The 56,954-nt window shown below is 74.1% G+C and carries 50 protein-coding genes and 1 pseudogene (2 of these 51 cut by a window edge); 23 read left to right on the plus strand and 28 right to left on the minus strand.

All coding sequences use genetic code 11. The annotated features are described in order from the left end of the window. The 5 genes from LDL48_RS04085 to LDL48_RS04105 form a co-directional block, all read right to left on the minus strand. On the minus strand, positions 1–6 hold the 5' end (the start) of the coding sequence (locus LDL48_RS04085) for an ABC transporter ATP-binding protein (RefSeq protein ID WP_225253617.1). It extends 765 nt beyond the left edge of the window; the window shows 6 of its 771 coding nt (coding positions 1–6); the start codon lies at positions 4–6; the stop codon falls past the left edge of the window. A 55-nt stretch (positions 7–61) separates the two neighbouring features. Continuing rightward, a complete protein-coding gene (locus LDL48_RS04090) occupies positions 62–727 on the minus strand; it encodes an HAD family hydrolase (RefSeq protein ID WP_225253618.1) in 666 nt (221 codons plus the stop codon). A 71-nt stretch (positions 728–798) separates the two neighbouring features. Continuing rightward, the gene (locus LDL48_RS04095) at positions 799–951 is read right to left on the minus strand and encodes a hypothetical protein (protein WP_225253619.1); all 153 of its coding nucleotides are present in this window, start codon (positions 949–951) and stop codon (positions 799–801) included. 362 nt (positions 952–1,313) lie between these two features. Continuing rightward, positions 1,314–4,052: an ATP-binding protein gene (locus tag LDL48_RS04100; RefSeq protein WP_225253620.1), complete on the minus strand. Its 2,739-nt coding sequence runs from the start codon at positions 4,050–4,052 to the stop codon at positions 1,314–1,316. Next, positions 4,019–4,213 carry a hypothetical protein gene (locus tag LDL48_RS04105; protein WP_225253621.1) on the minus strand — a complete coding sequence of 65 codons (195 nt, stop codon included), beginning with the start codon at positions 4,211–4,213 and terminating at the stop codon, positions 4,019–4,021. The genes LDL48_RS04100 and LDL48_RS04105 overlap by 34 nt, the downstream gene beginning before the upstream one ends. A gap of 221 nt (positions 4,214–4,434) precedes the next feature. Between LDL48_RS04105 and LDL48_RS04110 the strand changes: the two genes are divergently transcribed. Beyond that, positions 4,435–5,526: a M15 family metallopeptidase gene (locus tag LDL48_RS04110; protein ID WP_225253622.1), complete on the plus strand. Its 1,092-nt coding sequence runs from the start codon at positions 4,435–4,437 to the stop codon at positions 5,524–5,526. Between the two features lie 27 nt (positions 5,527–5,553). On the opposite strand, the gene LDL48_RS04115 is transcribed toward LDL48_RS04110, so the two are convergent. The 3 genes from LDL48_RS04115 to LDL48_RS04125 are packed head-to-tail and all read right to left on the minus strand — an operon-like array spanning position 5,554 to position 7,796. Next, positions 5,554–5,976, minus strand: a complete 423-nt coding sequence (locus LDL48_RS04115) for a hypothetical protein (RefSeq protein ID WP_225253623.1) — start codon at positions 5,974–5,976, stop codon at positions 5,554–5,556. Positions 5,977–5,983: 7 nt separating this feature from the next. Beyond that, positions 5,984–6,847, minus strand: coding sequence for a peptidylprolyl isomerase (locus tag LDL48_RS04120; RefSeq protein WP_225253624.1), 864 nt, complete (start codon positions 6,845–6,847; stop codon positions 5,984–5,986). Between the two features lie 13 nt (positions 6,848–6,860). Further along, positions 6,861–7,796: a hypothetical protein gene (locus LDL48_RS04125; protein WP_225253625.1), complete on the minus strand. Its 936-nt coding sequence runs from the start codon at positions 7,794–7,796 to the stop codon at positions 6,861–6,863. Between the two features lie 342 nt (positions 7,797–8,138). Here LDL48_RS04125 and LDL48_RS04130 point away from each other — a divergent pair, with 342 nt between their 5' ends. Continuing rightward, positions 8,139–9,230, plus strand: a complete 1,092-nt coding sequence (locus tag LDL48_RS04130) for a GDSL-type esterase/lipase family protein (RefSeq protein ID WP_255627377.1) — start codon at positions 8,139–8,141, stop codon at positions 9,228–9,230. A gap of 9 nt (positions 9,231–9,239) precedes the next feature. On the opposite strand, the gene LDL48_RS04135 is transcribed toward LDL48_RS04130, so the two are convergent. Then, positions 9,240–10,133 (minus strand): alpha/beta hydrolase family protein, encoded by an 894-nt coding sequence (locus LDL48_RS04135; RefSeq protein WP_225253627.1) that lies wholly within the window; start codon positions 10,131–10,133, stop codon positions 9,240–9,242. Between the two features lie 185 nt (positions 10,134–10,318). Between LDL48_RS04135 and LDL48_RS04140 the strand changes: the two genes are divergently transcribed. From LDL48_RS04140 to LDL48_RS04150, 3 genes are all read left to right on the plus strand, one after another. Beyond that, a complete protein-coding gene (locus tag LDL48_RS04140; protein WP_225253628.1) occupies positions 10,319–11,920 on the plus strand; it encodes a serine/threonine-protein kinase in 1,602 nt (533 codons plus the stop codon). A gap of 202 nt (positions 11,921–12,122) precedes the next feature. After that, a complete protein-coding gene (locus tag LDL48_RS04145) occupies positions 12,123–13,838 on the plus strand; it encodes a serine/threonine-protein kinase (RefSeq protein ID WP_225253629.1) in 1,716 nt (571 codons plus the stop codon). A gap of 89 nt (positions 13,839–13,927) precedes the next feature. Continuing rightward, entirely contained in the window at positions 13,928–14,869 is a 942-nt protein-coding gene (locus LDL48_RS04150; RefSeq protein ID WP_225253630.1) for a GlxA family transcriptional regulator, read from the plus strand. 70 nt (positions 14,870–14,939) lie between these two features. Here the strand turns inward: LDL48_RS04150 and LDL48_RS04155 are convergent, their stop codons facing one another. Both LDL48_RS04155 and LDL48_RS04160 read right to left on the minus strand, forming a co-directional pair. Continuing rightward, entirely contained in the window at positions 14,940–16,418 is a 1,479-nt protein-coding gene (locus tag LDL48_RS04155; protein ID WP_225253631.1) for a mannitol dehydrogenase family protein, read from the minus strand. Between the two features lie 96 nt (positions 16,419–16,514). After that, on the minus strand, positions 16,515–18,008 hold the full coding sequence (locus LDL48_RS04160; protein ID WP_225253632.1) for a glycoside hydrolase family 43 protein: 1,494 nt from the start codon (positions 18,006–18,008) through the stop codon (positions 16,515–16,517). A gap of 190 nt (positions 18,009–18,198) precedes the next feature. Between LDL48_RS04160 and LDL48_RS04165 the strand changes: the two are divergent. After that, positions 18,199–18,660 (plus strand): annotated as a pseudogene (locus tag LDL48_RS04165) (aquaporin); the annotation flags it as partial. A gap of 278 nt (positions 18,661–18,938) precedes the next feature. On the opposite strand, the gene aceB reads toward LDL48_RS04165, so the two are convergent. Continuing rightward, a complete protein-coding gene (aceB, locus tag LDL48_RS04170; RefSeq protein ID WP_225253633.1) occupies positions 18,939–20,543 on the minus strand; it encodes a malate synthase A in 1,605 nt (534 codons plus the stop codon). Next, positions 20,543–21,808 (minus strand): isocitrate lyase, encoded by a 1,266-nt coding sequence (aceA, locus tag LDL48_RS04175; RefSeq protein ID WP_225253634.1) that lies wholly within the window; start codon positions 21,806–21,808, stop codon positions 20,543–20,545. The genes aceB and aceA overlap by 1 nt, the downstream gene beginning before the upstream one ends. A 116-nt stretch (positions 21,809–21,924) precedes the next feature. On the opposite strand from aceA, the gene LDL48_RS04180 reads away from it, so the two are divergent. The 3 genes from LDL48_RS04180 to LDL48_RS04190 all read left to right on the plus strand — a co-directional run bounded on the left by LDL48_RS04180 (position 21,925) and on the right by LDL48_RS04190 (position 25,858). Continuing rightward, positions 21,925–23,376 carry a helix-turn-helix domain-containing protein gene (locus LDL48_RS04180; protein WP_225253635.1) on the plus strand — a complete coding sequence of 484 codons (1,452 nt, stop codon included), beginning with the start codon at positions 21,925–21,927 and terminating at the stop codon, positions 23,374–23,376. A 101-nt stretch (positions 23,377–23,477) separates the two neighbouring features. Further along, entirely contained in the window at positions 23,478–23,882 is a 405-nt protein-coding gene (locus tag LDL48_RS04185) for an effector-associated constant component EACC1 (RefSeq protein ID WP_225253636.1), read from the plus strand. Between the two features lie 2 nt (positions 23,883–23,884). Next, a complete protein-coding gene (locus tag LDL48_RS04190; protein ID WP_225253637.1) occupies positions 23,885–25,858 on the plus strand; it encodes a caspase, EACC1-associated type in 1,974 nt (657 codons plus the stop codon). Between the two features lie 101 nt (positions 25,859–25,959). Here LDL48_RS04190 and LDL48_RS04195 read toward each other — a convergent pair whose 3' ends face one another. The 3 genes from LDL48_RS04195 to LDL48_RS04205 are packed head-to-tail and all read right to left on the minus strand — an operon-like array spanning position 25,960 to position 29,148. Next, the gene (locus LDL48_RS04195) at positions 25,960–26,640 is read right to left on the minus strand and encodes a response regulator (RefSeq protein ID WP_225253638.1); all 681 of its coding nucleotides are present in this window, start codon (positions 26,638–26,640) and stop codon (positions 25,960–25,962) included. Then, positions 26,640–27,830, minus strand: coding sequence for a sensor histidine kinase (locus LDL48_RS04200; protein ID WP_225253639.1), 1,191 nt, complete (start codon positions 27,828–27,830; stop codon positions 26,640–26,642). The genes LDL48_RS04195 and LDL48_RS04200 overlap by 1 nt, the downstream gene beginning before the upstream one ends. A 55-nt stretch (positions 27,831–27,885) precedes the next feature. Beyond that, a complete protein-coding gene (locus tag LDL48_RS04205; protein ID WP_225253640.1) occupies positions 27,886–29,148 on the minus strand; it encodes a sensor domain-containing phosphodiesterase in 1,263 nt (420 codons plus the stop codon). A 160-nt stretch (positions 29,149–29,308) separates the two neighbouring features. On the opposite strand from LDL48_RS04205, the gene LDL48_RS04210 reads away from it, so the two are divergent. From LDL48_RS04210 to LDL48_RS04225, 4 genes are all read left to right on the plus strand, one after another. Further along, the gene (locus LDL48_RS04210; RefSeq protein WP_225253641.1) at positions 29,309–30,046 is read left to right on the plus strand and encodes a lytic polysaccharide monooxygenase; all 738 of its coding nucleotides are present in this window, start codon (positions 29,309–29,311) and stop codon (positions 30,044–30,046) included. Positions 30,047–30,112: 66 nt separating this feature from the next. Next, positions 30,113–30,649 (plus strand): DUF305 domain-containing protein, encoded by a 537-nt coding sequence (locus tag LDL48_RS04215; protein WP_225253642.1) that lies wholly within the window; start codon positions 30,113–30,115, stop codon positions 30,647–30,649. Between the two features lie 79 nt (positions 30,650–30,728). Continuing rightward, positions 30,729–32,351, plus strand: coding sequence for a GGDEF domain-containing protein (locus tag LDL48_RS04220; protein WP_225253643.1), 1,623 nt, complete (start codon positions 30,729–30,731; stop codon positions 32,349–32,351). Between the two features lie 72 nt (positions 32,352–32,423). Further along, positions 32,424–32,954 carry a GNAT family N-acetyltransferase gene (locus LDL48_RS04225; RefSeq protein WP_225253644.1) on the plus strand — a complete coding sequence of 177 codons (531 nt, stop codon included), beginning with the start codon at positions 32,424–32,426 and terminating at the stop codon, positions 32,952–32,954. A 3-nt stretch (positions 32,955–32,957) separates the two neighbouring features. Here LDL48_RS04225 and LDL48_RS04230 read toward each other — a convergent pair whose 3' ends face one another. Both LDL48_RS04230 and LDL48_RS04235 read right to left on the minus strand, forming a co-directional pair. After that, entirely contained in the window at positions 32,958–33,599 is a 642-nt protein-coding gene (locus LDL48_RS04230) for a response regulator (protein ID WP_225253645.1), read from the minus strand. Positions 33,600–33,631: 32 nt separating this feature from the next. Further along, positions 33,632–34,792 carry a sensor histidine kinase gene (locus LDL48_RS04235; protein ID WP_225253646.1) on the minus strand — a complete coding sequence of 387 codons (1,161 nt, stop codon included), beginning with the start codon at positions 34,790–34,792 and terminating at the stop codon, positions 33,632–33,634. Between the two features lie 147 nt (positions 34,793–34,939). On the opposite strand from LDL48_RS04235, the gene LDL48_RS04240 reads away from it, so the two are divergent. The 3 genes from LDL48_RS04240 to LDL48_RS04250 are packed head-to-tail and all read left to right on the plus strand — an operon-like array spanning position 34,940 to position 38,956. Next, positions 34,940–35,713 carry an ABC transporter ATP-binding protein gene (locus tag LDL48_RS04240; RefSeq protein ID WP_225253647.1) on the plus strand — a complete coding sequence of 258 codons (774 nt, stop codon included), beginning with the start codon at positions 34,940–34,942 and terminating at the stop codon, positions 35,711–35,713. Next, a complete protein-coding gene (locus LDL48_RS04245) occupies positions 35,710–38,256 on the plus strand; it encodes an ABC transporter permease (protein ID WP_225253648.1) in 2,547 nt (848 codons plus the stop codon). Before LDL48_RS04240 ends, LDL48_RS04245 begins: the two co-directional genes overlap by 4 nt. 58 nt (positions 38,257–38,314) lie before the next feature. Further along, complete coding sequence (locus tag LDL48_RS04250) at positions 38,315–38,956, plus strand: GNAT family N-acetyltransferase (protein WP_225253649.1); 642 nt, start codon at positions 38,315–38,317, stop codon at positions 38,954–38,956. Positions 38,957–38,959: 3 nt separating this feature from the next. Here the strand turns inward: LDL48_RS04250 and LDL48_RS04255 are convergent, their stop codons facing one another. From LDL48_RS04255 to LDL48_RS04290, 8 genes are all read right to left on the minus strand, one after another. Beyond that, entirely contained in the window at positions 38,960–40,918 is a 1,959-nt protein-coding gene (locus LDL48_RS04255) for a response regulator (RefSeq protein ID WP_225253650.1), read from the minus strand. Further along, entirely contained in the window at positions 40,915–41,994 is a 1,080-nt protein-coding gene (gene cheB / locus LDL48_RS04260) for a chemotaxis-specific protein-glutamate methyltransferase CheB (protein WP_225253651.1), read from the minus strand. Before cheB ends, LDL48_RS04255 begins: the two co-directional genes overlap by 4 nt. Then, a complete protein-coding gene (locus tag LDL48_RS04265; RefSeq protein ID WP_225253652.1) occupies positions 41,991–44,081 on the minus strand; it encodes a hybrid sensor histidine kinase/response regulator in 2,091 nt (696 codons plus the stop codon). Before LDL48_RS04265 ends, cheB begins: the two co-directional genes overlap by 4 nt. Further along, complete coding sequence (locus LDL48_RS04270) at positions 44,078–45,550, minus strand: HAMP domain-containing methyl-accepting chemotaxis protein (RefSeq protein WP_225253653.1); 1,473 nt, start codon at positions 45,548–45,550, stop codon at positions 44,078–44,080. Before LDL48_RS04270 ends, LDL48_RS04265 begins: the two co-directional genes overlap by 4 nt. Positions 45,551–45,553: 3 nt before the next feature. Continuing rightward, a complete protein-coding gene (locus LDL48_RS04275; protein ID WP_225253654.1) occupies positions 45,554–46,084 on the minus strand; it encodes a chemotaxis protein CheW in 531 nt (176 codons plus the stop codon). Further along, positions 46,081–47,472: a CheR family methyltransferase gene (locus LDL48_RS04280; RefSeq protein WP_225253655.1), complete on the minus strand. Its 1,392-nt coding sequence runs from the start codon at positions 47,470–47,472 to the stop codon at positions 46,081–46,083. Before LDL48_RS04280 ends, LDL48_RS04275 begins: the two co-directional genes overlap by 4 nt. After that, complete coding sequence (locus LDL48_RS04285) at positions 47,469–47,966, minus strand: chemotaxis protein CheW (protein WP_225253656.1); 498 nt, start codon at positions 47,964–47,966, stop codon at positions 47,469–47,471. The genes LDL48_RS04280 and LDL48_RS04285 overlap by 4 nt, the downstream gene beginning before the upstream one ends. 80 nt (positions 47,967–48,046) lie before the next feature. Beyond that, entirely contained in the window at positions 48,047–49,174 is a 1,128-nt protein-coding gene (locus LDL48_RS04290; RefSeq protein ID WP_225253657.1) for an acyltransferase family protein, read from the minus strand. A gap of 580 nt (positions 49,175–49,754) precedes the next feature. On the opposite strand from LDL48_RS04290, the gene LDL48_RS04295 reads away from it, so the two are divergent. Then, positions 49,755–50,285 carry a CAP domain-containing protein gene (locus tag LDL48_RS04295; RefSeq protein WP_225253658.1) on the plus strand — a complete coding sequence of 177 codons (531 nt, stop codon included), beginning with the start codon at positions 49,755–49,757 and terminating at the stop codon, positions 50,283–50,285. Positions 50,286–50,448: 163 nt separating this feature from the next. Beyond that, on the plus strand, positions 50,449–51,189 hold the full coding sequence (locus LDL48_RS04300; RefSeq protein WP_225253659.1) for a L,D-transpeptidase family protein: 741 nt from the start codon (positions 50,449–50,451) through the stop codon (positions 51,187–51,189). Positions 51,190–51,196: 7 nt separating this feature from the next. Here the strand turns inward: LDL48_RS04300 and LDL48_RS04305 are convergent, their stop codons facing one another. Continuing rightward, positions 51,197–51,409 (minus strand): hypothetical protein, encoded by a 213-nt coding sequence (locus tag LDL48_RS04305; RefSeq protein WP_225253660.1) that lies wholly within the window; start codon positions 51,407–51,409, stop codon positions 51,197–51,199. Positions 51,410–51,635: 226 nt separating this feature from the next. On the opposite strand from LDL48_RS04305, the gene LDL48_RS04310 reads away from it, so the two are divergent. From LDL48_RS04310 to LDL48_RS04330, 5 genes are read left to right on the plus strand one after another with little or no spacing between them, the layout of a single operon-like run. Continuing rightward, positions 51,636–52,973: an efflux RND transporter periplasmic adaptor subunit gene (locus tag LDL48_RS04310; RefSeq protein ID WP_225253661.1), complete on the plus strand. Its 1,338-nt coding sequence runs from the start codon at positions 51,636–51,638 to the stop codon at positions 52,971–52,973. Next, positions 52,970–53,683 (plus strand): ABC transporter ATP-binding protein, encoded by a 714-nt coding sequence (locus LDL48_RS04315; RefSeq protein WP_225253662.1) that lies wholly within the window; start codon positions 52,970–52,972, stop codon positions 53,681–53,683. Before LDL48_RS04310 ends, LDL48_RS04315 begins: the two co-directional genes overlap by 4 nt. Continuing rightward, complete coding sequence (locus LDL48_RS04320) at positions 53,680–54,864, plus strand: ABC transporter permease (RefSeq protein WP_225253663.1); 1,185 nt, start codon at positions 53,680–53,682, stop codon at positions 54,862–54,864. Before LDL48_RS04315 ends, LDL48_RS04320 begins: the two co-directional genes overlap by 4 nt. Continuing rightward, entirely contained in the window at positions 54,861–55,754 is an 894-nt protein-coding gene (locus LDL48_RS04325; RefSeq protein ID WP_225253664.1) for an EamA family transporter, read from the plus strand. The genes LDL48_RS04320 and LDL48_RS04325 overlap by 4 nt, the downstream gene beginning before the upstream one ends. Next, positions 55,751–56,845: a GGDEF domain-containing protein gene (locus LDL48_RS04330; protein WP_225253665.1), complete on the plus strand. Its 1,095-nt coding sequence runs from the start codon at positions 55,751–55,753 to the stop codon at positions 56,843–56,845. Before LDL48_RS04325 ends, LDL48_RS04330 begins: the two co-directional genes overlap by 4 nt. Here LDL48_RS04330 and LDL48_RS44185 read toward each other — a convergent pair. Beyond that, positions 56,799–56,954: the 3' portion of a hypothetical protein gene (locus LDL48_RS44185; RefSeq protein WP_272492995.1), read on the minus strand. 4,836 nt of this gene lie beyond the right edge of the window; only the last 156 of its 4,992 coding nucleotides appear in the window; its start codon lies off the right edge, out of view; its stop codon occupies positions 56,799–56,801. The two genes, LDL48_RS04330 and LDL48_RS44185, sit on opposite strands and share 47 nt — an antisense overlap.

Genomic DNA, 56,954 nt, shown 5'->3' on the forward strand with positions numbered 1-56,954 from the left:
CAGCACGGCGACATGATAACCATTTTCATCTTGGTGCTCGCAAGGGGCGTCCCGGGGGCGGTCACCGGACGCCGAGCAGCCGCGCCACCAGGTCGAGTCGCCGGGTACGGATGTCGGTGAGGGGCGGCAGGAGCAGCGTCGGCAGTCCGATCTCGACGGCACCGCCGTCCGGCCGCTGCCGGTCGCCGACCATGAGCGTCTGCTCCGGCGCGGTGCCGAGCCCGGCGAGGGCGGCCCGGAAGAGCGCCGGATCGGGTTTCTGCACGCCCTGTTCGAACGACAACGCGAACACGTCGACCACCCCGGCCATCCCGGCGGCGGCGAAGGCCGGCCGCACGTCGAAGTGGATGTCGCTGACCACCGCGATCCGTACCCCGTGTGCCGCGATCGCGGTCAGCACGGGCGCCGCGTCGACCGCGAAGGGATTGTGGGCCGGGTCGGACTCCACCGCGTACAGCGCGGCGGCCAGCTCGTCGTCGAGCCCGGCGTCGGCGAAGACGGTGAGATAGGTGTCCCGGTGGACGGCCGCGTCGCAGTCCACGCCGGGTGCGTCGAGACGGTCCGGGTCGCCCGCGGCCCGCTCGATCGCCGCCCACACCCGGGCCACCGCGGCCGGGTGATCGTCCCGGCCGGCCCGGCGCAGCGCGGCGCCGACCCAGGCGGCCGGCGACGGGCACACGACCAGCGTTCCCCGCCAGTCGAACAGCACGGCGCGCAGCTCGGTCATGCGCGGACCGCCCGCGGCGGCAGGCCCACCGCGGGCCGGTCTCCGGAATCCCGGCGGCCCACGACTGATTCTCAGCCGAACGTCCGGTACTCCGCCACCCGGGGTGTGCCGTTCGCGCTCAGGACGACGAAGGTGATCTTCCGCAGTGCGACCGGCCGGAAGGTGATCTCCCCGGCGCCGGTGCCGGAGGCCAGGATCGCGTCGTCGTCATCGTGGTTGCGCACCTGCCAGGCGCGGATCCGGCCGCCCCCGGGCGCCTCCCGGATCTCGATCCGGGACAGCCTGACCGGTGCCGGCCACTTGACCGAGATTTCGCCGGTCGTGCCGGTCGGGGACCAGAACGAGGTGAGGTCGCCGTCGCGTACGTCGTTGAAGCGGGTGCCCTGCGCCTTGGTCGACCCGTCCCCGTCCGCGCGCAGGCTCAGCCGGCCGGGACGACACGGAGGACGTCACCGGAACCGGTACGGCCGGCGCCGAGGAGAAGACCGGCAGGGTGACCGGGCACCCGCAGAAGCGTCGCCGAGCATCACGGGGAGTCAGCGTATCGGCGTCGATCATCGTTTGACAGGGGTTCCTCCGAAGGGGGTCAGCGCCGCCCGACCAGGTCACCCACCTCGGTCCGGGACGAGACGCCCAGCTTCCGCAGGATGTTCGAGACGTGCACGGCGGCGGTCTTCGGGGAGATGTACAGGCGCCGGGCCAGCTCGGCGTTGGTCAGCCCGTCGCGGATCAGCACGGCCACCTCCCGCTCCCGGGGGGTCAGCGCGGCCGGGCCGGTGACCGCCGGCGGCGCGTCGGCCGGCGCCATGCCCAGTCGGGTACGGACCCCGGCGAGCTGGTCCACCCGCCAGCCGCGCCACCCGGCCAGCAGCGGTGCGGCCGCCTCCGCCTCGGCGGTGGCCTCCTCGCGCCGGTCGGCGGCGAGCAGGCAGCGGGCGGCGCCCACGTGGACCGTGCCGCGCGTCGCCGGGTCCAGGATGTGGGCGTCGGCGACGGACCGGTAGCCGTGCAGCGCCTCGGCGTGCCGGCCCTGGGCCTCGGCGAGCTGGGCGTCGACGAGCGTGCGGTAGGCGTCCCACACCTCCGCGTCGAGCAGCGCCTCGGCCATCTGGCCGAGCCGGTGCGCCGGCAGGCCGATCTCCAGCGCGGCGGAGATCAGATCGTGCGCCTGTTCCCCGCTGCGCCACGTCTCCCGGGCCATCGCCGCGAGCAGTTCGTCGAGGGCCGCCTCGGCGCGCGGCAGGTCGCCGCGGCGGCAGGCCAGGTGGAACGCCAGCCCGGGAATCGTGGTCGGCGGGTTGTTCCGCAACGCCGCCAGGTCCGCGATGAGCTGCTCGACCCGGTCCAGTTCGCCGGCCTCCAGGTGGAGCCCGGCGAGGAACACCGCGTGATAGTCGGCCCACCGGCCCCGGCGCCGGTAGGTGCGGTCCTGCTCCCGGCCCTCCTCCAGTGCGGCGAGCGCGGCGTCCAGATCGCCGGCCCGCAGCGCGAGCCGGGCCCGCCCCTGGAAGTACGTGGCCACCGCCAGCGACTCGAAGCCGGCCCGTTCGGCGTCGACCCGCATCCGTTCCAGCGTGGCGGCGTGCTCGGCGGGGGACGAGGGCGGCTCGCCCTGCACCAGGTTGTGCAGGGCGCGGGCGGCCAGCACCCATTCGCCGGCGTTCTCGGCCTCGTCCACCAGCGCGGCCAGGATCTCCCGGCCCTGGTCCGCGGTCTGCGGGCGGTCGGCGAGCGTCGAACCCTTCTCCACCAGCGCGGCCAGGCGGACGGCGGGCAGCGCGAACTGGTCCGCCAGCGCCAGCGCGCGCTCGGACCAGAGCAGCGCGGCATCGGCGTCGTCGCGCAGGTACGCCGACTGCGCGATGGCGGTCATCGCCCGGGCCTGGTCGGCGCCCGGCGGCAGCTGCGCGATCAGCGCCTCCATGTCCTGCGTGAGCGAGCGCATCTCGTCGGTCTCGCGGGACTCCCAGGCGATCCGGACCAGCAGGTACAGCGACTCGGCCCGGTCGGTCGAGGTGCCGGCCAGGTCCCGCCAGCGCCGGCCGTACCGCAGGGCGTCGTCCAGCAGGCCGGCCAGCCACGCGGCCCGGGCGGCCGCGGCGAGCAGGGCGGTGTCGTCGGGGACCTCGTCGAGGCCCATCTCGGCCAGCTGCAGGGCCTGGTAGGCCGAGCCGATGGAGAGGTAGAGCGCGGTACCGCGGCGGGCCGCGGCGATCAGGTCGTCGTACCGGCCGGCCCCGCGGGCGTGGTGCGCCACCATGGCCGGGTCCGCCGCGCCGCCGCTGAGCAGCACGTCCAGCGCCGCCTCGTGCAGCCGGCGGCGCTGCCGGCCGAGCATCTGCCCGGCGATCGTCTCCCGCACCAGCGCGTGCCGGAACGCGAACTCGTCCTCGCCCGACTCGACCAGCACGCCGCGGGTGACCAGGTGGCGCAGCACCGCGATGAGGTCCTCCTCGTCCGTGCCGGTCACGTCGGCGAGCAGGTCGAACGGGATCCGGTGGCCGAGCACCGAGGCCGCCTCGACGATGCGGTGGCTGACCGGGTCCAGATCGTCGACCTGGCGGCGCAGCACGTCCGCGAGACTCCACGGCAGCGGCTGCTCGACCAGCGCCTCCACGTCGTACCCGGGCAGTGCGCGCAGCAGCTCCTCCAGGAAGAACGGGTTACCGCCGGTGCGGTGGTGCAGCGCGGTCGCGGCGCGCAGCGGCGCCGGAGCGCCGGTGGCCGCGGCCAGCAGCGCCGCGGTCTGCGCGGGGGTGAGACGATCCAGGCGTACGTGCGTGACGGCGTGCCGGCGTTCCATCCGGGCCAGCAGGCCGGCCACCGGCTGGCGGCGGGTCACCTCGTCCGGCCGGTACGTCCCGATCAGCAGCCGCGGCCCGCGCTGGTCGGCGATCCGCTCGAACAGCGCCGCGCTCTCCGAGTCGGCCCAGTGCAGGTCCTCGAAGACGATGACCGCCGGGGAGTCGCCGATCAGGTCGGCGAGCAGCGCGAGACCGGTGTGCAGGCGCTCGACCGGGCTGCGCCCCGGATCGGCGAGCGCCGCCAGCTGCTCCTCGTCCGCCTCCGGGCGGCCGTCGATGGCGTCCAGGAGCACCTCGTACGGCCGGGACAGCGAGCCCGGTTCCGCCTGGCCGACCAGCACCACGGTCTCCGCCGGCACGGTCGCCAGCAGCTCGTGCACCAGCCGGGTCTTGCCGATCCCCGGCTCGCCCGCGATCAGGGCGACCGCCGGCTCACGCGCCGCGGCGAGCTGCGCCAACCGGCCCAGCTCGCCGTCCCGCCCGACCATCACCGGGCTGGCACCGCCGCGGACCGTTCGCACGGGGCCAGGGTACCGGCGGCCCGGCTCCGGGCGGCCCGGGCTCGGCCGGCCCGGCGGGTGGCGCGGGCGATGGTGAGCACGCTCCGCCGGTCGGACTCGGCGACCAACTCACGGTGCCGGTCGTTGACGAGATTCAGCATCAGGTCCGGGTGCATCAACATGGCTTGTCTCCTTGTCCGCCGCTGATGGACCAATCCTCGGCCGGCGAGGGTGCCGCCACATCGGAAGGCCCTACCTAGATTCGCTGGTCAGCGGCGGTGCCGGGGCTCCTAGGCATACCTAGGGCCGGACGGCAACCGGTCCGCACCGGCACGGGGCCGGGGCTGCACCCGCCGCTCACGAGACTCGTCGAGACGATCGAGGCCGAGGGGGAGCAAGCCGGATGACGACACGACGGGAACCGCGACACCAGCAGCCGAAGCGTGCCCGGGTCCGGTGGACGGTCGCCGTGCCGATCGTGGCGCTGCTGGCCGGCGTGCTGACGGTCGCGAGCCCGCCGGGTACGGCCTCGGCCGCGGTGCCGCGCGTCGCCCAGACGTGGTCCTCGCTGATGTACCACAGCCTCACGCCCAGCCCGGAGTACGTCCAGCTGCGCAAGACCCTCGCCGCGCAACGGTCCAGCCTCACGGCCCGCATCGCCCAGGTGACCCAGGGCCGGGCCACGCAGGCCGCCGCGCAGATCGGGCTGGCGCCGGCCGTCACGGCCGACGCCGCCGCCCGTACCCGGTATGCCGGGGCCCGGGAGGCCCTGGGCACCGCGACCAACACGCTGACCGTGGTGTCGCTGCAGCGGCCGCACAACGCCGCCGCGGTGGCCGCGGCGAAGCAGGCCGTCGCGGCCGCGTCGGCGACCGCCGGCACCTACCGCGCGCAGGCCGGCCAGACCGGCACGGCGTTGAAGTCGGTGCTCACCACGGCCCGGACCGCCACCACGAACCTGGACAACGCGATCGTCGCCTGGCAGACCGCCCACGCCAGGGTGGTGGCCAGCCACCAGAAGCTCGTCGAACTCGACAAGAAGATGGCCGGGTACGCCGGCCAGGCGGCCGCCATCAGCCGCACCGTGGTGACCGAGATCCGCCCCCGGTTCGTCTACGCGGACTCCACCACCGTGTACGGCGTCCGGGTGCACAAGAACGTCGCCTACGCGTTCCGGCGGATGCTCGACGACGCCAAGGCCAGCGGCATCGTGCTCTCCGGTGGCGGGTTCCGTACCAAGCAACGGCAGATCGAGCTGCGCAAGATCAACGGCTGCCCGGACATCTGGACCGCGCCGGCCTCGTCGTGCCGCGTCCCGACGGCGATCCCCGGCCGGTCGCTGCACGAGATCGGCCTCGCCGTCGACATCACCTCAGGCGGGCGGTCGCTCACCGCGAACAGCCCGGCGTTCAAGTGGATGGCCGCGTACGCCCGCCGGTACGGCTTCGTGAACCTGCCGTCCGAACCGTGGCACTGGTCGATCACCGGCGGCTGAGGCGATCCGGGTGCGGGAGGCGCGCGGCTACGCCTTCCGGCCGCTCGGCACCGCCGGGTCGCGTGACGACAGCGTGGCGATCGCCGCGCATCCCAGGATCACGGCCGGGATGGCGAACCACATGCCGATGCCGAGGCCGAGCAGCAGCCCCCACGCCAGCGTGACCAGCGCCGCGATCGTGGTGGTCAGGCCCACCGCGTGACCGGTCAGGTCCGCGGCGAGGGCGGCGGTCGCCGCGACCAGCGGCACACCGAGCAGGTAGATCGCCGCGGCGCCGCTGTCCTCGACCGTGAACGGCAGCAGCGCGACGACGATCCCCACGGCGGCCGCGAACGCCAGCATTCTCAGTGCCCGGCCGACGATGCCGGGTGTGCCGCCGCGGCCGCGCAGGTACACCACGGTCGCGGCGGCCAGGAAAACGGCGAGTGCTCCGCCGACCAGCGCAGCCATCAGGGGTTCATCTCAACTCTTCCGTCGTGATGACGCCGGCGAGCCGGTCCTCGTACACCTGGACCGGCCACTTCTTCCGCAACGAGTCGGCGAGCCGGCGCAGGTGTTCGTCCTGACGATACGCCGCCAGTGCCGACTTCACCCGGTAGGCCAGCGCCTCGTCCCAGGTCACCTGCTGGAACGCGATGCGCTCGACGCGGACCACCCACCACCGTCCGTTCTGCGGGTCGGCGGACAGGCCCACGCCACCCACCTCGCCGATCGCGTAGGTCGCGCGTGCGATCATCGGGTCGGCGCCCTTGCCGTGATCGTCGACAGTGGCGGTGCCGCTCTTCGGCGCGCCGCCGGCACGCAGCAGTCGCTGGAACGTCGGCTGATCGGTGCCGGCGGCCTGGTCCATGACCTTCCGGGCGTGGGCGCCGTCGGTGAACTCCGCCCACGCCACGTCGGCCTTCTCCACGTTCCCGAAGAGCCCGCGGCGTTCCGCATACCAGGCCCGCGCCTCGCCCTCGGTGATGCCGTCGACGGTGAGGCCCGTCGTCTCGCGCTGCTCCCGGGTGATGAGCGTGGCGATCTGCTGGGCCCGGGTCGTGGCGCCGATGCCGCGGCGGGCGGCCTCGTGTGCCAGCAGCTCGTCGCGGATCGCCAGGTCGAGCGCCTCCCGCCACGGACCGGAATAGCCGCCCGCGACCATGACCGGAGGCAGCGGATCGTCGGGGATCAGCGCGCGCACCTGGTCCACGGTGATCGGCGTGTCCGCCACCGTGGCCAGGGCGTTCGGCGGTGGGTCCACCGACGTGCCGGTGGACCCGCAACCGGAGGCCGGCAACGCCAGCCCGACGAGCGACGCGGCGATGAGGAACGGCCGCATGGTGGACCGGTGTCTAGTCACACTGGTTGGTCGACCACAAGAAGTCGTCATCAGCTTCCCAGTACTCGTCGCCGCACTCGCTGTCCCACGGGTTCGTCGATCCACCGTGCTCGCGACCGCAGCGGTCGTGGTCGGCGCAGTCGTAGGTGTAGCCGGTGATGATGAAGCAGCCGCCACCGCACTTGCCCATGCAGTCGGAGGACGCCGGGCCGACATAGATGGTCTCGCCGAGGAAGCAGTGGCTGTCCGCGTCGTGTACCACCCACGCGTTCACATTGCAGCCGGTGTACAGGATTCCGTCCTCGTTGCTTTCCTGGCACGCGGCGATCATCGCGCTTCGTTCCGGACTGTTCGGAACGGTGGCGAAGGCGCCTTCTTTCAGGCAGGATTCCACCGCGATGGAACTGTCCGGGCGTTTCTGCTTACCGTATTGTTCCACCGGGCGAGGCACGTTCTGAGTGCCGATCTTCGTGCCGACCGGCGCCTCGGCGAGCAGCATGGCGAGCCGGGCGGTCAGGTCCCGGTGCAACGGGATCGGCGTCTTCGCGGCGTTGGCCGCCTTGATCCACTTTGACTCGAGGGCGCTCGTGAACGCGGTGAGCGCCAGCCGGTCGTCCGGCTGCAGCGAGGCATTCCCGCCGGACCAGCGCGCGTCGCCGGTCGCGATGTTCTTGCTGGCCGTGAACGTCTTGCCGCCGACCGAGAGGGTGACCTGGGCGGAGACCGCGCCCTTGGTCACCGCGGAGAACTCGATGACCGTGGCCGAGCGGGCGAACGTGCCGATGTCGTGGCCGGCCGACGTGGCGGTGACGCGGAAGTCGTCGTGGGCCGTCGGCTGCAGCGGCGCGGCCAGGGAGGCCGGCGCCGGCGCCGGGGTGGCCAGGGCGAGCGCGAAACCCACCGCCAGAACCTTGGTGAAAAGCAGTGCGGCAGAGCGTTTACGTTTCATGCGATTCCCCCGGAACGTCCGTGGGGTGCATCAAGAAAGATCACTCTTCCGGTTGCCGGAGCGTGCTGCCGCCAACCATGATGACGCCCCCGTCAATTTCGTCGGCCTCCAGCATCGACGATGAATTTGACGCCTGTCAATGATTGCCGGGCCGCTCCCGACAGTGATGTTGCGGGATTCCGCACGGGCATTCCCGGCGGTGGCGACGCCGGTCCGGCCGGGCTCGCCCGGTCCCGCCGGGCCGGCGGCCGTACCCAGAGGCGGGACGGTGTTATATATTCATCCATATCGATGAAGTCCGCGCCGGCCCCGGGAGGATCCGTGGACACCACCAGAGGCGACATGCCGACGCCCCGGACACTGCGGCGGGTGCTCGCCGCCGTGGTCTGCGCCCTCGTCGTGCTGCTGGCCGGCGCGACCGCGCTCAGCACCCCGGCCCGGGCCGAGTCCAACGGCGGCGTCCGGGTGATGCCGCTGGGTGACTCGATCACCGACGGCTTCAACGTGCCCGGCGGCTACCGGATCGAGCTGTGGCGCCAGTTCGTGGCCGGGCGATACCTGATCGACTTCGTCGGTTCCCAGTTCAACGGGCCGGCCAGCCTCGGCGACCACGACCACCAGGGTCACTCCGGCTGGCGGATCGACCAGATCGACGCCAACGTGGTGGCCTGGCTGCGCGCCACCACCCCGCGGACCGTGCTGCTGCACATCGGCACCAACGACATCGCCCAGAACCGCGACCTGCCCAACGCCCCCAACCGGCTGTCCGCCCTGGTCGACAAGATCACCAGCACCGCGCCGGACGCCGAGGTGTTCGTCGCCACGCTGGTGCCGTTCTCCGGTCAGGACGCGCGGGTCCGGGCGTTCAACGCCGCCATCCCCGGCATGGTGCAGAGCAAGGTGGCCGCCGGGCGCCGGGTCCACCTGGTCGACATGTACCGCGCTCTGACCACCGCCGACCTGGCCGACGGCGTCCACCCGAACGCCGGCGGCTACAACAAGATGGCGGCCGAATGGTTCCGGGCGCTGCAGGCGGTGCCGCGCAGCATCACCGGCGACACGCCGGGCAGCCCGTCACCCAGCAACCCGTCGCCGCCCAGCAACCCGTCACCCGATCCCTCCACGCCCCCGCCGGGCGGGACCGCCGGCTGCGCCGCCGCGGTCTCGCTCAACCAGTGGACCGGCGGTTTCGTCGCCACCGTCCGGGTCACCGCGGGCACCGCCGCGATCGGCTCCTGGACCGTCGGCGCACCGCTGCCGTCCGGTGCCGCGGTCACCAACGTGTGGAACGCCACCCGCAGCGGCACCGGCAGCGCGGTCCAGTTCGGCAACGCCACCCACAACGGCCGGCTCGCCGCCGGTCAGACCACCGAGTTCGGCTTCCAGGGCACCGGAACCGCCACCGGCATGGCGGTCACCTGCACGGCCGGGTGACCGCGGCGGTCAGCACCGGTCCCGGAGGAAGGCGTAGGCGCGGGCCCGCATCTTTGCGGTGAACACGTGGCCGGCGTCGTACCGCGCCAGCTCGGCACGGTCACCGAGCGACTGCCGGGCGGCGGCGAACAGCCGCTCGGCACCGCGACTCCACCGGTCGGCCGTACCCGCGGAGATCAGCAACGAGGTCCGGCCGAAGCCGGCGACGACGTCCTCCAGGTCGTGCGCCGCGGCGAAACCGGGCACCACGAACTCGGCCTGCAGGCCGGTGTCCCGGGTGTACGAGTCCCGGAACGGAATGCATCCGCAGTGCGAGACCGACGCGGTGATCCGATGGTCGAACGCGGGTGCCCACAGCGCCATTCGGCCGCCGTACGAGTGACCGAGGAACCCGATCCGCTGCGGGTCCACCTCGTCCCGCGTGGCCAGGTAGTCCAGCGCCACCGAGACCTCGTGCAGGCACGTCGCCAGCAGCGTGCGGCCCTGCACCAGGCGGGTGGACAGTTCGAACCAGGTCACGTTCGACGCGCCGTCCGGGCTCCAGTTCCGCTCCTCGAACCCGACGGCGTCCGGTGCGATCGTGACGAAACCGCGCTCCGCCAGCTCGTGCGCGTACGCCTGGTCGGGGTCACCGCCCAGCCCCACCACCTCGCTCTTGCCCAGGTCGAACCGGCCGGCGTGCTGGTGGTGACAGAACACCGCGGGCAGTGGCCGGTCGGCCGCCTTGGGCAGGCAGACGTACGCGGTCACCCGTTCCCCGGGCGCGGTCGAGTACCGGACCTTCTCCCGCACGTACCGGCCGCAGTCCACCCGTTCCAGCAGCTCCGCGTCGAGCTCCACCCGGGCCGGTGCGGGGCCCAGGAACGTGGCCGCCGAGCCGCCGAACGCTGTCTCGTGTGCCATGGCTCCCGATGCTGCCACGGGGCGGTCGGGCACCACTGCCGGTATGGCAGGGCAGGGCGATGTGGACGGTACGACCGGACCGTTTCCTTGAGGGCGTCCTTCGATGAGACGGAGTACTGTGCTCCCCGGCGTGCTGTCTACATAGGGAGAATGGCCCGTGGCGCTCCCGTGGCCCCGGATCTGACATGGACCTCCACCTCGACCGCGACGACACCGCGCGCGTCGGCCCGTACCACCTGCTCGGCGTCCTGGGGCAGGGCGGCATGGGCACCGTCTACCTGGCCCGTGACGCCGCCGGCCGCCAGGTCGCCGTCAAGGTCGTCCGCGCCGAGCTGGCGCACGACCAGGGGTTCCGCCGCCGGTTCCGCAGCGAGGTCAACCGGGCCCGGCAGGTGCCGCCGTTCTGCACCGCCGAGGTGCTGGACGCCGACCCCGACCACGACCCGCCGTACCTGGTGGTGGAGTACGTCGACGGGCCCAGCCTGTACGCGGTGGTGCAACGGCAGGGCCCGCTGACCGGCACCGCGCTGCACAGCCTGGCCGTCGGCGTGGCGACCGCGCTGACCGCGATCCACGGCTCCGGGGTCATCCACCGCGACCTCAAGCCGGGCAACGTGCTGCTGACCCTCGGCGGCATCAAGGTGATCGACTTCGGCCTGGCCCGGGCGCTGGAGGCGACCAGCCCGCACACCGTGACCGGGCACATGGTCGGCACGATCTCGTACATGGCGCCGGAGCGGTTCGAGGCCGAGGCGCGGTCCCGGGTCAGCCCGGCCGCGGACATCTTCTCCTGGGGCGCCGTGGTGGCCTTCGCGGCCACCGGACGCACCCCGTTCGGCGCCGACTCGGTCCCGGGCACCGCGGTCCGCATCATGACCCAGCCGCCGGACCTGACCGGCGTGCCGATGTCGCTGCGGGAGCCGGTGGCACGGGCGCTGGCCAAGCAGCCGCACGACCGCCCGACCGCCCGCGAGCTGTTGGACCTGCTGCTGGCCGGCGCACCGTCCGGGGCCACGGCCCGGGTGTCGCACGAGACGCCGTTCCTGCGCGAGATCGTGCAGCCGGCGGACCGGAGCACCGCGGACGTGCCGGTGCGGCGGCCGGTCCCGGCGCCGCGGCGGGTGCCGGGCCGGTCCCGGAACCGCCGGCCGGATCTGCGGCACTGGCCGGCCCGGCTGGGCCTGGCCGCGCTGCTGGCCGCGATGCTGGCCGGCGGTCTGGCGGGTCGCGCGCTGCTCACCCACCGGGAGGCCGGGGCGGACCGGGCCCCGGCTGCCACCGGCGTGCTCACCGGCCCGTCGCCGCAGCCGGTGAACGCGTCCGTCCCGGCGCAGAACCCGGACGCCGTGCTGGCCGGGCAGCAGCGCACCCTGCTGCATCTGGCGGACACCGGCAAGAACCTCGCGGTACGGGCCGACGGCAAGGTCGCGGTCTCGCCGGCCGACGCCGCCGACGCCCAGTTCGTGCTCGTCCCGCGGGACGGCGCGTACCTGATCCGGTCGCTGCGCGACGGCCTGCCGGCGGAGCGGTCCTGCCTGGGCGTGCGCACCCCGCGCAACGGGCTGCCGTCGCTGGCGGCCGGTGCCTGCGCCGACGGCGTGGCGACGCTGTTCGAGGTCGCTCCCACGGCCGGGCGGGACAAGGAGAACCGGCCGACGTACCGGGTGCGCAACCGGGTCCACGGCGTCGTCCGGTGGAGCGACGACCGGTTCGAGGCGCTCGTCGAGCAGCCCGCCGACGAGTCCGCCGGCACCGCGTTCAGCCTGGTCGACCGCGGGCCCGCGTAGCCGTCGCCCGTCCGGGTGAACCGGCGGCGGCCTCGGCCAGGGTCAACGAACCCCGGCGCCGGCGGTGACGGCCGGCGCTCCGGGTTTCGGTGTTCTGCCAGATCGGATGCATCTCCGTTGCCGATCGGCGGCACCGCCACGACGATCGTCGTCGCTCCGCAGAACCCCGGCCATCCCGGTCCAGGAAGGACACGACGAACACGTGCAGCCGTCCCTCTCCCTGAACGGCGCAGGCTCCGACGAGCCCGCCACGGTCGATCTCAGCGGCCGCTGTGTCGGCACCTCGTACGTCCTGATCTGCCCGGTCGGGCAGGGCGCCACCGGCACGGTGTGGCGTGGCATCGACCGCACCTCCGGCGAACAGGTCGCGGTGAAGCTGCTGCACGAGGGACTGCTGCGGCAGCCGAAGCTGGTCACCCGCTTCGTGCAGGAGCGCACCATCCTGATGATGGTGCGCCACGAGAACATCGTCGGCGTCCGCGACCTGTTCAGCGCCGGCGAATCCCTGGGCCTGGTGATGGACTTCGTGGCGGGCGGCAGCCTGCGCGACCGGCTCCGGGCCGCCGGCACGCTGCCGCCGGCCGAGGCGGCGCGGCTGCTCGGGCAGGTCGCCGCCGGGCTGGCCGAGGCGCACGCGCTCGGCGTGGTGCACCGGGACGTCAAACCCGACAACATCCTGCTGCACGGCACCACCCGGCCGGACGTGCGGCTCACCGACTTCGGGATCGCCCGGGTGCTCGACACCGCCGGGCTGACCACGCCGCACGCGATCATCGGGACCCCGCACTACATGGCCCCGGAGACGATCGGCGGCGGCGACGCGTCACCCGCGGCGGACGTGTACGCGCTCGGCGTCGTGTTCTACGAACTCCTCACCGGCCGGGCCCCGTACGCCGGGGAACCGATCGCCGTGCTGCGTGGCCACCTCGACGGCACGCTGGTGCGCCCGGAGGGCCTGGCCGACGAGGTGTGGGCGGTCGTCGAGTCGTGCGTGGACCCGGACCCGGCCCGCCGGCCCCCGTCGGCGGAGTTGCGGGACGTCCTGCGGGACCTGTCCCGGCGGACCGCCGGCCTGCCCGCCCTGCCCGCGCCCGACCCGGACGCCGAACCGGTCGGGGCGGTGCCACGGGCGGTGCCGCACCCCTCGATCGCCCGGCCTCTCCGGCGCCGGCCGCACAACGGCCCGCGCAGCTGGGTGTGGGCCCGCCGGGGTCTGCTGGCGGTGCTGGTCACCGGCACGCTGACCGCCACCGGCCTGGGCGGCTACCAGGCCTGGCAGGGGCGGCAGGCGGGTTCGCCGTCGGCCACCGCGGCCACCCCTCCGGTCCGCGGCGGCGGTGCGGCCGGTGCCGCGACCTCGCGCACCGCGGCCTCCGGTACGGGCGCGGCTCCGGCGCCGGACGCACCGTCGCCCGGCCGTCCGGGTACGCCGGCGACGACCGCGCGCACCGGCCGGGACACCGAGGGGACGCCGTCCGCCGCCGCCACGGTCCCGGCACCGGCCGGACCGGGCCGGGTGGACGTCTCCGTCGGTCCCGGCGAGGCCCGCGGCTCGGTCTCGTTCGGGCCGTGGCGGTGCGGCGAGAAGTACTCGTGGGACGTGGGACATCCGGTGCTGGCCCAGCCGTGTCACGCGGTCGGCGCCGCGATCCGGGTGTCGGGCGAGGTGGAGGCCACCCCCGGCGTGCAGGCCGACGTGTCGCTGACGGTCCGCGACGCCGGCTCCGACGAGGTGGTCGCCGGGCCGCACACCTGCGAGGGCCTGATGTTCACCGACTTCGCGCTCAAGCACCGGTGCGGACCGGCCGACCTGCAGGCCCCCCGTGGTGGCCGTTACGTGGTCGTGCTGACCTGGCAGTACAGCGGGCGTTCGCTGCTGCCCGGCGGTACGGCGCGCGGCCGGGAGTTCACCTGGTGACGCCGTGGCCCCGATCGCCCGGAGGCCGGGGGGCCGCCGCGGCTGGCCGGAATGACGATGGCCAACGGGTTCTCGCCTAAGGTGCTGGCATGCACACCGTGGCCGTTCTCGCGCTCGACCGGGTCGTCCCGTTCGACCTGTCCACGCCGCTCGAGGTGTTCGCCCGGACCCGGCTGCCGGACGGCGGTGCCGCCTACCGGGTCAAGGTGTGCGGCGCCGGGGCGAGCGTCGACGCCGGCATGTTCACGCTGCGGCCGCCGTGGGGACTGGCGGCGCTGGCCGAGGCGGACACCATCGTGCTGCCCGGCCGGAGCGAGACGCTGCCCGTACCCGACGAGGTGCTGGACGCGCTGCGGCGGGCCGCGGCGCGCGGCACCCGGATCGCCTCGATCTGTTCCGGCGCCTTCATCCTGGCGGCCACCGGCCTGCTGGCCGGCCGGCGGGCCACCACCCACTGGGCCTGCGCCGCGGAGCTGGCCGACCGCTACCCGGACATCGACGTGGACCCGGACGTGCTGTACGTGGACAACGGCCAGTTCCTCACCTCGGCCGGTGCGGCGGCGGGCCTGGACCTGTGCCTGCACCTGATCCGGCGGGACCACGGGTCCGTGGTGGCCGCCGACGCCGCCCGGCTGTCCGTCATGCCGTTGGAGCGGGAGGGCGGCCAGGCGCAGTTCATCGTGCACGACCCGCCGCCGATTCCGCGCGGCTCGGCGATGGAGAAGGTGCTGCGGTGGGTGGAGGAGAACTGCGCGCGGGACCTGGGCCTGGCGGAGATCGCCGGGCACGCGGGCATGAGCGTGCGGACGCTGAACCGGCGGTTCCGCGAACAGACCGGGACCACGCCGCTGCAGTGGCTGCTGCGGGCCCGTGTCCGGCAGGCGCAGCACCTGCTGGAGGGCACCGACCAGCCGGTGGACCGGATCGCCGGCCGGGTGGGGTTCGGCTCGCCGACCGCGTTCCGGGAACGGTTCAAGCGGGTGGTGGGCACCAGCCCGCACGCGTACCGGGCTTCGTTCCGCAGAAGCTAGGCGGGGCGCGAAGCCGATCCGCGTGCAGAGGCGGCGCGCCTGCGGGTTGTCGGTGCTGAGGACGAACCGCCTAACCGGCGGCGGCCAGGTCCTCCAGCGTGACGCGGGCGCCCTTGGCGTGCAGCGAGGACAACACCGACCGGTACGTCGACGCGAACCGCTCGTCGCCGGCCAGGTCGCCGAACACGTCGGAGTTGCGGATGAACGCCAGCGGATCCTCGTGCTGGCGCACCGCCGCCGCGGTCAGCACGCCGGCCAGGCGGTCCACCACCTCGATCGGCCGGCCCTGCTCGTCGGTGCCCTCGGCGTACCGGGCCCAGCTCGCCACCACCGCGGTGGCCCGCAGGATCTCGCCGCCGGTACGCAGGTTGTGCCGGATCACCGGCAGCAGCCACTTGGGGATGCGGTCCGAACTCTCCGCGCACAGCCGGGCCACGGTGTCGCGCACCTGGGCGTTGGAGAACCGGTCGATCAGCTGGTGCTTGTACTCGTCCAGGTCGATGCCGGGCACCGGTTCCAGCGTCGGGGTGGCCTCGCGGTCCATGTACGCCAGCAGGAACCGGGCGAACAGCGGGTCCTGTGCGACGTCGTGTACCAGGCGGTACCCGGCCAGATAGCCGAAGTAGCACAGCGCCTGGTGGCTGGCGTTGAGCAGCCGCAGCTTCATCAGCTCGTACGGCTCGACGTCCGGCACCACCTGCACGCCGGCGTCCTCGAAGGCGGGCCGTCCGGCGCCGAAGCTGTCCTCCAGCGCCCACTGGGTGAACGGCTCGCACACCACCGGCCAGGCGTCGTCGACGCCGAACCGGCGGCGCACCTCCGCGCGGTCGTCGTCCGTGGTCACCGGCGTGATCCGGTCGACCATGCTGTTCGGGAAGCGCACCGACGTCTCGATGTGGTCGGCCAGCTCCGCGTCGCGCAGCCGGGCGAACGCCACGAAGCTGCGCCGGGCGGCGTCCCCGTTGCCCTGGATGTTGTCGCAGCTCATGATCGTGAACGGCGGCAGCCCGCGGTCGCGCCGCCGGGCCAGCGCCTCGGTGATCAGCCCGAACGTGGTCCGCGGGGAGGCGCCCGGGCGCAGGTCGTGCTGGACGTCCGGGTGGTCCTCGACGAACGCGCCGGTGACCGCGTTGATGTTGTAGCCGCCCTCGGTGACGGTCAGCGAGACGATCCGGACCTCGGGGGAGGCCATCTTCTCGATGACCGCCTCGGGGTCGTCCGGCGCGAACAGGTACTCCCGGATCGAGCCGACGACCCGCGCCTCGAGCGTGCCGTCCGGCGCCTTCACGACCAGGGTGTACAGCCCGTCCTGGGCATCCATGACCGCCTGCATGCGGCGGTCCGCGGGCATCACCCCGACGCCGCACACCGCCCAGTCCAGGGCCTTGCCGTCGTTCATCAGACGGTCCAGGTACATGGCTTCGTGGGCGCGGTGGAAGCCGCCGACGCCGAAGTGCACGATGCCGGTGCGCAGCCGGGCGCGATCGTAGCGCGGAACCGGCAGATCCTCGGGGAGCGACGACAGGTTCTGATCGTTGAGCGGCAGCATCGACGTGTCCTCCCGGCACTGGGGGCTGACGGGCGTGACCCTCAGCATCCCATCCCCACCAGTGACCGGGTGGAAACGCTCCGCACTGTTTCCGGGTCAGCGGCGGGCGACCGCCACGTCGTCGAACGTCGCCGCGCTGTCGTACACCCGCACGCCGTTGGCGCCGGTCGGATAGGTCGGGTCGGTCACGCTGATCTTCGGGGTGGACATGTCGCCGACGTAGACCTTGATCGATGGTCCGGCCGCCTCGACGCGCAGGTGGTAGCGCGTGCCGGGGGTCACCGTCATCGGCACCGACGCGAGCGGGGTCCAGGAGTTGGCCGCCCGGCCCAGCAGGACCCGGCCGGACGCGTGCACCCCGGCGTAGTAGCCGCGGTAGCTGTCCGCGCCCACCGCGGGCTGGCTCACCCGGAACGTGACGCCGGCGTCGCCGCGGCCCGAGCTGATCGAGACGGTGGTGTCCTGGACGAAGTCGGTGAAGTTCGTGTCGAGCAGCGCCTTGCCGCCGTACGAGGAGGTGGTCTGGTACCGGCCGCCGGTGACCGACCAGGAGCCGCCGTACGTCTTCCAGCCGAGCGCGTTGCCGTCCGCGAAGTCGTCCTGCACGCGCATGGTGACGCGGGGGATGGTGCCGTCCGGGCTGAAGTACATGCGGTCGTAGGCGAGCTGGCGGTGGTTGCCGTCGGTCTCGGCGAGCGGGCGACGGTGGTAGACGATGTACCAGATGTCGGTGCCGGGCACGTTGATGACCGCGTTGTGGCCGGAGCCCTTGGCCACCGCGGGATCCTGCGCCAGCACCTTGTCCAGCTTGGGGAACGGCCCGGTGGGGGAGTCGGCGACCGCGTACGAGACGGAGTAGTCCGGTCCGGTCCAGCCGCCCTCCGACCACATCAGGTAGTACCGGCCGTGACGTTTGAACATCTGCGCGCCCTCGACGTACCCGGACGGGGTGATCTCGCGGTAGGTGCTGCCGTCGTCGAAGCGGCCGAGGCTGACCATGTCGTTGTTCAGCTTCACCACGTTGGCGTGCCCCCGGCCGCCGTAGTACATGTACGCCTGGCCGTCGTCGTCGATGAACACGTCCTGGTCGATGGGCTGGGCGCCGTTGACGAACTGGCTGATCAGCGGCCGGCCGAGGGCGTCGATGTAGGGGCCCTGCGGCCGGTCGGCGACGGCGACCCCGATGCCGCCGAGTTCGCTGTTGTCGTTGATGTCGTTGGCCGCGAAGTACAGGTAGTACTTCCCGTTGCGCTGCACCGGGGCGGGCGCCCACACCGCGCGCCGGGCCCAGGAGACGTTGGCGGTGGTGAGCACGTTGGGGTGCTTGGTCCAGGTCACCAGGTCGGTGGAGGAGAAGGCGTCCAGGTAGGTCTGCTGGTCGTAGGGGCGCGAGGAGGTCGGGAACACCCAGTAGGCGTTGTCGTAGATCGCGACGTCCGGGTCGGCGTACCAGCCGTCGACGAACGGGTTGCCGGCCACCGCGGTCGGGTGGTCCGGTGCGGCGTACGCGGCCGGCGCCAGGGTCGGCAGTCCGCTCACCGTCAGCGCCACGGTCAGCGCGGCCATGGTCCGGCCCGGTCGATTCCGCATCCGGATCCCTCGCTCCCGCGACACATTCACACATTTAAGTGTGGCGATTGAACATTTTCCATAGATTGCACGCAGAGCGTGGGCGCTGTCAAGGTCGCGTCGACGGGTCCATCGGCCCTGCCGGGTGGGCCGGTCGGCTGCCTATGATCTTGGGCGACCGGCTCGTCCGAACCCGCCACCGGAGCTCGACATGGACCCTCGACCATTGAGCCGCCAGCTCCTCGGTGAGTTCCTCGGGACGCTGCTGCTGCTCGTCGCCGTGGTCGGGGCGAGCGCGATGTCGGCCGGCCTCTCGCCCGGCGACGCGGGGCTGCGGCTGCTGGAGTGCTCGATCACGGTCGGGCTCGCGCTGACCGCGATCATCTACACGTTCGGGCCGGCGTCGCGGGCCCATTTCAACCCGGTCGTGTCCGTGGCCGACTGGTTCCTCGGCCGCCGGACCGGCGCCGGCCTCACCGTGACCGGTCTCGCCGGCTACGTCGCGGTCCAGATCGCCGGCGCGCTGGCCGGTGCGGTGCTGGGCAACCTGATGTTCGGCGACCCCGCGGTGACCGTGGCGCGGACCGCGCGCACCGGCGCCGGCCTGCTGCTCAGCGAGGTGGTCGCCACCGCCGGCCTGCTGCTGCTGATCGCCGCGCTGGTCCGGACCGGCCGGGGCGCCGCCGGTCCCGGTGCGCTCGGCGCCTACGTCGGCGCGGCCTGCTGGTTCAGCTCCTCGACCGGGTTCGCCAACCCGGCCGTCACGCTGGGCCGGGTGTTCACCGGCACGCCGGCCGGCATCGACCCCGGCTCGGTCCCGGCCTTCGTGCTCGCCCAGGTGGCCGGGCTGGCGGTGGCCTGTGCGCTGGTGCCGGCGCTGTATCCGGACGACGTGCGGGCCGTGCCGTTCCCCGCGGCGGGGGACGGCACGGCCCCGGGCCGGCGGCCGGTTCAGGCGGCGACCGGCGCCTCCCTCGCGGCGGCCGGTGCGGCCGACAGGTGGCGCAGGTACGCCGGCAACGTCAGGAACTCGGGGCAGGTCCGTTCCGTGAGCAGCACGGTGAGCAGGGTCCGGGCCCGGCCGAAGCGCCGCGCCGCGTCCTCGTCCAGCGCACCGGTCGCACTCAGCACGTCCACCTCCTCGCGCAGCATCCGGGAGACCAGCCCGGCGGTCACCGGCACGCCGTAGTCGGTCGGGGTGCCCTGCGAGATCCACTGCCACAGCTGGGTACGGCAGATCTCCGCGGTCGCCGCGTCCTCCATCAGCCCGCCCAGCGCCACCGCGCCCTGTCCGCCCAGCCACGCGGCGACGTACCGCAGGGCGACGCTGACCGCGCTCCGCAGCGCCGCCTCGGTGACCGCCACCGCCGGCGCCCGCACGTCGAGCAGGTCCTGGGCGGTGACCCGGACGTCGTCGCGGCGGCGCACGATCTGGTGTGGTTCGAAGCCCAGCCACTGGTCGAAGACCTCGCGGCAGGTCGGCACCAGGCCGGGGTGGGCCACCCAGGACCCGTCGAAGCCGTCGCCGACCTCGCGCCGCTTGTCCTGGCGGACCTGGTTCAGCGCCCGCTTCCCGGCGACCGGGTCGCGGCTGGGGATGACCGCCGCCATGCCGCCGATGGCGTGCGCGCCGCGGCGGTGGCAGGTCTGCACGAGCAGTTCGGTGTACGCCCGCATGAACGGCGCGGTCATGGTCAGTTGCGCGCGCTCCGGCAGCACCACGTCCGGCCGGTTCTTGATCATGCTGAACAGGTAGTCCCACCGGCCGGCGTTCAGGCCCGCGGAGTGTTCCCGCAGCTCGTACAGGATCTCGTCCATCTCGAACGCGGCGGTGATGGTCTCGATCAGCACGGTGGCCCGGATCGTGCCGCGCGGGATGCCCAGCCGCTGCTGGGCGAACACGAACACGTCGTTCCACAGCCGGGCCTCCAGGTGGCTCTCCAGCTTCGGCAGGTAGAAGTACGGTCCGCTGCCGCGCTCGATCTGCCGCCGTCCGCAGTGGAAGAGGTACATGCCGAAGTCGAACAGCGACGCCGACACGGCCCGGCCGCCGATCCGGACGTGGCACTCCGGCAGGTGCCAGCCGCGCGGGCGCACCATGATCGTGGGCAGCTCCGGACCCGGTTCGTAGCGGCGGCCCTCGGCGCTGGTGAAGCCGATCGTGCCGTCCAGCGCGGCGCGCAGGTTGTGCTGGCCGGCCACGACGTTGTCCCAGGTGGGCGACGTGGCGTCCTCGAAGTCGGCCATCCACACCTTGGCGCCGGAATTGAGCGCGTTGACGGTCATCTTGCGCTCCGGCGGGCCGGTGATCTCCACCCGGCGGTCCATCAGGTCCTCGGCCGGCGGCGCCACGGTCCACGAGGTGTCCGCGCGGACGGCCGCGGTCGACGGCAGGAAGTCCAGCTCGGTGGTCCGGGTGGCCCGCCGGCGCCGGCGCCGGTCCAGCAGCTGGACCCGGCGCGCGCCGAACTCGCGGTCCAGCGCCACCACGAACGCGATCGCATCCTCGCTGAGGATGTCCGGGTATGCCGACGGGGTAATCGTGACGGTTTCCATCAGAACTGCTCCGCTTCGGTCGAGCCGGACAGCGCCGTGGTGGAGCTGTCCGGGTTCAGGGCGGTGGACACGGCGTCGAAGTAGCCGGTACCGACCTCGGCCTGGTGCCGGGTCGCGGTGTAGCCGTCCGCCTCGGCCGCGAACTCGGCCTCCTGCAACGTCACGTACGCGCTCATGCCGTCGCTGGCGTAGCCCTTGGCCAGCTCGAACATGGAGTGGTTCAGGGCGTGGAAGCCGGCCAGCGTGACGAACTGGAACTTGTAGCCCATCGCGCCGAGCTCCTTCTGGAACCGGGCGATGGTGTCGTCGTCGAGGTTGCGCCGCCAGTTGAACGACGGCGAGCAGTTGTAGGCCAGCATCTTGTCCGGGTGCACCCGGTGCACCGCCTCGGCGAACTGCCGGGCGAACTCCAGGTCCGGCTTGCCGGTCTCGACCCAGAGCAGGTCGGCGTAGTCGGCGTAGGCGACGCCGCGGGCGATCGCCGCCTCCGGGCCGCTGCGCACCCGGAAGAAGCCTTCGGCGGTACGGTCGCCGGTGAGGAACGGGCGGTCCCGCTCGTCGACGTCCGTGGTGAGCAGGTCCGCGGCCAGCGCGTCGGTGCGCGCGATGACCAGGGTCGGCACGCCGCAGACGTCGGCGGCGAGCCGGGCCGCGTTCAGCGTGCGGATGTGCTGGCCGGTCGGCACCAGCACCTTGCCGCCCAGGTGGCCGCACTTCTTCTCGCTGGCCAGCTGGTCCTCCCAGTGCACGCCCGCGGCGCCGGCCGCGATCATCGCCTTCATCAGCTCGAACGCGTTCAGCGGCCCGCCGAACCCGGCCTCCGCGTCGGCCACGATCGGGGCGAACCAGTCCCGCTCCTGCGTGCCGGCGGCGGTGTCGATCTGGTCGGCGCGCAGCAGCGCGTTGTTGATCCGGCGCACCACCGCCGGCACCGAGTTGGCCGGGTACAGGCTCTGGTCCGGGTAGGTGTGCCCGGACAGATTCGCGTCCGCGGCCACCTGCCAGCCGGACAGGTAGATGGCCCGGAGCCCGGCCCGCACCATCTGCACGGCCTGCCCGCCGGTGAGCGCACCCAGCGCGTTGAGGTACTCCTCGTCGCGCAGCAGTTGCCAGAGCCGGGCCGCGCCCCGCTCCGCGAGGGTGTGCCGTTCCTGCAGTGAGCCGCGCAGCCGCACCACGTCCTGCGCGGTGTAGTCGCGGCGCACGCCCAGCCAGCGTGGATCGCCCGCCCACGCCCGAGTGAGGTCGGAAGCCTGATCGTTCATGATGTCCCTGCCTTCCGTGCCATCGGTGGAAGAACTTCACTGTTGCGCGGCCCGCAGCCCCTACTGAAGCCAGATGTGAGGAGAAGAAACGCAGAAATTCTGCTAGCGTCAAACGCGTGACCGCTTCGCCTTCCGCCGACGCCACCGTCGACCTCGTCACGCTCGGGCAGCGCCTGCGCCACCTGCGCCGGGCCAAGGGCCTCACGCTGGACCAGCTCAGCGCCGCGGTCGGCCGGGCGCCGTCGCAGCTGTCCCTGATCGAGAACGGCAAGCGGGAACCCAAGTTGTCGGTGCTGCAGGCGCTGGCCGCCGCGCTCGGCGTACCCGTGCAGGATCTGCTCCGCCCGGAGGCGCCGAGCCGGCGCGCCGGGCTGGAGATCGAGCTGGCGCACTTCCAGCAGACGCCGGGGTACGCGGCGCTCGGCCTGCCGGTGGTGCGGGGCGGCAACCGGCTGCCGTCCGACGCGCTGGAGGCGCTGATCGGGCTGCACCGCGAACTGAACCGGCTGCGCACCGAGCAGAGCGCCACCCCGGAGGTGGCCCGCCGGGCGAACGCCCAGCTCCGCGAGCAGATGCGGGAACGGGACAACTACTTCGCCGACATCGAGGCCGCCGCCGCCCGGGTGCTGCGGTCGGTCCGCAACACCACCGGCCCGCTGTCCCAGCGCGGCATCCTGGACATCGCCGCGCAGCTCGGCTTCACCCTGCACTACGTGCCGGACCTGCCCGGTTCCACCCGGTCGGTCACCGATCTGCGCCGGCGGCGCATCTACCTGCCGCAGGTGGCCAGCGGCAAGGGCCACGACCCGCGCGCCGTGGTGCTGCAGACGCTCGGCCACTTCGTGCTGGGCCACGAGGACCCGGCCGACTACGGCGACTTCCTGCGTCAGCGGGTGGAGGCCAACTACTTCGCCGCGGCCCTGCTGATGCCGGAGAAGTTCGCGGTCGGCTTCCTGCGCGAGGCGAAGGCCGACCGGGCCCTGGCGATCGACGACTTCCGGGACGCGTTCGGGGTGTCGTACGAGACCGCGGCGCACCGGTTCACCAACCTCGCCACCCACCACTTCGGCATCCCGGTGCACTTCACCCGGGTGCACGAGAGCGGCACGATCTACAAGGCGTACGAGAACGACAACGTCCGCTTTCCGGCCGACGTGACCGGCGCGATCGAGGGCCAGCACGCGTGCCGCCGGTGGGCGTCCCGCACGGTGTTCGCGGCCGACGACCCGTACTCGTCGTTCTACCAGTTCACCGACACCGCGACCGGCACGTACTGGTGCACGGTGCACGTGGAGTCGACCCGCTCCGGGGAGTTCTCGGTGACCGTCGGCACGCCGTACGAGCACGCCCGCTGGTTCCGCGGCGGGGACACCGCCCGGCGTACCGTGTCGCGCTGTCCGGACCCGGACTGCTGCCGCCGGCCGCCGGCCGACCTGGTGGAGCGCTGGGCCGGGCACGCCTGGCCCAGCGCCCGGGTGCACTCGCATCTGCTCGCCGCGCTGCCGCCGGGCACCTTCCCGGGCGTGGACGCGCAGGACGTGTACGCGTTCCTGGACCGGCGCGCCTAGAGCATGGGCGCGGCGGCGTTGTCGGGTTGGCGACGGCCGCCTTTCGGTACGGCCCGGGAGAGCGTGCGATAGTACCGCGGGGCTCGACCGAAGGGCAGGCAGTGTCTAGAGACGTACTCCTTCACCTCGTCGAGGACGGCGCGGACGCGGAGCGGATCGACGCGGTGGCGGGGCATCTCCGGCGGCAGCTTCTCCAGCTCGACGTCGAGGACGTGACCGGCCTGCGGGCGGGGCCGCCGCCGCCGGGCGCCCGGGGCTTCGACGTGGCCGCGGCCGGCGGACTGCTGGTGACGCTGAGTGAGTCGGCGACCGCCCTGGCCGGAGTCGTCGCGGTGATCAGACAGTGGGTCGGTCGCGGTGAGGGCACCCGCCGCACGGTGCGGATCGAGATCGACGGCGACGTGCTGGAACTCTCCGAGGCGTCGGTGCGTGATCAGGAGCGGCTCGTCGGGCTGTTCGTGAGCCGGCACCGCACTGCCGGACGGAACACCGACACCGGGAGTTGAGCGTGGCCGGCCGGCGCCAGGCGTTGATCGTCGCCAACGACGAGTACGAGCACCCTGACCTGCGACGCCTGCGGTCGGCCGCCGCGGACGCCGAGGCCCTGGCCGGCGTCCTGGGCGACCCGGAGATCGGCGGCTTCGCGGTGGACGTGGCGCGCAACCGCCCGGCGCATGACGTCAGCGTGCAGATCGAAGACCTGTTCTCGGAGAGCCGCGTCGACGATGTCCTGCTTCTGCACTTCTCCTGCCACGGGTTGAAAGACGAGTCCGGGGAGCTGCACTTCGCCACCCGCAACACCCGCCCGAACCGCCTCGGCTCCACCGCGATATCGGCGGCCTTCGTCCAGCGGTGCATGCGGGCCAGCCGGTCGCGGAGCATCGTGTTGCTGCTGGACTGCTGCTATGGCGGCGCGTTCAGCCGGGGCGTCACGGTCCGGGCGGCCGGCGACGTCAACGTGCTGGACAGCTTCGCCGTCGGGCGGCCGGGCGGCGGACGGGGACGCGCGGTGATCACCGCATCGAGTTCGATGGAGTACGCCTTCGAGGGCGACCACCTCACCGACGCTCCCGGCGCGAGCCCGTCCGTGTTCACCGCCGCCCTCGTCGAAGGGCTGACCACCGGCGACGCGGACCGCGACGGGGACGGCTGGGTCTCCCTCGACGAACTCTACGACTATGTCTTCGACGCGGTGCGCGAGCGGAACCCGCACCAGACGCCCAGCCGGGTCGTCGAGATGCAGGGTGAGCTGTACCTCGCCCGGAGCCGCCGCCGCCGAACCCGCCCGGTGGCGGCTGCGCCGGATCCGGGACCCGAGCCCGCGTCACCGCCGGCCTCACCACCACCGGCCCCACCACCGGCCGCCGTCGACTCAGGACCCGCTACGGCGCCCGCACCTGGACCTCCGCGGGAATCGGTCCGGAGCCGGCGGGCCCGGGCCGTCGTGGCCGGCGCCGCCGTGCTCGTCGCGATGGTCGCGGTCCTGTGGGCCGTCGATCAGTTCCGGACCGGCAACGACCCGGAACGGTCCGGCGGCGGTACCCCCGCACCGGGCATTCGCGGTGTCGCGTTCAGCCCCGACGGCAGGTACCTTGCGGCCGGCAGCGACGACGGCTCGATACGGCTGTGGAACGCCGGCACGGGCGCGCCCATCGGCTCGCCGCTGACCGGCCATGCCGACCGGGTCACCAGCGTCGCGTTCAGCCCGGACGGAGAGGTGCTCGCCAGCGGCAGCTCCGACGGCCACCTCCGGCTGTGGCACCCGGCCACCGGGCGACCCGTCAGCCAGTCGACCGGTCATCCCGGCCCGGTCACCAGCGTCGCGTTCAGCCCGGACGGCAAGGTGCTCGCCAGCGGCAGCACCGACCGGACCGTACGCCGGTGGAATCCCGCCACCGCGCAGGCCGTCGGCCCAGCGCTGACCGGTCATGCCGGCTACGTCACCAGCGTCGCGTTCAGCCCGGACGGCAAGGTGCTCGCCAGCGGCGATGACGCCCGGACGGTACGGCGGTGGGATCCGGCGACCGGCCGGGCGGTCGGCGAGCCCCTCACCTCGAACGACGAGTCGAAGATCGCGCAGGTCGGGTTCAGCCCGGACGGCAGGTGGCTCGTCGCCACGAGCGACAACCAGGTGCCGCGACTGTGGAACACGAACAACGGTGACACGGTCACACCGGACGCGAAGCACAGCTACGGCGTCCGGGCCTTCGCCTTCGGTCCGAGCGGCAAGGTGTTCGCCGGCGCCATCCCCACCGCCGGCACCGTGCGCGTGTGGAACCCCGCGACGTGGGACGAGGTCCGGCCGCCGTTGACCGGCCACTCGGGAGAGATCAGCAGCCTGGCGATCAGCCCGGACGGCAAGTTCCTCGCCGTCGGCGCCCAGTCCGTACGACTGTGGAACCTCGCCACCGGAAGACATGTCCGCGACCTGCCACCGGCCGGCGCCCCCTCGCTCGCGCCGTCGCCGGCCGCCACCGGATGAGCCGGGGTCGTCCCGGGAAGGTCCGGCGCACAACTTGCTGACCGTGAGGGTGACGTCCGTACGTCTGGGTCTGGTGCCGCGGCCACCGGCCGGTCGACCGGTCAGTCGCCGGGGACGGTGAGTCCGATCCGGTGGGCCAGCACGACGGCCTGCACGCGGTCCCGCAGATGCAGCTTCGCCAGGATGCGCGACACGTAGGTCTTGACCGTCTCGGTGCCGATGAACAGCGCGTCCGCGATCTCCGCGTTCGACATCCCGGCGGCGAGCAGGTGCAGCACCTCCCGTTCCCGGTCGGTGAGGGCGGCGAGCGTCTCCTCGCGTTGCGTGTCGTGCTGCCGGATCCGTTCGCCGAACCGGCCGATCAGCCGTCGCGTCACCTCCGGGGCGAGCAGGGCGTTGCCGGCCGCGACGGTGCGCACCGCCGCGATCAGGTCCGGCGGCGGAGTGTCCTTGAGCAGGAAACCGCTGGCGCCCGCGCGCAGGGCCTCGAACACGTACTGGTCGAGGTTGAAGGTCGTGACGACGAGGACCTTGGGGGCGTGCACGGACTCCGGCCCGGCGAGTTGCCGGGTCGCCTGGATGCCGTCCAGGCGGGGCATCCGGATGTCCATCAGCACGACGTCGGGCCGCTGCTCGAGCGCCAGCCGGACCGCCTCGACGCCGTCCTCGGCCACACCGACGACGTCGAAGTCCGGTTGCGCGGACAGGATCGTGCGGTAGCCGGCGCGTACCAGGGGCTGGTCGTCGCAGACCAGGATGCGGGTCGGGTCCGGTTCGGGCATCAGCTGTCCGTTCGCATCGGGAAGCGGGCGTGCAGGAGGAAGCCGCCGCCGGGGGAGCGGCTCGCGGTGAATTCGCCGCCGGCCAGCGAGACCCGCCGCCGGAGCCCGTCGAGACCGCGGCCGGACGGTGCGGCCGGCCGGCCCGGAGCGGGCGCCGGACCGCCGTCCGTGCTGACCCGCACGACGACGCCGCCGTCCGCCGGGGCGGTCAGGTGCACCACGGTACGACGGCCCGGTGCGTGCTTGAGCGCGTTGGTCAGCCCTTCCTGCACCACCCGGTAGACGGCCAGCCGGGTGAGGCCCTCCGCCGCGGTCGTCGACGGTTCCTCGACGAACTCGACGGGCTGGCCCGCCGCCCTGGTCTGCTCCACGAGGTCGGCCAGCCGGCCCACGGTGGGTTCCTTGGACGCCGGCCCGGCGTCGTGCCCGGGGTGCAGCACGCCGAGCAGTTCGCGCAGGTCGCCGAGGGCCCGCCGGCCCGTGGTGCCGATCGCGGTGAGCCCGGCCTCGAGCTCGGCCCGGTCCCCGGCCGGCACGTAGAGGGCGGCGTCGGCCTGCATGACCATCGCGGTCACGTGGTGGGTGACGACGTCGTGCAGTTCCCGGGCGAGGTGTTCGCGTTCCCGGTGCAGGTCCTCGGCGGCGCGCTGCTCGTGCCGGCGGGCCTGGGCCCGCAACCGGCCGCGCGACCACCGGCCGAGCGCCCAGCAGCCCGCCGGGAGCGCGAGGAACAGCACGTAGTCCCGCGGTGGGAACGGCGACCCGGCGTGCACCAGCCAGCCCGTCATGCCGGCGTAGGCCGCGAGCCACGCCAGGACGGTGACGGTCCGCAGCCGGCTCTGCAGCATGCCGGCGCTGTACAGGGCCAGGTACAGCGCGGCGGTCGCGAACGTCGGCCGGTACCCGAGGATCTGGTAGGCGAAGAACGCCGCGGACGCCGTCGCCAGGCACAGCCCGGGCGCGCGGCTGCGCACCACCAGCGACAGCGCGTGGGCGAGCACCAGGCCGGCGGCCACCGGGCCGAACGGACGCTGCGCGGTCGCCCAGCCCACCGCCGTTCCCTTGTCGGCGAGACCCGGGGTGAAGGACAGCACCGCGACGACGGCCGCGATCGCCAGATCCTGGTGGCCGGGCGGCCGGGACCGGAACCAGCGCACGACGTTGCTCAGGTGCTGCTCGCCGGTAACCATGATCTCGATGCTAGGGAGCGGGGGACCGCCTGAAGTCCCCCACCGGGGGGACCGCTCAGGCGGGCACCAGCCCGGCCAGTGCCTCGGAGCGGACCGGCGCCAGCCACCCCAGCAGCGCCCGGGCCGCCTCGATCACCAGGGCCCGGTCGTGGGTCACCGCGAAGTCGAACCGGCGCTCCGGCTCCGGACCGGTGTCGCCGAGGTCGTGCGCGACCAGCGCCGCGGCCTGGTGCGGTCCGACCACGATGACGTTCCACTCGCCGCGCAGCGGGTCGGCGGTGCCCAGGCCGGCGCCGCGGATGCCGGGCATCGGCTCGGCGTCCAGGCCCACCCCGAGCGCGGCGACCAGCGGGCTGTGCTCCGCGATCCGGGCGAACCGGCGCATGGTGGCGGGCGTGAAGTGCCGGCTCTCCTGGAAGCACGCCAGCAGCACCGGCGGTTCCGGTCCCTCGCCGGCCAGCGCCTCCAGGTGCCGGCTGAGCGGCATCAGCGCCGCCTTGGTGGTCCGGGTGACCGGCCGCCGCTCGCTGACCACGGCGAACGGGGTGCGCGTGCCCGGTGCGACCGCGGGCGTGCCGAGCAGCGGGAGCCGGGCGGACGGCGGGGTGGCGGCGGGCAGCGGCTGCGGCCGGCCGTAGTGCCAGCCCTGGCCCACGGTGGCGCCCATGGTGCGGGCGGTGAGCAGGTGCTCGGCGGTCTCGATGCCCTCGGCCAGCACCACCGCGCCGCTGCTCTCCGCGTACGCGGACACCGCCGCCACCACCCGGGCGGTGTACGGGTCGTCCGGCCGGCGCAGCAACTGCATGTCCAGCTTCACCACGTCGGGGTGCACGAACGGCATCAGCGCCAGCGACATCGGGTCGGCGCCGACGTCGTCCAGCGCCACGCCCCAGCCCGCCGTGCGGCAGTTCGCGGTGGCGGACAGCAGCGCCGCCGGGTCCTCGGCGATCGCCCGTTCGGTCATCTCGGTGACCACCCGCAGCCGGTGCCGGGCGTGCTCCACCGCGGGGATCAGGTCGGCCGGGCAGGGCGCGCGCCAGGCCCGCGGCTCCATGTTGACGAACAGGGTCAGCGTGGGGTCCAGGTCGGCCTCCCGTGCGGCGCGGTACGCCGCGGCCCGGCAGACCCAGTCCAGTTCGCCGTCGCGGCCGGCGGCCCGGGCGGCGGCGAACATCTGCATCGGGGACTCGTACGGCGTACCGGCGGGGCCGCGGCTCAGCGCCTCGTAGCCGACCACCCGGCCGGTCGCGATGTCGACCAAGGGCTGGAAGACGGCGGTGACCGCACGCCGGTCGACCAGTTCGTGGATGTCGTGCACATTCAGCCCTTCGGCGCATCCGGCGGAAAGTTGAGCGCTGTCTCGACAGACATCGAAAAACTTCATTAGCTCTCTTTACTGTTAACACTCTTTAACTTATGTTTGGCGCACCGGCCGGGCCACCCCCAGCCCGGCCTGCCGGCATGAAGAGGAGCACTTCATGAGACGCCGAGCCACCCTCCCCATCCTGACCGTCGCCGCGGTCGTCACCTCCCTGTTCGTCGCCGTCGCGCCGGCTTCCGCGCACGGCTACATCTCGTCCCCGCCGAGCCGGCAGGCGAACTGCGCCCGCGGCGACGTCCCCAACTGCGGCGACATCGTGTACGAGCCGCAGAGCGTCGAGGCGCCCAAGGGCTCGCTGCAGTGCAACGGCGGCGGCAGCCGTTTCGCCGTCCTCAACGACAACAACCGCGCCTGGCCGGCCGTCTCGGTCGGCCGGTCGGTGACGTTCAACTGGGTGCTGACCGCCCGGCACTCGACCAGCACCTGGGAGTATCTCATCGGCGGCCGCCTGCTCGCCTCGTTCAACGACGGCGGCGCCCAGCCCGGCGCCACCAAGAGCCACACCGTCAACCTGGGCAGCTTCACCGGCCGGCAGACGCTGCTGGCCCGGTGGAACGTCGCGGACACCGCGATGGCCTTCTACTCCTGTGTGGACCTGCAGATCGGCGGCGGCAGCACCACGCCGCCGAGCAATCCGCCCACCAACCCGCCGACCAACCCGCCCACCCAGCCGCCGACCCAGCCGCCGGCCGGCGGGACCTGGGCCGTGGGCACCACGTACGCGGTGGGCAGCACGGTCACCTACGGCGGTGCCACGTACCGCTGCCGGCAGGCGCACACCGCGCAGCCCGGCTGGGAGCCGCCGGCCGTACCGGCGCTGTGGCAGCGGGCCTGACCCGGCGCGCACACCGGCGGGTCCGTCCGGTGGACGGACCCGCCCCGGCCCGCGACGGGAGACGGGATGCGACGCCGGAACCTGCTCACCCTGCTCGCCGCGGCCGGCCTCGCCGGTTGCGCCGCCGCGCCGGAGCGCCCGGAGTACAACGACACCGACGTGATGTTCCTCCAGATGAGCCTGGAACACGCCCGCCAGGGCGAGCCGGTGGTCGCCCTCGCCGCGACCCGGGCCACCGACCCCGCGGTACGCCGGACCGCCGCCGACCTGCGGGCACGGTGGCGTACCGAGGCGGCCACCATGCGCGAGTGGCTGACCGCGTGGCAGCGGCCGGTGTCGCCCGGACCCGATCCGGGCGCCCACGCCGGGCACGGTGACCTGCACTCGGTGCGGGCATCGGACCTGGCCGAGCTGCGCGCCGCCGCCGGGGCCGCCTTCGACCGCACCGCGCTCAGCCTGCTCCTCGGCCACCTGCACAACAGCGTGGCGACCGCCCGGATGGAGACGTCCGGCGGCCGCTACCCGCCCGCGCTGAACCTGGCCGCCGACCTGACCCGCACCCGCCAGGCACAGATCCGGCGCCTGCTCGCCCTGGCCGGCTGACCCGGCCCGCGCCGGCCCTCAGTTCGCGCCCGCCCGCGCCGAAGGGAAGCCCGGAGCGCCGGGTCGGCGGAGGGACGGGATGACGGACGGATCAGCGCTGGTGCCCGTGTCGCCGTACGGGCCGTTCATCGAGCTCGCACTGACCGTGCACGAGCTGGCCGGCAACGGCCGGTTCGCCGAGGCGATCGCCGCCGCGAACGAGTTCCAGGCGATCGCGCGCGCGTTCGGCGACGAGAAGACCGTCGATTTCCTGATCCAGGGCCGGATGTTCGCTCACCAGTACCACGGCGACTTCGCCGGCGCGATGGCGGTGGGACTGGGACTGCTGGACCGGCAACGGGCCGCCGGCAACGTGCTGGGCGAGGCCAAGACGCTGGCCGACCTGGCCCAGCTGGGTGTGCAGAGCAACCGGACCGCCCAGGGCATCCTGCACCTGGCGCGCGCCGGGCTGCTGCTCGAGACCACGTCCCGGCGCAACGAGCGGTACGCCTCCGCGCTCGCCGCGTACGGCCAGGCGGCGAACACGGCCGGGCTGTACGAGGTGGCCGCCGCCGCGTACGAGCAGGTGCTGGCGGAGCACGCGGCGTACGCGTCGTCGCCCGGCAGCTACCTGGCACACCGCTACCTGGAGCTCCTGCTCACCTGGGGTTTCCGCCTGGACCACCTGGGCCACGGTCTGGAGGCCGGCTTCCGGTTGCGCCGGGCCGTGGCGGTCGCCTCGGGCTGGCTGGCGGAGCACCCGGGTACCGGCCCGGACGGTGCGCCGGGACCGGTGGACACCTGGGAGATCCGGGCGGTCCTGGCGCTGGCCCGGGCCAAGCTCGGTGAGGCCGGCGAGGCGACGGCGCTCGCCGCCCCGCTCGTCCTGCCGCTGCGGGAACACCGGCTCGCCGGCGGCGCCTGGGCCGTGCACCTGGCCCTCGGCATCGCGCACCGCAGGCTCGGCGACCACCCGGCCGCCCGCCGCGAACTGCTCGCCGCCCGGGACTGGTGCGGCCTCGGCGGCTGGGCCGACGACGAGCTGATCGTCGCGCACGAACTGGCCGTGCTCGCCGCCCAGGCGGACGGCGGCCCGGCGGCCCGGGACCTGCTCGCCGCGCTGGACGTGCAGAACCGCCTGCTCGGGCGGCAGCGCATGCAGCAACTGACGGCGCTGCACCACGCCCGCGACCGCGAGGAACTCGCGCTGGAACGGGCCGGTACGCAGGCCGCGCTGCTCCGCGACCCACTCACCGGACTGGGCAACCGCCGCCAGTTCGACCAGCTGATGACGGAGCTGGACACCGGCGCGGCGGCCGGGCCGGTGAGCCTGCTCATCCTCGACGTGGACAAGTTCAAGGCGGTCAACGACACCTACTCGCACACCGCCGGCGACGCCCTGCTGCGCCGGATCGGCGCCGTGCTGGCCGCCTGCTGCCGCACCGGACAGGACGTCCCGATCCGGTACGCCGGTGACGAGTTCACCATCTTCTGCTACGCCGACCTGCCGGCCGCGGTCGAGGTGGCCGAGCGGATCCGGGCCGCCGTGGCGGGCGCCGAGGTCGACGGGATCGCGCCCGGCGCCCCGGTGTCGGTGAGCATCGGCGTCGCGGCGCGCGCCGACGGGATGACCGCCGCGGAGCTGTTCCAGGCGGCGGACGCGAACCTCTATCGCGCCAAGCGCGGCGGCCGGAACCGGGTCGCGGCGAGCGCCGCCGACTGACGCCCGCCGCCCGTGCCGCACTGCGGACAATCCGGTCGCCGGGCGGCATCCGTCCCGGCTACCGTGCCTGGCATGCCCGAGCTGATCACCCCCACCGCCCGCCTGCACCGGCAGTGGCTCGACGCCCGCGACGACTGGGGCCGCGGCGTGCACCAGGACGGCTCCGGCCTGCGCGCCGACGACGAGGTGGACTCGGCCGACGGCTTCGCCGCCTGGGTGGACCGGATCACCGCCGAATCGGACCCGGAGCGGCCGCCGGCCGAGGGACGGGTGCCGTGCACGTACTGGTGGATCGCCGAGGGCGACACCGTCCTCGGCTCGATCTCGCTGCGCCACGAACTCAACGATTTCCTGCTCCGGGCCGGCGGGCACATCGGGTACGGCGTGCGGCCGTCGGCCCGGCGTCGTGGGCTGGCCGGGTACGCGCTGGGCGTCGTGCTCGGACACGCCCGCGAGCGGGGCCTGGACCGGGTGCTGATCACCTGCCACGAGACCAACGAGGGGTCCCGGCGCACGATCGAGCGCCACGGCGGTGTGCTGGAGGACGTCCGCGACACCGAACTGGGCCGCACCCGCCGCTACTGGATCGCCCTGCGCGCCTGAGGTTCAGCCGACCAGGCGGCGTTCCCAGGCCCAGGCCGCGATCTCCACCCGGTTCCGGGCGCCCAGCTTGGTCTGCACACTGCCCAGGTGGGTCTTCACCGTGCCCACCGAGATGAACAGCTGCGTGGCGATCTCCGCGTTGGTCAGCCCGCGGGCGGCCAGTTTCACCACGTCCAGTTCGCGCGGCGACAGGCCGCCGTCGTCGATGCCGCCGGGCGCCGGCGGGCTCAGGTGTTCCAGCAGCCGGACCGTGATCGACGGGCTGATCAGGGCGTCCCCGGACACCGCCGCGCGGACCGCCTCGACCAGCAGCGCCGGGCCGGAGTCCTTGAGCAGGAACCCGGCGGCGCCGTTGCGCAGCGCGGTGTGCACGTACTCGTCGAGGTCGAACGTGGTGACCACGACGACCCTGACCGGTTCGGCCACGCCCGGTCCGGCCAGCAGCCGCAACGCCTCCAGACCGTCCATCTTGGGCATCCGGATGTCGAACAGCGCCACGTCCGGCTTCAGCCGGCGGGCCAGCGCCACCGCCTCGACGCCGTCGGCCGCCTCACCGACCAGCTCCATGTCCGGCTGCGCGCCGATGATCATGCCGAAGCCGGTCCGGACCATCGCCTGATCATCGGCGATCAGAACCCGGATCACCCGGTCACCTCGACCATGAGTATGCCTCCGCCTCATCCGCCGAGCGGCAGTGCCGCGTCGACCACCCAACCGCCCTCGATGCCCGGCCCCGCGGTGATCCGTCCGCCGACCGCGCGGACCCGCTCGGTCAGGCCCACGAGACCGTACCCCGGCCGGTCGCGCGGCGTCGCGGTGCGGGGTGGCGCGCCGTCGTTGGCCACCCGGACCAACAACCATTCCGGGGTACGCCGGACCCACACGTCCGCCACCCGGGCGTCCGGGGCGTGCTGCCGGATGTTGGTCAGCGCCTCCATCGCCACCCGGTACGCCGAGGTGGACACCTCCACCGGCAGCCCGTGCACGTCGCCGTCGATGTGCAGCCGCGCCAGCGGTCCGCCGGCCGCGCTGAACTGGTCGACCAGCGTGGTCATCTCCAGCACACCGGCGATCGGGGCCAGCGGTGCGTCCGGTCGCGCCTGCGGGTCGCGCAGCACGCCGACCATCCGGCGCATCGACGCCATCGTCTCGGCGCCGGCGTTCTCGATCTGTTCCAGGGCCAGTAGCACCCGCTTGGGGTCCTCCTCGGCGATGTACCGCGCGCCCTGCGCCTGCACCACGATGCCGGTGACGTGGTGCGCGATGAAGTCGTGCAGGTCCCGGGCGAACTCGGCGCGCTGCTCGGCGCGGACCAGGTTCACCGCCCGCTGCCGGCCGGACTCGACGGTGCGCAGGTAGACGCCGCCGCCGATCGAAACGGCGGCGGCGAGGGCGAGCACCAGACCGCCGATGATGTACTGGTAGGTGAATCCGCCGCGCATCGGCAGCAGGCCCACCGCGGCCACGGTGGCCACCGCCGATCCGACCGCCCAGTGCGGGTGGCCCCGGCGGCACACCACGAACAGCACACCGAGCAGCCCGAGCGCCTCCGCGGTGCCGAAACTGCCGTCGGTTCCGCCGACCGCGGCCACCGCGAACGTCAGCAGCAACGAGCAGAGCGCCAGGACCAGTGCGACTTTCGGCAGCCGAGTGGAGTCCTGCCGGTGGCGCGGGAGCCAGACCACCGCGGTGGCGATCGCGGACAGCACGCCCAGCGGCCCCAGCGGGCCGGTCACCAGCCCGCCGGCCACGTCGATCAGCCCGAGCAGCGCCATCACGAACAGCAGCCCGAGCTGGCCGGCGTGGACGAGCAGGTCCCGGTTCCGTTGCGTCACCATCGTGACCCAGCGTATGCGGTGGTCAACACGTTCCCATCGGCCGAAAGACAGATCCACGACGGTCGGTGTCCCTCACCTCGGACCGATGCGCCGGGTGCTTCCCGACCTTCAGGATTCCCCCAGGTTTCCGACGGAAGAGGACACACGATGAGATCGCAGTTCCCCGCGCCCACCACGGTCGCTCCCGACACGATGGCCGCCGTCGCGGCGGTGGACCTGGTCAAGGTGTACGGCAGCGGCGACACCGCGGTCCGGGCGCTGGACGGCGTCACGGTCGGCTTCGCCCGCGCCGCGTTCACCGCGATCATGGGCCCGTCCGGCTCCGGCAAGTCCACGCTGATGCACTGCCTGGCCGGGCTGGACACGGCCACCTCCGGACAGGCCCTGCTGGGCGGCACCGACCTGACCGTGCAGTCGGACCGGGTGCTCACCAAGGTGCGGCGGGACCGGATCGGCTTCGTGTTCCAGTCGTTCAACCTGCTCCCGCAGCTCACCGCGGCGCAGAACATCACGCTGCCGCTGGACCTGGCCGGCCGCAAGGCGGAACGCGGCCTGTTCGACCGGCTGGCCGGGGTGCTCGGCATCGCCGACCGGCTCGGGCACCGGCCCAGCGAGCTGTCCGGCGGCCAGCAGCAACGGGTGGCGCTGGCCCGGGCGCTGGTGGCCCGCCCCGACGTGGTGTTCGCCGACGAGCCCACCGGCAACCTGGACTCCCGGTCCGGCGCCGAGGTGCTGGCGTTCCTGCGTACCTCGGTTCGGGAACTGGGCCAGACCATCGTGATGGTCACCCACGACCCGGTCGCCGCCGCGTACGCCGACCGGGTGGTGCTGCTCGCCGACGGCCGGGTGGCCGGCGAGATCGACCGGCCGGACCGGACGTCGGTGGCCGAGGCCCTGCACGACCTGGCGGCGGCCCGATGAACACGGTCCTGCGTACCCAGCTCAGCGGCGTCGCCCGGCGCCCCACCCGGCTCCTGCTCACCGGCCTGGCCGTGCTGGTCGCCTCGTTCGTGGTGTTCACCGCCGTGCTGGCCCAGCAGATCATCGAGCGCAGCGTGCTGAACGGGCTCAGCGGCACGCCCGAGGCGGTCGACCTGGTGGTGCAGAACGGCGCCGTCGGTACCGGCGAACTGAAGAAGATCGGCAAGCTGCCGGGGGTGGCCGAGGCGGTCGGCCGGGTCTCGGTGGGCGCCACCGTCGGTGGGCAGTATCTGGACCTGAGCTCCGATCCGGGCAGCGGTCCGCTGGCCCAGGCCACGGTGCTCTCCGGGCGGTATCCGTCGGCGCCGGGCGAGGTCGCGGTCAGCACGCGCACCGCGGAGCGGATGGGTCTGCTGGTCGGCACGAAATTCTCGATGATCACCCGCTGGTCCGACGACGGCAAGGCGGAGAAGCCCGTCCGGGCGACCGTCACCGGCCTGGTCGACACCGGCGAGGACTACGGCTCCTCGGCCTATGCGCCGCAGGCCACGGTGAGCGCGTTGGTCGGCGAGGGCGCCCTGAGCCGGATCGACGTGCGGCTGGCGGCCGGCGCCGCACCGGACGAGGTGCGGTCCGCGGTGACGACGATCCTCTCCGCGGTGCCGGTGAGCCCGGTGTCCGGCGAGCGGGCGACGGTCGACAGCGGGGCGGAGGTCCGCCGGCAGGAGGCCGAGGCCGCGGTCAGCGACATCAACGACGTGTTCGCCATGGTGGCGATGTTCGTCGCGATCGCGGTGGTGGCCGCGGGTCTGGTCGCCACGTCGACGTTCCGGATCGTCTTCGCCCAGCGGATGCGCCAGCTCGCCCTGCTGCGCGCGGTCGGCGCCGGGCGCGGCGCGATCACCCGGTCGCTCGCCGTCGAGGGTGCGCTCACCGGACTGGTCGCCGGCGGGGTCGGGGTGCTCGTGGCGCTGGCCGTGGGACACGCCGTGCCGCCGATCGCCCGGGCGTCCGGTGCGGAGCTGGCGTCGCCGGGACTGCCGGTGGTGGCCGCGCTCGCCGTGGTCGCGCTGGCCGTGCTGATCACGGTGTTCGCGGTGCTGGCGCCGGCCGTCTCGGCGGCCCGGGTCGCGCCGCTGGAGGCGCTGCGCTCCTCCAGCACGGCCGGCGGCCGGCGCGACATCGGCGTGCTGCGCTGGATCACCGGCCTGCTGTTCGTCGCGGGTGCGGCGGGCCTCGGCGCCGTGGTGGTGAGCAGCCTGCCCGAACCGGACGCCGAGAACTACGACCCGCTGCCCATGCTGTTCGCGGTCGTGGGCTCGGCCGGTCTGGCGTTCTTCGCCCTGATCGCGCTCGGGCCGGTGCTGGTCCGGCCGATTCTGTGGCTGGTCGGCTGGCCGCTGCGCCGGCTCGGTCCGGTGGGCCGGCTGGCGGTCGGCGGGGTCGGCGGTGCGCCGCGCCGGGCGGCCGCGGTGTCGGTGGTGGTCGCGCTCGGCGTCAGCCTGATCGCCGGGGTGCTGGTGTCCGGCGCGTCGGTGCGGGTGCTGGCCGAGCGGGAGATGGCCTCCGCCGTGCCCGCCGACTTCGAACTGGCCGCCTCGGCGGAGGCCCGGCTCGGCACCGCGATGGTGGAGCAGGCCCGGGCCCGTGCCGAACTCGCCCACGTGACGCCGTACCGGCGGCTGAGCGAGCTGACCGTCGGCGACTCGACGATTCCGCAGGACGCCAACGACCTGACCATGAGCGCGCTGCCGGCACTGGCGAAGCTGGACGTGACGGCCGGCTCCTGGCGGGACATCGGACCCGGCACGGTCGTGCTGTCCGGCTTCACCGCGGACGACACCGGGCTGCGCGTGGGTGACCGGACCGAGGTCCGCGCCGGCGCCCGGAAGGTGTCGGTCACCGTGGTCGGGGTGCTGCCGGACTCCGCGCCGCTGAACTCCGGCCTGGTGCTGAACGCCGCCGACCTGACCCGGCTGGGCGCGACCGGCAACCGGTACTCCGGTCTGCTCGCCGACGCCGCGCAGGGCGGCGAACAGGGCCGCAACGAGGGCCAGAAGGCGCTCCAGCAGGTCACCGGCGGGCAGACCGGCCTGGGCGTCGTGGTGCTGGCCGACCAGCGCGACGAGTTCGACCAGGTGCTCACCGTGGTGCTGCTGATCGCGGTCGGGCTGATCAGCCTCACCGTGCTCATCGCGGTGGTCGGCGTCGGCACCACCACCGCGCTGTCGGTGGTGGAACGGGTCCGCGAGTCCGGCCTGCTGCGCGCGGTCGGGCTGTCCCGGGGCGGGCTGCGCGCGATGCTCACCGCGGAGTCCAGCCTGTACGGCGTCGTCGGCGCCACCCTCGGGCTGCTGCTCGGCGTGCCGTACGCCTGGCTGTCGATCAAGGCCCTCGGCGTGAACGCGCCGCTGGCCCTGCCGGTCTGGCAACTGGCGGCGGTGTTCGCCGCGCTGGTGACGTTCACCGCGCTGGCCGGGGTGCTGCCGGCCCGCCGGGCGGCCCGGGTCAGCCCGGTCGCCGCGCTCGGCACCGACACCTGAGCGCCGGCGGCGGTGGCGGCACCCGGGGGCCGCCACCGCCGCCGCATAGGGTGCGGGAGTGAGCTACTCCGACTGGCCGCTGTTCGACCTGCGGCTGCACTGCCGAGGTGTGGACCTGACCCCGGTCCGCGAGTCCGACCTGCCGGTCCTGGCCGCGCGGGAACCGGACGACTACGAACCGGACCCACGGCTGTCCGCGCTGCCCGGGCTGGAGCCGGGGCCGGACCGCCGGCGGTTGTTCCACCAGGGCTACTGGCGGGCACTGGGCACCTGGTCGCCGGAGTCGTGGGTGCTGCACCTGGCGGTCCGGCAGGACGGCGACCTGGTCGGCGTGCAGACGCTGGAGGGCGACGACTTCCCGGTGCTGCGTACCGTCGACTCCGCCTCCTGGCTGGTGCCCGCGGCCCGCGGCCGGGGGATCGGGGTGGCCATGCGGATGGCCGTGCTCGGCCTGGCGTTCGAGCATCTGGGTGCGGTCGCCGCGATCAGTTCGGCCCGGGCCGACAACCACCCGTCGCTGGGGGTGTCCCGGCGGATCGGCTACGCCGACAACGGCGTCGGCCTGGTCCATGCGCACGAGGGCGCGGTGCTGCTGCGGCACCTGCGGCTCACCGCCGACCGATGGCGCTCGTCCGGTCAGGCCGGCGAGGTGACCGTGCGGAACTTCCCGCCCTGCCGGCCGTGGTTCGGCCCGGCCTGATCCTCAGGCGGCGCGGCGCGGCGCGGCGGGTGGGAGCGTGAACCAGAACGTCGCGCCGCGGCCGTCCTCACCCTCGGCCCAGATCTCCCCGCCGTGGCGCTCCACCGCCCGGTGCACCGTGGTCAGGCCGATGCCGGTGCCGGGGAACTCGGCGGCGTCGTGCAGCCGGGCGAACGGCCGGAACAACTCGCCGGCCTGGCCGGCCGGGAAGCCCGCGCCGTTGTCCCGGACGAAGAACCGCGCCGACACGCAGCCGACCTCGATCACCGGCAGGTCCACCCGCCGGGTGAACTTGACCGCGTTGTTGATCAGGTTCTCCAGGATCACCCGGGTCAGGCCCAGGTCGGCGTCCACCGTCATGCCGTCGTGCACGGCGAAGCCGACCTTGCGGTCCGGCTCGCGGGCCAGCACCTCCGTGGCCACCTCCCGCGCGGTGGCGCTGAGGTCCACCGGCTCCCGGCGCAACTCGCCGCGGCTGGCCCGGGCCAGGAGCAGCAGCGACTCGACCAGGTCGGCCATCCGCTGCGCGGCGGCGTGGATGCGCTGCACCCGGTGCCGGGCAACGTCGCCGAGCGGCTCGTCGTCCTCGTCCAGGATGGTCTCGGCGAAGCTGCTGATCACCTGCAACGGACCGCGCAGGTCGTGCGACACCGAACCGCTGAACGCCTCCAGCTCCCGGTTGCGCCACTCCAGCTCCTCGACCAGCGCGGCGCGGGTCTCGGCGAGCTGGCGGGCGGCCCGTTCCTCGGTGGCCTCCAACTCGCGGCGCATCAGCTCCTCGCGGATGCGGCGGCTCTCGTCCTGCGACTGCTTGCGCCGGATCTGGGTACGCACGTGCACCCGCAGCGCCTCCGGCCCGTCGTCGGCCGGCACGTAGTCGTCGGCGCCGGCGGCCAGGCACTCCAGCATCGCGTCGTCGTGCCCGCCGGTCATGATCAGCGGAACGTCGCCGACCTGCGGCACCTCCTTGATCCGCCGGCACGCCTCCCGCCCGGAGTCGGCCACGCCGTCCAGGCCCAGCACGATGCAGTCGACCGGCTGCGCGGCCAGCAACTCCAGCGCGTCCGAGGCGGTGGCGGCCGGCACCACGTCGTACCCGTCGGAGCGCAGCGCGTCGCCGAGCCGGTCCAGCTGGCGCCGGTCCGGGGAGAGCGCGAGCACCTTGCTGGGACCGTGCGGGCTGCCGGTCGCCTCGATCGGCAACTGTTCGGCACTCTGCCGCAGCACCGCCGCCAGCTTCGCCAGCACCACCGCCAGGTCCTGCTGCTTGCGGACGAACCCGTCGGCGCCCGCCTCCAGCATCTGCACCTCGGTGGCGTAGTCGTCGGCCGCCGTCATCAACAGGCACGGGGTGTCGCGCAACGCCGGGTCCAGGCGCATCCGCCGGATCACCGTGGCGCCGTCGATGCCGGGCATCACGCCGTCCACCACCACGGCCGCCGGGCGCCGCTCCGCCGCCGTGCGCAGTCCCTCCTCGCCGGACGGGGCGGTGAGCACCGCGTACCCCTCGGCCTCCAGCAGTTCCCGCAGCCGCTCCCGGAACGTCATGCTGTCGTCGATCACCAGCACGGTGGTGCGGTCGTCCGGGCTGTACGGGTCCCCGAGCAGCTGCCGGACCCGGGCCACCACGTAACCCGCGTCGTACGGCTTGCCCACGTACTCGTCCGCGCCGGTGCGCAGGCCGTGCAGCCGGTCGGCCACCTCGGTCTCGCTGGACAGCAGCACGGTGGCGATGTGCGCCAGGTCCGGGTCGGCGCGCAGCTCGCGCAGCAGCTCCACCCCGTCCGCGTCGGGCAGCACCACGTCCAGCACCGCGGCGTCGAAGTCGCGCGCGGCGAACGCGGCCCGGGCCTCGGCGCCGGTCGCGCACAGCACCGAGGTGAAGCCGTCGGCGGTGAACGCCTCGTGCAGATCCATCCGCACGGTCAGGCTGTCGTCCACGATCAGCACGGTGTGGTTCATCGCCGCGCCCCGCTGGTCACGGCGAGTTCGGCCAGGCGGGCGGCGATCCGGGCGGGCGGCAGGATGTGTCCGGCGGCACCGCTGAGCGCGGCCTCCCGGGGCATGCCGTACACCACGCAGCTCGCCTCGTCCTGGGCGAACGTGACCGCGCCCTGGGCCCGCATCCGCAGCAGCCCGTCGGCGCCGTCCCGGCCCATCCCGGTCAGCACGCAGCCGGCCGCGGCCGCGCGGTACTCCGCGGCCACCGACTCGAACAGCACGTCGACCGACGGGCGGCAGGAGTGCCGGGGCGGTCCGTCGCTGAGCCGGACGACGCCGTTGTGCACGTACATGTGCCGGTCCGGCGGGGCGAGCAGTACCCGGCCGCCGAGCGAGCTGATCACCATGCCGTCCAGGCCGTAGCTGACCCGGTGCCCGGTCTGGTCGGCCAGCCAGTCGGAGAACGCCACCGCGAACGGCTCGCTGGCCGCGATGTGCTGCACGCACAGCACCGGCGGCCGGAAGCCGGACGGCAGCGCCCGCAGCAGCTGGGTGAGCGCGCCCGGGCCGCCGGTCGACGCGCCGATCGCGACCATCCGCAGCTCGTTCCCGTCGGACCCGGCCGGCTCGGACACCGCCGTCGGCGCGGCGGCGGGCGGTGCGGCCCGTCCGCGTCCGTCCAGCCGGGCCCGCGGATGGGTGATCACCCGGATCCGGGACACCAGCCGCACCGCGGCGCACAGCCGCCGCCCCCAGCTCGCGTCGGAGTCGTCGCCGCGCGGCTTCTCCAGCACGTCCAGGGCACCGGCGGCGAGCGCGTTGTAGGTGCTGAACAACTCGCGCCGGTCCGCGGACGACACCACCAGGATCGGCGTCGGGAACTCCGCCATGATCTGCTCGGTGGCCTGCAGACCGGTCATCACCGGCAGCATCATGTCCATCGTCACCACGTCCGGGCGCAGCCGGCCGCACAGCTCGACCGCCTGCCCGCCGTCGTGGGCCTCGCCGACGACCACCAGGTCCGGATCGGCGGCCAGCGACGCGCGCAGGTGGTGCCGCATGGTCGCCGAGTCCTCCACCACCAGGACCCGGATCACGAGGGCACCAGCCGGCGGATGTGCGCGAGCAGTTCCTCCTGGTCGAACTCGCCCTTCACCACGTACGCGTCCGCACCCACCTCGGCGCCGCGCTGCCGGTCCTCGGCGCTGGACCGGGAGCTGACCAGGATCGCCGGCACCCCGGACAGCGCCGGGTCCGCCCGGGTCCGCGCGACGAAGGTGAACCCGTCGATGCCGGGCATGTCGATGTCGGTGAGGAACAGCCCGTACCGGCGGGCCCGCGCCTTCGTCAGGCCCTCCTCGCCGGACGCCGCCAGATCGACCTGGTAGCCGGCCGACTCGAGAATGGAGCGTTCCAGCATCCGGGTGGTCAGCGAGTCGTCGATGATCAGGATGGGCAGCCGCTCCACCGCGGCGGGCACGGCGCCGGCCTGCACGTGCCGGCCGTTCCGGGCCGCCGCCACCAGACCCTGGGCGTCCAGCACCAGGCGCGGGTTGCCGTCCAGGTCCATCGCGACGCCGCCGATCACCGGTGCCGCCGGGGCGAGCTTCGGCAGCGGGCGCACCACCAGGGTGGACGTGCCGGCGAGCCGGTCCACGCCCACCGCGACCGCCTCGCCGTCGGCGGCCAGCACCACGGCGACGCCGGGCGGGCCGCTGTCCGGCACGGCCGCGCCGGCGTACAGCACGCCGGCCAGCGACAGGAACGGCAGCGCCCGGCCCTCGTGCGCCATCCGGCCGGTGGCCGCGGCGGTGGCGGCCTGGTCCGGCAGCAGGCGTACGCAGGTCCGCACGGCGTCCAGCGGCACGGTGGCCACGGTGCCCGCCGCCTCCAGCACCAGGCCCTGCACGCTGAGCAGTGCCAGCGGGACGACCAGTTCCACGGTGGCGCCCCGCCCGGCCTCGGAGCCGAGCGTGACCGCCCCGTCCAGCTGGTCCGCCACGTCCCGGGCGACGTCCAGGCCGATGCCGCGCCCGGACACCTCGGTGACCCCGGCGGACGTGCTGATCCCGCCGCGCAGGAGCAGATCCAGCAGCGCCCGCTCGTCCGGCTCCGGTGCGCCCGGTGCCAGCCGTCCCCGCGCCCGGGCGGCCCGGCGGATCGCCGCGACGTCGAAACCGCGGCCGTCGTCCGTACACCGGAAGGCCGCGAAGCGCCCGCGTCGCTCGACCTCGACGACCACCGTGCCCTCGGCGGGTTTGCCGGCCGCCGCGCGGTCCGCGGCGGGCTCGATGCCGTGCGCCACCGCGTTGCGGACCACGTGCAGGAAGGCGCCGTTGACCAGCGCCAGCACGTGCGGGTCCAGGCGCAGGTCGCCGCCGCGGCCCTCGAACCGCACCCGCTTGCCCTGCCCGTCGGCGGCGTCCCGGACGGCCCGGTGCAGCGCGGTGAACACGGTCGAGGCGGCGACCAGGCGGAGCCGTTCGGCCCGGCCGCGGATCTCGTCCAGCTCGCGTTCCACCTGCTCCACGCTGTCGGTGAGCCGGCGGCCCAGCGCGCTCAGGTCGGCGGCCAGCCGCAACGCGCCCAGCCGGGCGGTGTCCGCGCCGCCGGCCCGGGCGGACCGCAACTGGTCGGCGAGGTTCTCCGCGGTGCGGTGCAGCCGGTCCAGCGCGTGCGCGCCGGTGCGCAGCGGCCCGAACCGGGCATGCGCCTCGCCGATCGCGTCCAGCAGGTCGTCGACGTCCGCGGTGGCGGCCCGCGGCGGCGGTGCGGTCTCCGGCGGCACGCCCGGCTCCAGCTGCCCGGCGACCGGCCCGGCGACCGGCCCGGTGGCCGGGGGAGGGGCCGGCACGTCCGCGCCCGGCGCCGGGGCCGGCTCCAGCGCGGCGACCCGGGCCTCGATCTCGTCGTTGAGCCGGAGCAGTTCGCGCATCTGGTCGGTGGCCAGCGGCGCGTCCTCGGTCCGGTGCGGGATCAGCACCTCCTCGAACTCGTGTGCCCGGTCGGCGATCTCCTGCTGCTTGACCACCCGGGCGGCGCCCTTGAGCGTGTGCGCGAACCGCAGCAGCCGGGCCACCAGGTCCGGGCCGGGCTGCTGGTCGAGGTCGAGCACGCCGGCGCTGATTTGATCGACCAGTTCCCGGGCCTCGATCCGGAAGTACCGCAGCGGATCTCCGCTCATCCGTGCTTCCCCGTACCCACCAGTTCCAGGAGGTCACCGGAGAGCTTGGACAGGTGCGCGGCGGTCTGGCGGGTCTGCGTGGCGCTGGCCTCGGTCTCCCGGGTCACCCGGGCGGTGTCCGACGCGGCCACGTTCACCTGCTCCACCGCGGTCGTCTGCTGCTTGGTGGACAGCTCGATCTCCCGGGTGGCGTCGTTGGTGGTGGCCACCAGATGCGCGATCCGCCGGAACGAGCCGGTGGCGTCGTCGAACTGCCGGGCCCCGGCGTCGACGCTCTTCGCGCCGATCTCGGTGGCCATCACGGTGGTGTTGACGGCGCCCCGGACGTCGTCGATCAGCGCCCGGATCTCCTTGGCCGAGCCCGCGGTCCGGTCCGCCAGCTTGCGGATCTCGTCGGCCACCACGGCGAACCGGCGGCCCCACTCGCCCGCGCCGGTGGCCTCGATGGTCGCGTTGATGGCCAGGATGTTGGTCTGCTCGGCCAGCTCCGAGACCAGGTCGACCACGCCGCCGATCTGCTGGGACTTCTCGCCCAGCGCGAGCATGTGCTGCACGATCAGATCCACCTGGGTACGGATCGCCGCGATCGACTGCCGGGTCTGGTCGATGGTGGCGTCGCCGGTGGCCGCGGCGTCCGCGGTGTCCTCGGCGATCTTCGAGACGCGCTGGGCGCTCTCCGCGATCTGCCGGGACGTGATGAGCAGCTCGCTGATCGTGGTGGTGATCTCGCTCATCGCGCTCGCCTGGTCCCGGCCGCCGGTGGCCTGCTGCGCGGCGGCGGCCTCCAGCTCCGCCGACGAACTCTGGATGTGGCCGACCGCGGCGCCGACCTCGCGGCGCAGGTCGCGGTTCAGCCGGTACGCGATCAGCGCCGCGCTCAGCATGGCCAGCAGGCCGAGCACCACGATGACCACGATCGCCTGGGTGGCCCGGACCGACGACGCGCGCTGCCGGGCCTGGACGTCCGCCCGGGTCCGCTCGGTCAGCGCGCTGATCGCGTTCTGCAGCGCCAGCCGGGACGGCGCCACCTCGGTGGCCTGCAACTGGGCGATCGTGGTGAGGTTCTTCATGGCGCGGCGGCGTTCCAGCACCGGGTCGAGCACCTGGGAGTGCCGCTCCTCGGACCGGGACACGTCGTCCAGCAGCGCCACGGCGGTCGGGTCGGTGAGCGCGCCGCGCAGCTCGGCCACCTGGTCGAGGAAGGTGGTGCGGTCCGCCCGGGTGGCGTCCAGATAGTCCTGCCGGCCGTTCAGCAGGTACGCGCGGTAGTTGCCGATCCGCCGCTCCGCCGTGGTGTGCAGCCGCTCCGCGCCGGTCACGCCGTCGGCGGCCGCGGTGATCACGTCGTCCTTGCTGTTCACCACGACGGTCAGGGCCAGCACCGAGGCGGCGCCCATGAGCAGGGTCAGCGCCACGGTGAGCCCGAATCCACCGGCCAGCTTGTTGCCGAAGGTACGTCCGGCCATCATCGTCTATCGCTCCTCGTCCGCGTCGGTGTGTCCGGTCAGTGCGTGCACGGCGGCCCGGGCGGCCGGCAGGTCGACGATCGCCCGGGTGCCGCCGGGCAGCGGCACCATGCCGCGCAGGCTGCCGCCGGCGTCGCCGGTCTCGGTGACGATCGTGTCGGCGGGCACCCGCAGATGCCCGTCCAGGCGGTGGAAGGCGAACGCCAGCGCCGGGGCACCGCCGACCAGCACCAGCCAGCGCGGGCGCTCCGGCAGCGGGTGGCCGAGCAGGGCGGCCAGGTCGTACACCGGCACGATGCCGCCGCCGAACCCGGCGACGCCGAGCAGCGCCGCGGCCGGGCCGGGCAGCGGGGTGACCGGCCGGTCCGGGAAGAGTCCGGCGGCCTGCGAGAGGCGCAGCGCGTACGGGTGGTCACCGGCCCGCACGGCCAGCAGTTCGACGTGCTCCCGGTCGTACCGGCGGGCCGGTTCGGCGAACGAGCGGTCGAAGTCGGCGCGCAGGTCGGATCGGCGGATGCTCACCGTGTCGGGGCTCATCGGCGGCTCCCGCAGGCGTCGATCTCGGTGCGGCACAGGTGGCTCAGCGCGATCCGCCCGAAGCCGCCGCCGAACATCGCCAGCCGGTCGTCGCTCTCCCCGCGCAGCAGGTCCACCGCGCGGTCCAGTTCGGTCAGCGCGGTGCGGTGGTCGCCGCGGCGCCGGGCGAGCAGCCCGAGCCGGACCCGGGGCATGGCGAACGCCGGGTCCAGGTAGGCGGCCAGCCGGTAGTGCCCGATCGCGACGTCCACCGCGGCCCCGCCCTCCAGGCAGACGGCGAGCAGGTGGTGGGCGTCGGCGTCCAGCCCGTCCCGGTCGAGCAGCCGGCGGGCGGTGATCTCGGCGTCGTCGAGCCGCCCGGCCTGCGCCAGCAGGACCCCGTACAGCAGCAGGTCCGGCCGCGCCGGGTGGTCGGTCAGTGCGGCCTCGGCGAGGTCGAGCGCGTCGGCGAACCGTTCGGCGTGCAGCAGCGCGCGGATCCGGTCCGCGGCGGCGGCCGGCGGCGCCGCGGGCGGGCCGGGCGCCGGGTCCCGCCGTGGCGCTGCCGGTGCCGGTCCCGCCGCCGGTGCGGCCGGGGGGCGGCGATAGTAGAACGTGCCGTGGTCGTGTTGCGGTTCCAGGCCGTCGGGCCTGCTGCCCAGCGAGTCGGTGTGCCCGAGGAACAGGTAGCCGCCCGGGGCGAGGGCCCGGGTCATCCGCCGGACCAGCGCCGCCGCGGTGGCCGGGGTGAGGTACATCAGCAGGTTGCGGCAGAAGATCACGTCGTACAGGTCGGGCCGCCACAGCGCGGCGTCCTCGTCGGCGACGTTGTACTGCCGGAACCGGACCAGCTCGCGGATCTCCGGGAGCACCTCGTGGCCGCCGTCCCGGGGGCGGAACCAGCGTTGCCGTACCTCGTCCGGGGTCTCCCGCAGCGACCAGCCGGAGTAGCAGGCGCCGGCGGCCTTGCGCAGCATCGCCGGGTTGGCGTCCAGGCCCAGCACCGAGACGATCCAGTCCGGCCCGGGTGCCGCGGTCCGGGCGATGATCGCCAGGGTGTACGCCTCCTCGCCGGACGAACTGCCCACCGACAGCAGCCGCAACGCCCGCCGCTCGGCCCGGGCGGCGATCCGTTCCGGCAGCACCGTGTCCGCCAGCGCCCGGAACTGTTCGCCGTGCCGGAAGAAGTACGTCTCGGTGATGGTCAGATCCTCGGCGATCGTGCTGATCTCCTCGCGCCACCCGCCCGCGCCGAGCCGGTCCAGGTACGCGCCGGCGTCCAGCCCCCGCGCCGCGGCCCGGGCGGCGAGTTCCTGCCCCAGGTGCGGCAGGTCGGCGTCGGCGAACGTCCAGCCCATCCGGGTGGCGAGCAGCGTGCGGAACCGGGCCAGGTGCTCGCCGCCGGTCACTGGACCACCGCCGCTTCGGCGGCCGCGACCCAGACGTCGTCCGGCACCACCCGCATGCTCTGCAGCAGCAGGAGGGGCTCGCCGTCGAGCGTGCCGACGCCGGCGACCAGCGTGCCGGCCGCCCCGCCGAGCAGTGCGGTGTGCCGGGTCGCCGGGCCGTCCGCGGCGGTGGCGCGAATCCCGAGCACCGGACCGGTGGCGAACGCGACCGGACCCCGCTCGGTACGGACCGCGACGTACCGTTCGGGTGCGGCGCGCTCGCCGGCCAGCAGGCAGGCCACGTCGACCACCGGCGCCGGCACCCCGCGCATGATCGTCATCCCGGAGACGAACGAGGGCGTCCCGGCGAGCGGGCGGGTGGCCAGCGGTCGCATGATCTCGGCCACCTCGTCGAGCGGCAGCGCGCACAGCAGTGACCCGGCCCGGAACACGAGCGACATGGCGCCCGCGGACTCAGGCTCCGCGGACTGCGCGGTATGCCCGGGCTGCCCCATTGGCACAGGTTAGCGACTGTATGCGGCCCATTAGCGAAAAACGTTCGCAGTGCTCCCGCTCGTTTCCGCCGGCCGGCGGGTCAGGGGCGGTCGCGGGGTGACCCCAGCCAGGTCACGTGCGCGGCCCGCCAGTCCTCCGGCGCCGGTGGCGCACCCGGTGACGCCCCGGGCGGCGGCTCCGTGGTGGGCCACAGCCGCGGCGGGCGGCGGGCCGCCAGATCCTCGGCCCAGCCGAAGGCCAGCACCGCCACCCCGGTCAGCGCCAGGGCGACGGCCAGCTCCATCGGACCGCTGAGCACGCCCAGGTCGTCCAGCGCCACCATGGCCAGGACCGGCCACACCACCGCGATGGCGATGTTGTGCCACAGGTACACGGTCACCGCCCGCGCGTTGAGCAGCGTGACCAGCCGGTCCATCGGACGGACCCGGGCCAGCCAGCCCATCGGCGGACGCCAGCGCAGCACCAGCAGCACGAACGCCAGCGACCAGAGCGCCTGCGACTCGGTCACCTCGTTCAGGTCGTAGCCGTCCTCGCCGGGGTGCCCGGACAGCCAGTACAGCGCCGCGGCCCCGAGCGCCACGGACACCGGCACCAGCACGGCCGGGCGGACCCGGGCGAGCCGGCCGTCGTGGTGGGCGAAGCCGGCGATCCAGCACGCGCCGTACGTGGCGAAGTCCCACAGCGCGGCGTCCGCGGTCTCCGGCAGCGTCAGGCCGGTGAGGTCCAGGACGCCGATCAGCAGGACCGGCGCGGCCACCGCGAACCAGCCGATCCGCTTCCAGGCCGCGAAGAGCAACGGCGAGAGCACCACGAACCAGAGGTACGCCCGCAGGTACCAGAGCGGCTCCCACACGTCGACCGCGTGGTCGCTGCCCGGCGGGTCACCGATCGGCAGCAACCAGAACCCCAGCCGCGCCACGCTGAACGGATGCTCGCCCTCCTCCTGCGCCCACCCGGTGACCAGCATGACCGGCACCGCGAACACGGCGAGCAGCCAGAGCGGGGGCAGTAGCCGCCGCAGCCGCGAGGTGATCACCGGGCCGGCGGCGCGCCGGTCGAGCGAGGCGGCGGTGAGCGACCCGGCGAGCGCGAACATGACGCCCATGGCGGGTAGCAGCAGGGACAGCCAGGGCCACCCGAAGAGGTGGTAGACGACCACCCGGACGATCGCGGCGGCTCGGAGAAGGTCCAGGTAGCGGTTGCGCACCGCGTCACCGTAGCGACGCGATCCGCCGGGCCGGGACGGCTGCGCAGCCGGACAAAACGGTCCGGAGGGATGACCCCCAACGAGTGAAGTGTCCGTTTTGCCGGTCCGGCCGGGTTGTCGGGGAGGAATCGGCGCCGCGCGCGAAATGCCAGCTCATCCGGGGTGCCCGGCGGGTGTGCCGGGGGCCACCCGCGGCCGGCCGCGGTGACGGCGGTCAGTGACCGGGCCGCCGGTTGCCACGTTGGTCCGCCCGGGTGCCGGGGACGGCCGCGGCGCCACGAACCGAGGGGACGGTATGCGGAGACCAGTGGTGGCGGTGTGCCTGACGGCGTCGGCGGTCCTGCTCGCCGGGGGTATCGCCGCCGCGACGTCGGCCGGGGGTTCCGCTTCGGCCGGGGGTTCCGCTTCGGCTGGGGGTTCCGCTTCGGCCGGGGGTTCCGGTCCGGCTGGGGGCTCTGCCTCGGCGGCCGGTGATCGGGCGCCGTCCGGCGGGCCGGTGGCGGCGGCCGTCGCACCGGCACTGGAGCGGCCCGGCGCTGACCGGCCGGTCGTCCGGCGGCCAGCCGCGCAGAGGCCCGCCGTGCAGAAGCCCGCCGCGCAGGAGCCGGCCCGGCAGCGCCCCGCCCAGGCCGGGCCGGCCGACCCGCCGGCCGACCCGCCGGCCGACCCGCCGGCCGGCGCGCACCGGCAGGCGTCCCCGGCCCCGGTCTCCGGCAGCGCGTCCGCGCCGGTGCAGCGGCAGGTGCTCGCGCTGGTGAACGAGCACCGCCGCCGGAACGGGTGCGCCGACGTGACGGCGGACGGCCGGCTCATCGCGGCGGCCAACCGGCACGCGGCCGACATGGCGCGGCGCGGCTACTTCGCGCACCGGTCCCCGGACGGCCGGGACGCGGGGGACCGGGTGACCGACGCCGGGTACCGGTGGTCGCGCTACGGCGAGAACATCGCCCGCGGGCAGGACAGCGCGCACGAGGTGGTGGACGGCTGGTGGCACAGCGCGGACCACCGGGAGAACCTCCTCGACTGCCGGTTCCGGGAGATGGGTGTGGGGCTCGCGTTCGACCGCGACGACCGGCCGTACTGGGTGCAGGACCTCGCCACTCCCCGGTGACCCGATCTCGGTGGCGCACCCCGTTCCCCAGTGACGCGGTGCGGGCGGCGGGCCGGACGATCACGAGGTGCCGACGCGCCGTCCCGCCCCGGCCGTTCGCCCGACCTCCCCGCGCCGGTGTCTGTGCTTCGATGGCGGTAGACATTCCTGGGGAGGAAGACACGTGGCAGTCGAACGCACTTCCGCCCGCGCCGTCGCCGCCGCCGTCGCGGCCGTGCTCGGAGCGGGCCTGGGCGCGGCCGTGCTGACGCCGCCCGCCGCCGCGGCGCCGCCGCCGGCCGCCGTGGTCGTCGCCCGGGCCGCGGCCGCCTCCTGCTCCACCGGGCGCTACCAGAAGCAGGTCGAGGGCTACCTGAAGAAGCTGGGCGGCTTCGGCTCGGTGACGGTGGACGGCCGGCAGTCCGCCGCGGACTGCGCCGCGATCAAGAAGTTCCAGTCGCGGTACGGGATCAGGCCGGTCGCCGGTCTGGCCGGGCCCACCACCCACGGCGTCGCGAAGCGGCTGGCCGCCACGAAGACGTCCGCGTGCAAGGCGAAGAAGTCGCGCACCACGGTCTGCGTCGACCTGACCAACCAGACGGTGTGGGTGATGAAGGGCGGCAAGGTGACGGTCAAGCCGACCGTCACGCGCACCGGCATGAAGGGCTACCGCACCCCCACCGGCACGTACCGGATCAACAAGCGGACCAAGAAGGAATGGTCGAATCCGTACGAGGTGTGGATGCCGTACTGGCAGCGGTTCGTCGGCGGGGTCGGCCTGCACCAGACCACCACCTACCTGCACGACGGGTGGCGCGGCTCGCACGGCTGCGTGAACCTGCTCGCCGCCGACGCCAAGAAGCTCTACGGCATCGGGCGGATCGGCACCACGGTCAAGGTGTTCGGCCGCCGCCCCGGCACCTGACCGGCGCTCACCCGGCCACCGCGTAGGCGGCCCGCCGGTCGCCCGGACCGGCGGCCAGGCGGGTGTGCGTGGTCAGCACGTCGTGGTGCGCGAACGCGATCTCCTCGCCGCCGGCCAGCACCAGCCGCAGACCGCGCCGGCTCAGCGTGTACCGCACGTCGGTGAAGCGGGTCAGCGTGTCGTCATGGTGGACGACGATCAGTTCATCGGCACGGAGCATGCCGTCCCCCTTGGAAGTGCGGTGCATGGCGGCAGGGATTACGTGGGCGAACCCGCCGGCGGTTCAATTCGAGCGTGGCAGCCCGCACCGGCCGGCGCCGTCGCCACCTGGCCAGCAGACCGGCGGATAGCCGACAGGTACGGCGTATCTGGGGCCTTCGGCCGATATCGGGCCCGGTCCCATCGAGAGGAGCAGTGTGCCGGAGGACCGACATAGAGTGGCGGTCGTGTCCCGCGTCCCCCCGCGCACCGCGGCGCTGGTCGTCGCCTGCCTGCTGCTGCCTGCCGTCACGGCCGCGTCGTGCGGCGACGAGCCGAGCACGGTCGTCCTCGGTGCGGCCGCCCGCGGCACGGTGGGTGAGATCGTCGAGGCGCCGGGCTCGGTGACCGCCCGGGCCGCGGCCACGGTCAGTGCCCCGGCGGCCGGCACCCTGGACGAACTCCGGGTGGACGCCGGCGACCGGGTCCGCCGCGGGCAGGTGGTCGCGGTCATCGACTCGCCCGCCGTCGAGCAGCGCCTGGACGACGCCGCGGAGGCCCTGGAGCAGGCCGGCACCGGCGGCGGCATCTCCGCGGGCGGTGACTTCACGGCGGTACGGAGCCGCACCGACGCCCGGGCCGACGCCGCGTTCGACGCCGCCCGCGAGGCCGCCGCGCAGGTCGCCGACGAGACGCTGCGCGCCGCGCTGCTCGCCCAGGTCGACGCCGCCCGCGAGCAGTACGCCGCCGCGTCCGCCGCCGCCGGCACCGCGATCCGGTCGGTCCGGCAGGGCGTCGCCGGGCTGTCCCGCGCGGTCGACGCGCTCACCGCCGCCCAACGGGTCCAGGCCCGGCAGGCGTACCAGCTGGCCGACGCGGCCGTGGAAGCACTCACCCTGCGCGCCCCGGTCTCCGGCGTGGTGCAGCTCGGCGGCACCCCGGCGGCCGGCACGCCGTCATTGACCGACCTGATCTCCGCCGGTTCCGGGCCGGCGCCCGGCGCTCCCGGCGGCGGCACCCCGCTGCCCGGCGTGGACGTCGCGGTGCCGGAGGGCGCGGCGGTCGCCGCCGGCACCCCGATCCTCACGGTCGTCGACACCGGCCGGCTGGGTCTCGCCGCCGAGGTGGACGAGACCGACGTGCTGCTGGTCACCAACGGCGGCCGCGCCACCGTCGAGCTGGACGCGGCCACCGGCGCCAGGTACGCGGCCACGGTCCGCGCGGTCGACCTGCTGCCCACCACCTCGGCGCGCGGCGGCGTGTCGTACCGGGTGCGCCTCGACCTGGGCGCCGGCAAGTACGACGACGGCCGCGCCGCACCCGCGCCCCGCCCCGGGATGAGCGCGGTGGTCCGCCTGCAGGTCCGCCAGGCCGTCGACGCGGTCACCGTGCCCGCCTCCGCGGTGATCAGCGCGGACGGCCGGACCACCGTCTGGGCGGTCCGCGGCGGCCGGGCCGAACGGGTCCCGGTGACACTGGGCGTGCAGGGCGAGGACGTCGTGCAGGTCACCACCGGCCTGGCCGACGGGCAGCCGATCGTGGTGTCCGGCGCCGACCAGGTCCGGTCCGGCCAAGAGCTGCCGTGACGGCGCCGCCCGCGATCGTCGCCACCGACGTACGGCGCGTGTACGAGCTGGACGGCGTCTCGGTGGCCGCCCTGCGCGGCGTCTCGCTCACCGTGCAGCCCGGCGACTACCTGGCCATCGTGGGCACCTCCGGCTCCGGCAAGTCGACGCTGATGCACCTGCTCGGCGGCCTGGACCGGCCCACCGGCGGCACCCTGCTGATCGGCGGCCGGGACGTCGCCACGCTCACCCCGGCCGAGATGTCCCGGCTGCGCAACGAGACCATCGGCTTCGTGTTCCAGTCCTTCCACCTGCTGTCCCGCACCACGGCCCGGGACAACGTGGCGCTGCCGCTGGTGTACCGCGGCGTCGGCCGCCGGGAACGCCGGGCGCGGGCCACCGCCATGCTGGAACGCGTCGGCCTCGGGCACCGCGTCGACCACCGGCCCAACCAGATGTCCGGCGGCGAGCAGCAGCGGGTCGCGATCGCCCGGGCCCTGGTCACCGGGCCGTCCGTGCTGCTGGCCGACGAGCCCACCGGCAACCTCGACACCACCACCGGGCAGTCCGTGCTGGCGCTGCTCGAGTCGCTGAACGCCGACGGCGTCGCGGTCGTGCTGGTCACCCACGACCGCGAGGTCGCCGACCGGGCCCGCCGGCAGATCGTCATGCGGGACGGCGTCATCGTCACCACCGCACCACCGCCACCGGTCGACGCGGAGGCGCGGTGAGGCTGGCCGAGGCGTGGCGGGTCGCCGTCGACGCGCTGCGCGCCAACCGGCTGCGCAGCGTGCTCACCATGCTCGGCGTGGTGATCGGGGTGGCCGCCGTGGTCGCCCTGGTCGCCATCGGCACCGGCACCAAGCAGCAGATCGAGCAGCAGGTCGAGGGGCTCGGCTCGAACCTGCTGATCGTGGTGCCCGGCCGGCTGGAGGCGGGCGCGGCGCCGACCGCCTCGACCATGACGCTCGACGACGTGGACGCGGTCACCCGGGTGGTCGGCGACCGGTCCCGCGTCGCGGTCACCATCCAGTCCGGCGAGACCGTCCGCGCCGGCAGCCGGTCCAGCTTCGCCAGCATGCAGGGCGTGCTGGAGACCACGCCGACGGTGTTCGTCCGGCGGCTGGACCGGGGCAGCTACTTCAGCCGGTCCGACGTCAGCACCGGCCGCCGGGTCGCCGTGCTCGGCGCCGCGGTGGCCCGCCAGCTCTTCGGCGAACGCGACCCGATCGGCCGGCAGATCACCGTCGGCGGCGTCCGGTTCCGCGTCACCGGCACGTTCGAGCAGCTCGGGCAGAGCCTCGGCGTGGACCGCGACAGCGAGGTGCACATCCCGGTCACCGCCGCCCAGCGGCTGCTCGGCACCGACCGGATCGACGGCCTGGCCATCCGCGCCCCGGACCGGGAACGCATCGACGCGCTCGGCGCCGCGGTCGTCGCCGCCCTGGCCGAGCGGCACCCGGACACCGACTTCAGCGCGGTCACCCAGGAACAGATCCTCGGCGTCCTCGGCGACATCCTCGGCGTGCTCACCGGTGTGCTCGCCGCCATCGCCGGAATCAGCCTGCTCGTCGGCGGCGTCGGCGTCTCCAACATCATGCTCGTCTCGGTGCGCGAACGGACCCGGGAGATCGGCCTGCGGAAGGCGGTCGGCGCCCGGCCCCGGGACATCGGCGTGCAGTTCCTGCTCGAGGCGGTGCTGCTCACCACGATCGGCGGACTGCTCGGCATGGCGCTGGGCATCAGCGCGGCGCTGCTGGTGGACCGGCTGTCCCCGGTACCGGCCGCGATCACCTGGTGGTCGCTGACGCTCGCGTTCGGCGTCTCCGCCACGGTCGGCATCGTGTTCGGCGTGGTACCGGCCCAGCGCGCGGGCCGGCTGGACCCGGTCGTCGCGCTGCGTACCGAATGACCCGCCCGGCCCTGCCCGCACCCGGGCTGGTGCTGCTCGCCATCGCGTCGGTGCAGCTCGGCAGCGCGGTAGCCCGTACCCTCTTCGACGATCTCGGCGCCGCCGGTGTCACCCTGCTGCGCCTCGCGCTCGCCGCGCTGATCCTCGCCGCCTTCACCCGCCCCCGCCTGCGCGGCTGGTCCGCGGCGGCCTGGCGGGCCGCGGTGCTGCTCGGCCTGGTCATGGCCGGCATGAACCTGACCTTCTACCTGGCCCTGCAGACCGTCCCGCTGGGCACCGCGGTCACCGTCGAGTTCCTCGGCCCGCTGCTGCTCGCGCTGGTGCAGACCCGCCGGTTGCTCGACGCCGGCTGGGCGCTGCTGGCCGGCGCCGGAGTGGCGTTGCTCGGCTTCGACGCGAACGGGTCCGCGCCGCTCGGCGGGCTGCTGCTCGCGCTGGTCGCCGGCCTGTGCTGGGCGGGCTACATCGTGTGCAGCGCCCGGCTGGGCCGGCTCGTCCCCGGCACCGGCGGGCTCGCGGTGGCCCTGGCGGTCGCGGCGCTGGCGGTGCTGCCGTTCGGCGCCACCGGCGCGGCCCAGGTGGTGGACGATCCGTACCTGCTGATCGGCGCGACCGTGGTGGCGCTGCTGTCCTCGGTCTTCTCGTACGGCCTGGAGATCAACGCGTTGCGGCACCTGTCCACCCGCGTGTTCGGCATCCTGATGAGCCTGGAACCGGCCGCCGCCGCGGTGGCCGGCCTGCTGGTCCTGCACCAGCGGCTCGGCCCGCGCGAGGTTGCCGCCCTGCTGCTGGTCAGCGTGGCCAGCGTCGCCGTCACGGTGGGCCGCCGGGAACGCCGGCCGGCCGGAAACCCTCAGGGCGAACCACCCGGGGCCGATCTACGGGTGTGACCCGGAACGAGGGCGCCACGGCGTACCACCTCCGCGACCGCCATGGCGCCTCGCGTTCGGTGGCGTACCTCATGCTGGCCGGCGGCCCGTTCGTCTTCGTGACCGGCGCATTGATGACCCGCGGGCTCGGTGCCTTCGACTACGTCGCGATCAGCCTCACCAGCGCCATGCTGGTCGCCGGCGGGCTGACGTGCTGGCTCCGGCCGAGCGCCCTGCCGGACTCCATCTGGCTGCTCGCGCCGTACCTGGCGACCACCCTGATCACCGGCATCAACCTGGTCACCGAGGACGCCAGCACCGGCGCCCAGCTGTTCTACCTGTGGCCGGTGCTGTACGCGGCCAACTTCGTCAGCCGCCGCTCGGTGATCTACACGCTGATCTACGTGGTGGCCGGCGACGGCGTGGTGGTCTTCTCCCTGCTCGAGACCGACCGGGCCGGCACCGACCTGGCCTCCATCACGCTGGCCATGACGATGACCGCCGTCGTCGTCGTGCCGCTGCGGGAACGCGCCGAGAAGCTGCGCATCCGCCTCGAACGGCAGGCCCTGGCCGACCCGCTGACCGGGCTGGCGAACCGCCGCTCGTTCGACGAGGAACTGCGTGCCGCCGGCGCCTGGGTCCGGCGCGGCGCCCGGTCGATCGCGCTGGTCACCGTGGACGTCGACCACTTCAAGAAGATCAACGACAGCTGGGGGCACGCGATCGGCGACCAGGCGCTGCGGGTGGTCGCCGCCGCGCTGCGCGAGGTCGCCGGGGACGACGACGTGGTCGCGCGGCTGGGCGGCGACGAGTTCGTGATGCTGCTGCGCGCCGACCGCCAGCAGGCACTGCGCACCACCGACGCGCTGCGGGCCGCGATCGCGGCCACCACCGAACTACCCGGCGGCCCGCCCGGCCTGAGCATCGGCGTCGCCGTCCTGCCCGACCACGCCACCACCACCGAGGACCTCCTCGCCGCCTCGGACGGTGCCCTCTACCAGGCGAAGAGCCGCGGCCGGGGCCAGGTCGCGGTCGCCACCCGGCAGAACGTCGACCATCCCGCGGTCACCCCGGCCCGCCGCCCGCCGGATCGGGCCGCCTCGACGAGATGATCTCGCGGCGCAACCGGGGGTACGGACCCCAGCCGTCGCGCAGCACGTGGATGTAGACCGCCTCCAGCGACACCTCGATGCGTTCCGCCAGGTCGGTGTCGTCCGGCCG

This window comes from Jidongwangia harbinensis, from assembly GCF_020216025.1.
Lineage (GTDB): Bacteria > Actinomycetota > Actinomycetes > Mycobacteriales > Micromonosporaceae > Actinoplanes > Actinoplanes harbinensis.

Excerpts from the sequence above, each read along its gene's own strand:
- LDL48_RS04090 (WP_225253618.1), bottom strand. The coding sequence starts at position 727 with ATGACCGAGCTGCGCGCCGTGCTGTTCGACTGGCGGGGAACGCTGGTC.
- LDL48_RS04105 (WP_225253621.1), bottom strand. The coding sequence starts at position 4,213 with ATGTTGATGCACCCGGACCTGATGCTGAATCTCGTCAACGACCGGCAC.
- LDL48_RS04110 (WP_225253622.1), top strand. The coding sequence starts at position 4,435 with ATGACGACACGACGGGAACCGCGACACCAGCAGCCGAAGCGTGCCCGG.
- LDL48_RS04115 (WP_225253623.1), bottom strand. The coding sequence starts at position 5,976 with ATGGCTGCGCTGGTCGGCGGAGCACTCGCCGTTTTCCTGGCCGCCGCG.
- LDL48_RS04120 (WP_225253624.1), bottom strand. The coding sequence starts at position 6,847 with ATGCGGCCGTTCCTCATCGCCGCGTCGCTCGTCGGGCTGGCGTTGCCG.
- LDL48_RS04125 (WP_225253625.1), bottom strand. The coding sequence starts at position 7,796 with ATGAAACGTAAACGCTCTGCCGCACTGCTTTTCACCAAGGTTCTGGCG.
- LDL48_RS04130 (WP_255627377.1), top strand. The coding sequence starts at position 8,139 with ATGCCGACGCCCCGGACACTGCGGCGGGTGCTCGCCGCCGTGGTCTGC.
- LDL48_RS04135 (WP_225253627.1), bottom strand. The coding sequence starts at position 10,133 with ATGGCACACGAGACAGCGTTCGGCGGCTCGGCGGCCACGTTCCTGGGC.
- LDL48_RS04140 (WP_225253628.1), top strand. The coding sequence starts at position 10,319 with ATGGACCTCCACCTCGACCGCGACGACACCGCGCGCGTCGGCCCGTAC.
- LDL48_RS04150 (WP_225253630.1), top strand. The coding sequence starts at position 13,928 with ATGCACACCGTGGCCGTTCTCGCGCTCGACCGGGTCGTCCCGTTCGAC.
- LDL48_RS04155 (WP_225253631.1), bottom strand. The coding sequence starts at position 16,418 with ATGCTGCCGCTCAACGATCAGAACCTGTCGTCGCTCCCCGAGGATCTG.
- LDL48_RS04160 (WP_225253632.1), bottom strand. The coding sequence starts at position 18,008 with ATGCGGAATCGACCGGGCCGGACCATGGCCGCGCTGACCGTGGCGCTG.
- aceB (WP_225253633.1), bottom strand. The coding sequence starts at position 20,543 with ATGGAAACCGTCACGATTACCCCGTCGGCATACCCGGACATCCTCAGC.
- aceA (WP_225253634.1), bottom strand. The coding sequence starts at position 21,808 with ATGAACGATCAGGCTTCCGACCTCACTCGGGCGTGGGCGGGCGATCCA.
- LDL48_RS04195 (WP_225253638.1), bottom strand. The coding sequence starts at position 26,640 with ATGCCCGAACCGGACCCGACCCGCATCCTGGTCTGCGACGACCAGCCC.
- LDL48_RS04200 (WP_225253639.1), bottom strand. The coding sequence starts at position 27,830 with ATGGTTACCGGCGAGCAGCACCTGAGCAACGTCGTGCGCTGGTTCCGG.
- LDL48_RS04210 (WP_225253641.1), top strand. The coding sequence starts at position 29,309 with ATGAGACGCCGAGCCACCCTCCCCATCCTGACCGTCGCCGCGGTCGTC.
- LDL48_RS04215 (WP_225253642.1), top strand. The coding sequence starts at position 30,113 with ATGCGACGCCGGAACCTGCTCACCCTGCTCGCCGCGGCCGGCCTCGCC.
- LDL48_RS04220 (WP_225253643.1), top strand. The coding sequence starts at position 30,729 with ATGACGGACGGATCAGCGCTGGTGCCCGTGTCGCCGTACGGGCCGTTC.
- LDL48_RS04225 (WP_225253644.1), top strand. The coding sequence starts at position 32,424 with ATGCCCGAGCTGATCACCCCCACCGCCCGCCTGCACCGGCAGTGGCTC.
- LDL48_RS04235 (WP_225253646.1), bottom strand. The coding sequence starts at position 34,792 with ATGGTGACGCAACGGAACCGGGACCTGCTCGTCCACGCCGGCCAGCTC.
- LDL48_RS04240 (WP_225253647.1), top strand. The coding sequence starts at position 34,940 with ATGAGATCGCAGTTCCCCGCGCCCACCACGGTCGCTCCCGACACGATG.
- LDL48_RS04245 (WP_225253648.1), top strand. The coding sequence starts at position 35,710 with ATGAACACGGTCCTGCGTACCCAGCTCAGCGGCGTCGCCCGGCGCCCC.
- LDL48_RS04255 (WP_225253650.1), bottom strand. The coding sequence starts at position 40,918 with ATGAACCACACCGTGCTGATCGTGGACGACAGCCTGACCGTGCGGATG.
- LDL48_RS04265 (WP_225253652.1), bottom strand. The coding sequence starts at position 44,081 with ATGAGCGGAGATCCGCTGCGGTACTTCCGGATCGAGGCCCGGGAACTG.
- LDL48_RS04270 (WP_225253653.1), bottom strand. The coding sequence starts at position 45,550 with ATGATGGCCGGACGTACCTTCGGCAACAAGCTGGCCGGTGGATTCGGG.
- LDL48_RS04275 (WP_225253654.1), bottom strand. The coding sequence starts at position 46,084 with ATGAGCCCCGACACGGTGAGCATCCGCCGATCCGACCTGCGCGCCGAC.
- LDL48_RS04285 (WP_225253656.1), bottom strand. The coding sequence starts at position 47,966 with ATGGGGCAGCCCGGGCATACCGCGCAGTCCGCGGAGCCTGAGTCCGCG.
- LDL48_RS04305 (WP_225253660.1), bottom strand. The coding sequence starts at position 51,409 with ATGCTCCGTGCCGATGAACTGATCGTCGTCCACCATGACGACACGCTG.
- LDL48_RS04325 (WP_225253664.1), top strand. The coding sequence starts at position 54,861 with ATGACCCGCCCGGCCCTGCCCGCACCCGGGCTGGTGCTGCTCGCCATC.